Below are 57,671 nucleotides of genomic sequence, written 5' to 3' on the forward strand. Positions count from 1 at the left end.
ATTTCCCCCAGACCGTGGATCTCCGCCAGCACCCTCGTATCGATCCGCAATAGCCCGCCATGTGCAGCCCGCATCCGGACAACCCCATCCTCGATTTCAGGCATCAGGATGCCGCTGCCGGCCGCTGCCGCAGCGATCCTCAGTCTCGCGTCATCATTGCCGGCAAGTCCATCATCGAAGCTCAAGACGCAGACGTGCTCGTTGCCGGCATTGATAATGCATCCTCTGCCCTTGACGTTGCCGCGGTCAATAATCGGGGCATGGTCACTGTCGTGAACGGGACGAGCATTTGTTCCGTTTTCTACTGGTATGATTTGAATCATCGCCCTGGCTCTCCTGGCGGAGGTCGTCCAGCCCGCTGTGAACACGACATATTGTTGGCCGGCGGCACCCCGTGACAGGCGAATGTTATAGAGCTATTTCAACTCGTGGCAATGAAATTCCTTTGCGCGACGAATAACGACCATAAGCGATATCTATTTTGTATTATTAAATTTTTTTGTAAGCAAATAGATTACAGAGGTGTAAGTGAATTCCCTACCAAAGGCGAGGTAAAATCACTACAGATAGACAGGGGGGGGCATTTCAGGTCAGATAAACAGAGAAATGAGCGCTATTTCTATCAACATCCGATAAAAATAACAGCAAGGACCAGTGAGGAGAAATCAAAGCCGGGACAGGTTGTTTGACGATGAAAACTGCGGTTGCGGTGCTCCAGGTTTGTGATGAAAAAAGGACCAAGGGACTGTCAGGAGGAGACAGGCCCTTGGTCCTTCGTACAACTTCCTGCGCCTAAGCTGCTACTTCATGATCGTGACGCTACTCCCCCTTTTCCACTGCTGCCGTTTCAAAACCGTATTTTTTCAAAATCTTCTGTCCTTCAGCCGACAAAATGTACATGGCCAACCGCCATGCCTCCGGCGATGCTCCGTTCCGCACTAAAAGTCCGTAATCCGCCCCGACGGAAATATTCTCCGGAATGCTGATGACCTTGAGCGATTGCACTTCTTTTTGAGCCGATACGGCGTTGGTGCAATAGGTGAGGAAAACGTCGGCCTTATTCTCATCCATTACCCATCCGTATTGGTTGCGACCTTCGGGAGCCTTGACACTGGTTGGGCCGCCAGTGAGTTGGAGCGCCTTTCCGGATAGCGTGGCAAAGCTGCCTTTCTGTATCGCATCCGCCTTCTGGAAGAGTGCCCAGGCATAGTCGCCGCTCGGATCAGCTTTTGGTGTTGAAGTCCCCAATCGAACATTCTTATCCATCAACGTGTCCAACAAATTATCCGTCGTTGCCGATATATCAGACTGGGCCAAGGCACAAAGCTGATTACGGGCAAACAGCACCACAGGACCTCCCCATCCATTGGCTGCGAGTTTTTCCGGGTGTGCCATATTCGCAGATGCAAACACATCGGCCGTCTCTCCATCTGCAATGGCTGTTGTCAGAAGACCGCTGGGGCCGAATTTTGTGACAACTTTCGTTTTATAGGTATTTTCAAAGGAAACAGCGACCTCGCTCAGGGCAGCCTTCAGGCTGCCTGCAGCATGTAACTTCAAAGGCTCGGCCGCAGATGCGGACAATGAACTCAGAAAGAAGAAAAGTGCGGAAATGACCAGACGATGCGAATAGTTTTTCATCATACCCCCCTCTTTTTTTAAAAACGAAATTGCGGTTTCCATCCAACGAAACGCCACTCTGTCATCAATCTGCTGCAACCTGGGCGGCGAAGCTCTCAGAATCGCTTCATCTCTTTCTTCGTCAGCGTTGTCCATCGAGGACCCGGTTGTCCGGCGGTGGCCTTCGCCACCGGAATAACCCTCGTGTTTCCCAACAACACCGTTTTCACCGTATCCTCGGCGAAAACGACCATTTCATCGGGCCCCAATACCTCTCCGGCATCCGTCCTCACCGCATCGACACAGTCATGATTGCATAGCTCAGCCACCGTCGAGGCTTCTCCGGCACTGCCGAAATGATGCCATCCCCGGTAACGGCCGTCATTCCCGCAAATCCTGAGTCCGGTTGCCGCCAGGGCGCCGATGACGCCGCCCCCGGTTCCGCCATGTTCCGACAGATGCACACCCAGAGCATTGGCCAGATCATATGCCGCCTGCTTGTCGAGAACGTTCTGTTTGGCGTTTCGGCCAAACGAGATCAGGGCACCCTTATCCAGGCGCGAGCCATCAATGACAACACACAGACCTGGATCGGACCCTTCCGCCGATGAATTTTCCAGGAATGACCGACCAAAAGAGATGACATCATCCACTTTGCCGGCTTCACATGTGGCAGGAATGCACATCGAGCTGTTGTGGGAAGTAAAGGGAATGTCAGCGTGGACCAGAAGCTGATGGCGGGTAATGCCCTCACATTGTGCAAGGCCGTTATGCTGCAGCGCCCTCGCCAGATTTTCTGCAGCCGTTCCCGAACCGGGACTGTCGAGATTGTCGGTGTCATCAATACCGATCAATATTCTCATCATACTGATGTTTCGTGTCATCTCAGGTCATCCTCATTCCGATCCATAGATCGAAATTTAAAAATAAAAGAAAGCAGCGAAAAACAACGCCAAACTACAATAATTAACATCTTGTTTTTTTATAGGTTCATCCCCCTCTTCCGCCAAGCTTCTTTGCCAACATCATTGAGGTTCGAGGCACGTTTTTAATTAAAAGAGTGTCGGCAAGCCCTGGCAACAAACGCTCCCGCACCCGCGATGTGGGGGGTAATGATCATTTTATTTTGTCTAGCATACCGAGCAGATACACACATACAAAAAACCAGGGAGCTACCAATAATAACAATAAATTACAGATGGGCGGACCTTGCTATCTCATTCAACCCGCCCTATACTTTTTAAAAGTTGTATCCTATCACTCTCATCAAGGAGGATGACCATGGCTGGACAAATTTTTTACCGGGAACGGCAGAAATCGAAGGATGGGGCGAAGACACCTCGTTACCGTATCATCGCGGTCACCGGCGTCGACCTGAAGGTTTATGGCAACCACCTGCGCAAGGTTGAACTGGACCAGATCGCCAGTGCCACGCAGTCCGATCTCGTTGCCCTGAAACGCGGCCCGAAACATCAGTAACAAAATACCGATACCACCGAATAACAAGGGGAGAAGAGATGGCATTAGTGCGGGAAAAGGACGGCAAGCGGCTTCACGTAAAAAGCGTATTGATGGGCGAGAGCCTGGTCAGCAAGGAATTCATCGGCCAACTGGATGTTGCACCGCAGGAGCGTTTGTACCCCGATATCGCGATCATGAAGATCGGCGGCCAATCGATCTGTGATCGCGGCGTCAAGGCCTTGCCGGCGATCCTCAAGGAAATCGTCCGGAACCGCAAGGATCACAAGATGCTGATTACCACCGGTGGAGGCACGAGAAGCCGTCATATCTACAGCATCGGACTGGAGATGGGGATGCCGACCGGCGTGATCGCCAAGTTCGGCAGCACGATCTCCGAACAGAATGCCTTGATGATCGCCACCCTGCTGTCGCCCTGGGGTGGAATCAAAATCTCTCACTCGGATATCGTCAAACTGCCGACCTACTTTGCCGAAAACATCATACCGGTCATGCAGGGCATGCCCCCGTACGACTACTTCGCCTTCAAGCCCAAGGTCGGACGCATACCGATCCACCGGACCGATGTCGGCCTGGTGATCCTGGCCGATCTGATCGGATCCCGGACCATTCTCTTCATCAAGGATGAAGACGGTCTGTATACCGATGACCCGAAGAAGAATCCGGAAGCGATGTTTATCCCGGAGATCGGCGCCCAGGAACTGCTGGATCAGGATCTTGACGACCTGGTTATCGAACGTCCCTGCCTCGAAGTGATCCAGAACAGCGAGGTCATAGAAAAAGTGCAGATCATCAACGGATTGGTCGAGGGCAATATCACCCGGGCCCTGAACGGAGAACACGTCGGGACCATCATCTACAAGCAGTAGAGAGCATGGGGGGAGAAAGGATCAATTCGTGATCGGCGGTGTCTCTGCACCAGATGCAGAGGCACCAGGCGAAGCCGGCAATGAGATATCGGGATGCTTACTGCTGAATCAACTCATGTTTACTTTGCTCATTATCTTTGTCGTCATCCTCTTTTTCCTGGAAGTCATTTTTGGCTCCTGTCTCGAGGCATACAATGCCGAGATCGGCTATCCGGCCGATTTCAAAAAGGAACAAAGACTTTCCGTCCAGGAGTTCCTGTTTCAGCTGTTGCCTTTTGCCGTCCTGTGTTCCGGAGGGTTGTATCTTTTTTCAAGGTTCGTTCGATCCTGACAGAAAAGGTTCGAGTATTTCAGGATCGGTGAGATGCCAGCCCTGCGGTAAATGGATAAATGCACCCGCCAAGTACCAGGGCGATACCCAACAGGTGCATGAGAAGAGTCAAACAGGTAAGGGCCCGTCGGCTCAATCCAAGCGAAAATCACCATTATTCGGGACGCAATGCACCGCATCGTCGGGGATGACGACAGCCACAACCTCTCCGACCCGGATAGACCGGTCCTCGTACATCCTGCGCGAAAGCATGAGATCCAGGATGATCCCGGCATCGAGTTTTACCTCGATTCTCCCGTTCTCCTCCCTGATCCGGGCCACCCGACCTTCTATCAGGCTGCCTTCCGTTTCTCGTTCTCCGATGATGTCCGCAAGCCGGATCTTTTCCTGATCGATCCTCAGGTTGAACAACGGTTCTGCCGGTACGACCCGGGTCGGCAGAGTGAGGGTCACCTCCTCCGACAACCGACAGGATGAGCGGTGGTGCCCACGCTCGATCAATTCTGCATGATAGACATTGGCAGCCTGATGCTCGCTGATATGCCCATGTTCCAGGTGCAGGCAGAAATGGGCCAACTGCTGTTCCAGTGATTGGTAATGCGTGGAGAAGATGATCGAGGTCTTCTCCTGCCGGTTGATATCGGCCAGGATATCGAGGATGATCTTCTGATTTTCACTGTCGACATTCGCCGTCGGTTCATCGCAGAGCAGGACCTTCGGCCTGATCGCCAGGGCACGGGCCAGGGCCACCCGTTTGGTCTCCCCCCCTGAGAGCCGGTGGGCCTCGGCCCGGACGAAGTGCTCCATACCCACCTGTTCGAGGGCGTCGATCGTCATTTTTCTCCTTTCGGCGGCAGGGATCTTGCGCATCTTCAAACCGAACTCGACATTGTCGGTCACGGTCCCGGTAAACAGCAGCGGCGACTGGTCGACCATCACCACCTGCCGCCGCAGATTGAGCATGTCGCTTTTACCCTGCAGGACCGGATTTCCGCAGAATCGAATCTCACCGGCACTCGGGCGGTCAAGAAAGGCCAGGATTTTGAGCAGTGTCGTCTTGCCGGCGCCATTTGGTCCGGTCAGGGAGTAAATTCGCCCAGACCTGATGGTAAACCGCGAGATATCGAGAATTTTACGACCGCCAAGAATTTTTTCCAGGCCGGTCATTTCATAGAGCATCGGTCCTGGTCCTTCCCTGGAAAAAATGAAACAGCATGTTGACGCCGAAGGCGATGCTCATCAATACAACGCCCAGGGCGACGGCGAGGACATACTCTCCCTTGTCGTATTCGAGGGCCATGGCGGTGGTCATCGTCCGGGTGAACCCCTTGGCGTTGCCGCCGAGCATCATCCCGATCCCGACCTCGGCGATCACCCGGCCGAAAGCGGCGACGACCGCGGCGACGATACCGAATCGGGCTTCCTTGAAAATCACCAGGGCCGTCTGAACCCGATCGGCCCCAAGTGTCATCGCCGACAGGCGGTAGCGCTCGTCGAGCTTGCTGACGGCGGCGATGGTCAGGCTCGTCACCAGGGGGACAACGAGAATGATCTGGCCGATGATGATCGCCTCCTGGGTGTAAAGCAGACCGAAGGAACCGAATGTCCCCCGCCGGGAGATGAAGGCGTAGACGACCAGACCGATGACCACGGTGGGTAAAGCCAGAAGGGTGTTGAGGCAGGTGAGGACGATACGCTTGCCGGGAAAGACGGCCTGGGCAAGCAATAATCCGGCGGGGATGCCGATAATTGATGCAATGAGGGTCGAGAGAGCGCTGACCTTGACGGATACCCAGATGATGAACAACAACTCCGGGTCGAGTTGCATCAGCAGCACAACAGCAGAGAGCAGACTGTCTCGTAAGAGTTCCATGCCTTTGTCCAACCAGAGATTGCATCGGGAAGATCGACAGGAACGACTTGAACCATCGTTTATATTCCATCGATTTCCCAGATAAAAAAGGGGAGAAACACGGACCTCATTTCTCCCCTCGATACAACAATTCTTTTAAGTGATGCTATTTGATCGCATCCGGAAAAAACAGCTGTTTTCCTTCGAGCTTGAAATCGGCGATCACCTTCTGCCCACGGGCGGACATCAACCAATCAGCAAATTGCTGAGCCAGATCGTATTTGACATGGGGGAATTTTTTCGGGTTGACCGGGATCACGCCGTAGGGATTGGCCAGTGTCTCATCTCCTTCAAAGAGGATTTCAAGATCGACCGCCGGGGTCTTGCCCCACTTGTAGGCGATATAGGTACCGCGGTCGGCGATGGCGTAGGCATTCTTCTCATCGGCAAAGGTGAGGGTCTTGCCCATGCCCTGGCCGATCGAATAATACCATACATCCGAGTTTTCCGGTTTCTTTGCTACAACCTGGGCCTCCTTGCCGGAGATGACCAGTTTCTGGCTCGTTTCCTCCAGCTTCAGCGAGGTTTTTGCCCAGATCTCCTGTTCCTTGGTGTGGGTGCCGCTGTCATCGCCGCGGGAGATGAACGGCGCCTTGGCGGCGGCGATCTTCTCCAAGGCCTCGATCGAATCTTTCGATCCCTTGATCCCGGCCGGGTCCGCCGGCGGGCCGACGATGATGAAATCGTTGTGCATGACGGCATAGCGCTGGGTGCCGAAACCCTTCTCGACAAACTCCGCCTCTTTCTTCTTGGCATGGACGAACACCACGTCAACGTTGCCGTCCATCCCGTCCTTCAGCGCCGCCCCTGTCCCCTTGGCCAGGACCTTGACCTCGATGCCGGTATCCTTCTTGAATTCCGGCAGCAGGACGTCGAGCAGCCCCGAGGACTCGGTGCTGGTGGTGGTCGACATGGTCAACACCTTGTCTTCCGCCATGGCGCCGCCGATAGAGGCGCTGACCAGCAGAAAAGCCCCAATCACTACCCAACTCAATCTTTTCATCTGCTACTCCTTTATTTTTAGATTGTCTGGAAAAATCATCTTGCCGCAGAGGGAGATATCATACCCGGTAAACGACTCGGCAAGCGTCCTGAACTCCTTCTCGTGCAACAGCCCGATAAAATCCTGAATCCCCTTTTCAAAAAAACGTTCCCGGGCAATGAGCAGATCGTAGCGCTCCCAGCGCAGCGGCAGGAAATCGAGATCGAGCAGGCCGGCCACCGCCTTGATCGCCGGCGCGGCATCGGCCCGGCCGGACAGGACCTCGAGCCCGGCATCCATATGACGTGACACCTCTTTCTGATACCCTTCAATCTGGCTGGCGGAAATCTCGGACTTGGAGACCTCGTAATCGAGCAGCAGCCTGGTGCCGGTTCCCAACTGCCGGTTGACGATGCGCACTCCCTTTTTGGCCAGATCGACGATGGAATGAATGCCCTTGGGATTGCCTTTCTGCAGCAGAATCCCCTGCTCACGCTTGCTGAAATTGACGAAGACCGGGGCCCTGTCCAATTCCTCCTTGGCAAAATCAAAATTATACTCGGCGTTGTCATCCTGGAGCAGATGACAGGTGCCGATATGGCAGAGCCCCAATCGCAGACTCTTCAATCCGCCCATACTGCCGAGATTGGCGAAGAACACCGTCCCCAATCCTTTCTTGTAGAACAGGGAGAGAACCTTCTGCAGCAGCAGATCATCGCTCCCGGCCATCAACAGAATCCCGTCATTGGAAGAACGATCGATACCTGTCCGTTGACAATTCAGGACATGGGTTTCGAGCCACTCTTCAACCAGACGCCTGGGAAACAGCCATTTCCCGGTGATCTTGGTTGCCGGCAGCCCTTTATCGTTCACGAGATAATAGACCATCTTCTCGTTGATATTGAGAAAAGCGGCAACTTCACGTGTCGTCAGATACTTACTGTCCTTTACCTCACTCATTGACTTTCCTCTTGTTCAATGCGACATCTGCATCGCAATACGTCGATTGCGTTCGTACCATGTTACCCAAAGTGTCAAAAGAAGGGCCATTTATCTTCATAACTAACCAACAACAACAAATTCTAACACCTAGCATGATTTTGCATCTTTTCCTTATGCAATCAGGTGCCAGGGAGCCGCCCATGGAAACATCCAACTGGCCCCCTGCACATCAGGGGGGAAAGGCAAACGTTTGGCAGAATGTTGTAAGACCTGGATTACAAAGCGAATATCGTCTGGTTGCGTCTTGGAGATGCGTTGTAACCCGGAAACTCCTGTTCACCCTCTCCGCAGGGAACACCGCTGCATCAGAGCCTTGTTTTGGACAAGCTGGGGATGACACTCACTGAAAAATCAGACTTTTCTTCAACACTTGAGGGATAGTTTTTGCTCTATTCCTTTTGCAACTTATTGATTTAACAATGCAGGTTGTTAGGAAATGTAAAACCGGTAGTGCCAACGCAACCTTCACATTCTCTTGACTACATAGGCTGTTTATCGATATTCCGGGGGTGTCCTCAACAAGGGAGGCCTCCATGTTTGCACGCATCAAAAAATCCGGCCGGTACCAGTATCTGCAACTTGTCGAAAACAACAAGATCGGTGGCAAAGTCTGCCAGCGTGTCATCTCCACCGTTGGTCGTCTCGATCAACTCCAGGCCAAGGGAAGTGTCGAGACCCTTATCCGCTCGCTGGCCAGGTTCTCGGAGAAGACCTTGCCGGTTCTCTCCGGCAAGGTCGATGTCACCGCCCATGCCGTAAAAATCGGCCCGGCACCGATCTTTGCACGACTCTGGCTGGAACTCGGCCTGCCGACGATTATCAACAACCTGCTTGCTGACCGGAAGTTTGCATTTGATATTGAGCGGGCGATTTTCCTCACGGTCTTGCATCGCTTGTTCATGTCGGGATCCGACCGGTCGTGTGAGCAGTGGCGGCGTGACTACGCGGTTGCCGGAGCCGAGGAAATCGCCCTGCATCACGCATATCGGGCCATGGCATTTCTCGGGGAGATCTTGATTGATCAGCATGGAGCGACACCTTTCAGCCCCCGCTGCACGAAAGACCTGATCGAGGAAGGACTGTTTGCCCGACACCGCAACCTGTTTACCAGCCTGGACCTTGTCTTCTTCGATACAACCTCGATCTACTTTGAGGGAGAGGGCGGCGAGACTCTCGGCCAGTTCGGGCACAGCAAAGACCACCGGCCTGACCGCAAACAGATGGTGGTCGGGGCGATTCTCGATGACAATGGCCGCCCTATCTGTTGTGAACTGTGGCCCGGCAACACCGCCGATGTCACGAGCCTGCTGCCGGTGGTGGCAAGACTGCAAAGTCGTTTCGGCATCAAGCGCTTCCGTATCGTAGCGGATCGGGGCATGATAAGCGCCGATACGATCAAGAGCCTGGAGAATCCGGACTGCGATATTCCCTATATCCTGGGCGCCAGGATGCGCCGGGTGAAAGAGGTGAGCGAAGAGGTCCTCTCCAGAGCCGGGCGGTACCACGAGGTCTCTCCCGAGAGAACGGATGCCAAGTCTCCTTCGCCCCTGGCTGTCAAAGAGGTTCTGGTGGAGGGGCGGCGTTACATCGTCTGCCGCAACGCCAGGCAGCAGAGAAAAGATGCGGCCGCGAGACAAGCCATGATCGCAGCCCTCGAGGAGCGGATTCAAACCAACCCCAAAGGGCTGGTCGGTAATCGCGGATATGCCAGATATATCAAGGTCTGCAAAGGTGGCATGACAATCGATACAGACAAGATCGCGGCGGAAGCCCGATTTGATGGCAAATGGGTGTTGCGCACCAATATGACCCTCTCTGCCGAGCGGGTGGCCCGCAAGTACAAGGAACTCTGGCAGGTGGAACAGGTCTTCCGCGACGTGAAGTCGGTGCTCGACACCAGGCCGGTTTTCCACAAACGGGACGAGACAATCCGGGGCCATGTCTTTTGCAGTTTTCTGGCGCTTGTCCTGCGTAAGGAACTGGATCGCCGCCTGGAAGCTGCGGGCCATCGGTTCGAATGGGCGGATATCAAGCGGGATCTCCAGGCCTTGCAGGAGGTCGTTGTCGAGGAAAGTGGTCGAAGCCTTACTGTCCGCACGGCATGTAGCGGAACCTGTGGCAAGGTGTTTCAGGCGGTTGGTGTTGCCTTGCCGCAAACCATACGTGAAATATGAGTGGGTTTTCCGCAGATTGTCCATGCCAGGTAGTGCCAACACTTTTTATGCGTCCTTTATCAATCTGAAATCGTATAATTATTTTTTTTCAACTGTTGAAGATGAGTCTGACGGATGGCTTACAGGGAGGGCCGTGTCTTCTGTATTGAGAAGGCTTGGAGGATAAAGATTGTGATCGTTGAAAAACAAAAAGGCGGGACAGGAGCGGGACAAGCTACTGATCAAAAGAAAAAGGGGTTAAGCCGAATTGACTTAACCCCTTGATTTTACTGGTGCACCAGGAGGGATTCGAACCCCCGACCTACGGATTCGTAGTCTATAGTCTATACCTAATTTGCCACTTTCGCGTTTTTCCCGATTTTCTTTATTTTCTCTTTTTACTTTATTTTCTGCATGTTATCGACTAATATTTTTAAATAGTCTTTGACATCTTCGTTTCCAATTGATACAAATAGATCAAGATTCGATAACCGAACGATAACCGGGTACCCTATCTAAGGTGGCTATTTATGAGAGATAAATCACTCAATTTTCGATTTACCGATAACCGGCTTCGAAAAATAACCCACCCAGGTGGAGAAAAGCGAACCCTCTTCTACGATGCCGAACAACCCAAGCTCGCTCTCCAGCTAACCGCCAACGGTACAAAAACCTTCCAGTTTCGATCCTGGGACTCGAAAAAAGAAAGGACCGTCGTAAAGGCCATCGGAAAATACCCGACCGTTACAATCAACCAAGCACGAAAGTTAACAGCCGCCCTTCTGGTCGATGCTTCGAACGGCATTGATATCATAGAACGAGAGAGGTCCGTGAGAAACGAGGCGACGCTGGACGAGCTGTTTGCCCAGTGGCTCAAGAACGCTAAGAACCATAAGAAATCATGGGTGGATGACGTTAAGCGGTACAACCAGCACGTCAAACCGACATTCGGGAGCAAAAAACTCTCCTGGTTCACCCGTGACAAGGTTCGCGACTGGCATCGCCAACTTACCGAAAAGGTTCGCCAGAGAAAAAGCTCAGACGGTCAGAAGGTAAAAATCACCCCCACCACGGCTAATCGCGTCCTGGCTTTATTAAAGACAATCTTCAATCAAGAACGTCCGGATCAAGCCAATCCCTGCATCGGAGTAAAGATGTTCAAGGAAACCAGCCGGGATAGATTTCTACAACCATCCGAGTTGAAACGCTTTTTCGAAAGCCTCAATCAAGAAGACACTTCTGAAATACTGAGAGACTATATCCTACTCTCCCTTTTTACCGGAGCCAGACGCGCTAACGTTCTTTCGATGCTTTGGACCGAAATCGACTTGGACCAAAGGGTTTGGAGGATACCGGCGAATAAAAGCAAGAACGGGGAAACGATGACAGTGCCGCTCGTTGAAGAAGTCATCGAAATAATCCAGCGACGTAAAGTTGGAACCAAGTCAGTCTTCGTTTTCCCTGGAACCGGGAAAAGCGGCCATTACATGGAACCTAAGCGTGCCTGGACAACTTTTCTAAAACGAGCCGGATTGAACGATATTCGAATCCACGATCTCAGGCGCACGCTAGGCAGCTACCAGACTATTACCGGAGCCTCTTCAACCATAGTAGGAAAGACGCTCGGTCATAAGAGCCCAGAAGCAACAGCCGTATACGCTCGCCTGAACCTCGATCCAATTCGAAGTTCAATGGAAAAAGCTGTTGAGGCAATAAAAATTGCAGGAGTGCAAGGAAACAACATTTTAAAATTACAGAACAAATAAAAATACGCGAAAAAAAATGCATCTGGCAACGAACGTCTTCCAAATTTTTACCGGTATAATAAGAAAAGGAAACTTTTTAAACCTGACAACATAGAGTAGCACAGCTTAAAGGTTCCCTTTTTATAATCCAAGACGGGTTAACACAAGGTGATAATATCCGCTGGATCGAGACGTCGCACTTAGCGCGTTTTGTTCCGGCGTTTTTTTTGCCTGATACTGAAGATGTCCTAATAAAGGGAGAGCGGCTGTCATGGAACACATCAAAGATTACGAAGTTTTAATCAGAAAGATCATAAAGGAAACAGTTCGGAAAGAACTCGAAGAGTCCGAATTACTATTTCAAAGCGCCGATTCAATTCTCACGGAGAAGCAAACCGCACACCTCCTCCAGGTTAAACCTCAAACGCTAGCCACGTGGCGTACAAAGGGTATAGGGCCAACCTACATCAAGCTAGGCTCATCAATCCGGTATAAACGGCAGTCGCTCCTCGAATATATAGCAAACAATCAAGTTGTTACATCCAATTAACAGGGGACAAACTTACCCTACAGCGAAGGAGGAAGCAGATGGACGGATCAACAGAAAGGGTCAGGAGAAGAAGGCGTATTTCAGAAATCCCTCAGAACCACTCAACCAAAATCATATCTCTATATGAAGGGAGTAACGATCAAGTGAAATCTCTAGCCGAAGCTCTCGGCCACGGGAAAGAAAAGAGATACCCCAATAGATGGATGACTCTTTGCCCTGCTCATAACGACAGCAATCCAAGTCTAGCGGTTTTTGAAGTCGATGGTAGGCTAAGCTACAGATGCTTTCGTGACTGTAAAAAGAGCGCCGTTACGGAAGCGCTCCGGAAGCAAGGCCTATTACCAGACATTCAAGATCAGAAAGTCCGATGGTTTGATTATACCGATGAAGATGGAAATCTCGTGATGTCGGTAAAGAGATCAGAGAGGCAGGACGGAGGCAAGGATTTCGCCCAGTATCATTTCGACGACAAGGGCCAACGGATACCAGGCTTAAAAGGCTTCGTAGACAAGCCTCCTGTATATAACCTCCCTGCCGTTATAAAAGCCATTAGGGACCAAAATACGGTGTTTATCGTGGAAGGCGAAAAACACGTGGATCGTTTGAGAGAGCTAGGAGGCTGTCCGAGAATGCCCTTGGTGAGATGTTCGGGTTAGCATGACGGTTCGAGCTCAATGGATACAGCTTAAATAAAGTGCCTGTTTTTATGTCATAACATGATGTAATTTCAGTGTAATTGTTTGTTTTTCTCTGTTTTTATGGTAAATTGCCTCTATTCAAATAAGAGAGAGGTTTTCCATGTCGATTCCCTTCAAGAAAAGTCCGATAGAGTTCAATCAGCGACTGCTGTTTCCAAGCAATATTTTTGATCTGCTACCTGATGATCATGAATGCTACCTGTATAAAGACATATTCAAACAGCTTGACACCACCAGTTTGGAAAGTCAGTACAGCCAGAAAGGGCAAAATGCCTATCATCCCCTGTTGATTATCTCGATCCTGGTATATGCCTATAATCACGGCGTTTTTAGCTCAAGACAAATAGAGAGAAGATGTAATGAAGACCTGTCTTTTATGTATATCAGCGAGATGAATTGCCCCAATTTCCGGGTGATAAGCGATTTCAGGAAAAACAACGCCGCTTATTTCAATGAATGCTTTAAGCAAAGTGTTCTGTTGGCAATGGAATTGGGGCTTGCATCTCTTGGCCATGTGAGCTTGGACGGCTCAAAATTCAAGGCCAATTCCTCTAAACATAAAGCTATGAGCTACAATCGTCTCAAAGAAAAAGAGAAGGAATTAATGGCGGAAGTAGACTCCCTTATCGAAAAAGCCAATAGGTGCGATGAGGAAGAAGACAAGGAATATAAAGAACAAACCGGCTATGAAATTCCTGAAGATTTAAAGCATAAAGAAGAGAGACTCAAGCAAATACAAGCAGCCAAGGAAGCTTTGGAGAAACGCGAAGCATCAATCCATCCCGGCCAAGAAATTGAGGGCAAGAAGCAAATCAGTTTTGCAGATAAAGAAGCTCGCATAATGGGCAAAAATGGCAGCTTTGATTATCAGTACAATGGGCAGATCTGTGTAGACGAAGACAACCAGATTATTGTTGCGCAACATCTCAGCCTGAATGCGAACGACAAAAATGAGGTTGAGCCTGCCCTGAGAAATATGCAGGAAACAACCGGCACTCTGCCATCCAAACTGAGTGCTGATAATGGCTATATGTCAGGAGATAATCTTGAGGCCTTAACCGTCCCTGAGCTTGATGCATATGTTGCTACCGACAAAGGAGAGAAGAAGAACAAGGTCTCCTTGGACGACTCGAACCGTAACCTCACAAAAGCAGATTTTATCTATAATGCACAGGATGACTGCTTTACATGTCCCGGTGGGCAAATCCTGGAGCTTAAAAATGAATCTAAAGCCGGCAAAAAGACATACCAGGGTTCCCCAGATGTTTGTGCCGATTGTGACTATAAAAGCAGGTGTTGTAAATCAGCCAAAGGCGAAGCCAGAACCATAAACACGGACGACAAAGAGCCGTTACGTCAACAGATGAATGCCAAAATGGAGGAAAAATCCTCCAAAGAAATTTACAAGAAACGAAAAGTAATTGTGGAGCCGGTGTTCGGCCAGATAAAGAACACCGGCTTCCGAGGATTCAGCGTCAGAGGGCATGGAAAAACAAGTGGTGAATTCTCCCTCGTGTGTACTGTACATAACCTTAAAAAGATAATGAAAGCCATTTTGAGAGGAGTGGTACGTTCGGAATCAGGGAATTTAGTGGCAAATATGGCATAATGAGTTGGAATTGACCGAGATTTAGGCGAAAATCTCTTCCATGAGATTTTGTATGTGCATATTCCTCTTAATCTCTCTTGGCGGCATTCTACGCTACTCTTTTTATGGTTAGGCTGCGCAACGGACTCTGCTTTAAGTCGTTATTCTCGGACAAGCTCCTAGGGATCACCGCAACCACCAATAACGGGGGCGCTGGAAAATGGAGGGACCACCACTCAGATCAGCTCAAGGGCGCCAAAGTCGTCATTCTTCCGGACAACGACGCTCCCGGTAGATCGCACGGGGAAAAGGTCGCAAATCTACTATTCGGCAAGGCAGAGGAAATTCGAATTCTTGCACTACCAAACCTGCCCGAGAAGGGAGACGTCATTGATTACCTTAACGGAGAAGACGATATCGAGGAGTTGATAACCCGGTTAAGGGATATGGCCGAGGACGCCCCACTTTATCAAGCTGACCTCCCGGAGGACGCGCCGACGATATTGGAAGAAATCGCATGCTCTTCTACTGAATTTTTAGGAAAGAAAGTAAAGAAGCCCCAAACCCTCATCCATCCAGTGTTTCGCGAACAATCCTTATCAATGATTTACGCGAAAGCTGGGGCGGGTAAAAGTTGGTTGGCGCATTCGATAGCTACGCCCTTACAAGAGTTGAGTGTGAGGATATCGAGATCGGGCCTTGGAAAGTACGTCGTCCGTGCGGAGTTCTTCTAATCGATGGCGAGTTGCCAGTTGGAGAAATACAGGATCGAATTAAGGCGCTCGTAATGGTTTACGGTGAAGAGAGTCCATCCCACCCGCTTTCAATCATCACCGCCGAGGAAATACTTGCGTTTGCGGCCAGTAGGCATAAAAATGCCCAATTCCGCTCCGGCTTCAAAAAAATTATCTGCAATAACTGCTTGGTACAAGATGTCGATGTTAGGATATGATTTAAATTTGTAGTCACACACTTTGAAATTTATTCCTTGTAATAAAGCAACGTACATGCTAATTCGGTAAGCATGTATTTACGAATTACAAAACGCACCAACAAGGACGGCTCGGTCGTCGAATACTTCCAGCTCGCCCATAACGAGCGGCATCCAGACACCCGCAAACCCGTCGCTAAAATCATCCACAACTTTGGCCGGGTCGATCAGCTCGATCGCCAGGAGTTGGTGCGTCTCTGCCAATCCATCGGTCGCGTCTGCGGCCTGCAGATCAACGATCCGCTGGGTTCCAACCCGGTCTCGACCGATGCGATCGGTCTGCCGACCGATCTGAAAATCAGACAGACCATGGCACTCGGCTGTCCATTGGTCATCGAGACACTCTGGGAAAGGCTCGGCCTGAAAAAGGTCCTCAAAGCCATCGAGCAAACTGCTGGCACCCGAGCGCCTTACGAACGGGCACTGCTGGCCATGGTCGCCAACCGGCTCTGCGAGCCGGAATCCAAGCTCGGGGTCTGGGATCGCTGGTTGTCCAAGGTTTACCTGCCATCCTGCGACGGGCTCAAGCTGCGGCAGATGTACGAGGCCATGGATCTCCTCCATGCCAATATCGAAGAGGTCGAGAAGGCCGTGTTTTTCAATACCGCCAACCTCTTCAACCTGGAGGTCGACCTGATCTTCTACGACACCACCACCGCCTCTTTCCATGTCGATTACGAAGACGACGACACCGAGACCAACACCACCCTGCGGAAGTTCGGTCACGCCAAGGAGGGCAACTGGGCGCCGCAGGTGGTGGTTGCCCTGGCGGTCACCCGTGATGGCATCCCGGTGCGCAGCTGGGTACTGCCCGGCAACACCGCCGATGTCAGCACCGTCGCCAAGGTTCGGGCCGATCTTCGCGGCTGGAACCTCAACCGGGCGATGTTTGTCGCCGATTCGGGGATGAACTCCGAAAACAACCGGACGGAGCTGGCCAAGGCCTGTGGCAGATACCTGCTTGCCTGCCGGATGGCGAGCGTTGCCGAGATTCAGCGCGAGGTGCTGACCAAAAGGGGGCGATACACCCGGTTCAACGACAACCTTCATGCCAAGGAGGTGATCGTCGGCGACGGAGAGAGAAGGCGTCGTTATATCCTCTGTTACAATCCCGCAGAGGCCGAGAGGCAGGGTCAGCACCGGCAGATGCTGGTCGAGCTGCTGGAAAGCGAACTGGCCAGCCATAAAGATCAATCGGCCAGCGCCCAATGGGCGATCGAGCTGCAGGCTTCCCGGCGCTTCAAACGCTATCTGCGGACCACCAAAAACGGCCAGGTGCGTATCGATCGTGCCGCAGTCGTCGAGGCCGCCAAATATGACGGCAAATGGGTGATCGAGACCAACGACGACAGCATCAGTCTGGAGGACGCCGCTTGTGGCTACAAGAGCCTGATGGTCATCGAACGGTGTTTCCGGTCGCTGAAGCGGACCCAGATCAAGATGACTCCGATGTACCATTGGGCTTCCCGGCGGATTGAAACCCATGTCAAGATCTGCGTGCTGGCACTGCGGATCGAACGGGTCGCCGAGATCTCCTGTGGCCTGCCGTGGCATCATATCAAGCGGGCGCTGGAGACGCTCCAGATCACAGAATTTTTTGATTTAAAATATCGCGTGCTCATGCGCAACGAGGTGACTCCCGAAGCAGAAAACATTTTAAAATCATTGAAGATAAAGCCTCCGCCCCAGGTCATTCAGCTGACCGAAGACAGCCGGAATCTGTAGACACACGACGAAAATCGCCACTCGGCGCAAACCGAATACCAGCAAGGATTTTAGCCGATCTGCAAACTTACTGGCCGCAAACCCAAGTAGGAGGGGGCTAATTAATAATCGTATTAGTGGGTAATATTAGGCTAATAATCGGCTGTAACTTTTCGTTTATAAAGGCTATTTTCTATATTAGGCGCGAGATAATATTACCCACAGGTAATAATTCAAACAGCTTACACCCGGCTTCTCGCGAACCTCATCTGCTATCCATATAAGGTAGAAGTCCCTCGACTGGTTACGCCGAAGTCGGAAAAGTTACCTTGCTAGGCGATTCAAGCGGCTATTTATTTCGACTTAGCTCCAGTTCAAGAGCGTTACGACTATAGAATGAATGGCGTTATTTTCGCTCGTACGTACCCGATCTTGAATAATACCGACGGATAAAAATAGATCCACTTCAATTGAACGACTTTTATTCGGCCCGAGACCAATAATCCCCACATGGATCACCCGCAAAACCTTCTATCCACTTCCAGAAAAAAAATCTTATTTAATCAATCTGCTAGGCTACTCTTTACCCAACAGGATGCTCAGTTTTTAGTGGAGTCCAATGCCATCTGGAATTGGTTAGAAACTCTAATTTCGTATCCTCTGCCCCATATCGGGGTAAGAGTACACCTATTTTGTCCGCTAGACGTAGATCGACGGCCTGTGTGTAGGGGAGGATGGGACGCGCTTCCCGTTAGGGATATTGGCAATAAGCTGTTCTTCTGGGCAGTTGTCCGATTTGCGTTCGGTTCCTGAATCGCTATAGCTCCAGCTTTTGCTTGCAGCAGATGTACCGGGATATTCCGAGACAGAGGGAAAGTGATATAATCCGGATACAGTCTTTGCTGGGAGAATAATCTTGGGCGTAAGGGAAAAGGAAAATATTAGTATTAGCCCCCTATAGGAGAGGGCTAATTAATAATCTTATCTATGGGGTGATATTAGACTTACAAATCAACATAAGATATCGTTGAAAAGGGGGTAGTCGGTTAGCTCCTCTCCCCTTGACTTCGGCTCCAATTATAGCCGAAAGTCACGTCAGCTTCAGTCACCGGCGGGGTGACCACGGTTTGCTCCATAAGCCGACGAAATACAAGCCCCCGGCTGCGGGATGTACGGCGGTTGAAGCGAAATGTAAATTCTTCCAAGTAGGCCTGGAGATGACCGGGTACAAAAGATCCCTGATGAGTTCCCAAAATCCAGCGTTTGAGGAGGCTTGCTACACGATGCACACCTGGCATCGAAACATGCGCAGGGTCATCCGATGAGGAAAGCACAGTCCTTTCATGTACGTACTCGTGCTTGAACAATCCATTGTATCCTTTCCAGCCGTCTGTGCGAACAGTTGCCTTCTCGGCTACAACGTCACTGATGAAAGGCTGGAGATAAGCAAAAGAGGCTTCTGGAATATGACGCATTCTAATTCGCCCAAAACCTTTAGGTTTCTTGATCTCGACAGCTATCACAACAATAGACTTAGTGGCTCCGCGGCCGCGCTTGCCGCCCTGCACGACGCCACCAAGGAGTGCCTCGTCAACTTCGACAATACCCGACAACTGCCCCCGCTCACTACGCACCATCGATACCCGGTATCGTTGGAGAATCGCCCAAGCCGTCCGGTAACTGGTACCCAGCGTTCGTTCCAAAGTTTTTGCCGAAAGGCCATTTTTGGCGGTTGTAAGGTGCCATGCGGCTTCAAACCAAGTCGTCAGTGGCGTTCTCGTTTTTTCCAGAATCGTGCCAACCGTCACGGATGTTTGATGACGACATGCCGGACAGACCAAACGACCACGTGTTTGTCGCCACGGATCCCCAAGAGTCATGCATGCAGGGCAATGAAAACCATCTGGCCACCGCAAGTGCTCCAAGTAGGCAGCGCATGCACTGTCGTCAGGAAAATGTTGCACAAATTCGCGATAAGTGTTTGGGAAGTCGCCTCCTGCTGTCATATATGACAAAGTAACATAAGAGGAGCTAACCGACTACCCCATTCGTTGAAATAAATAATTTTAAAATTCGGGGTCCGCCAATATTACCCAAGCTAATAGCTAGATCGTTAATCAAGGTAAATAGGAGCTATCTGGACTATTGAAAACCAGAAGTTCAGCAGTAGTGTTCGTTTAGCCGGGGAGGTGATTAGTGGAAGTTTACGCTATCGCCACCACCAGAGGCATGACATGAATGGGCGACAATTGATGTTACTGCCGGGCTATTGGAACAACGGAGGCGGCGGGAGTTGGATGTTCAAAATTCACACCCAGACGCCCAGAGACATTATCGGTAAAACTTTCCGTAACAATTTTATAGAAAGAATATTTCTTTCCGAGCAATGCTGAACCTTCTTTAGATAAATGAAGGTCGTCTCTGTAAACAAAGATCGATCCGATGTTTGTCTTGCATACAGAGTTATCACAAATAAGATTATCAAGGCCAATGACCCTATATCGTTTTCCGATAGATTCTAGAAAGTTATTCACATACGACTGATCCTCAATAATTTCGCCTCGTTGAAAGTTACAATCATCAGGATCCAAACCATTCCATTCAGCACGAGTCAAACAACGTCCTAAGTTCGTTCCATTTGTAGGTGGAGGGGAAAAGACTACAGGAATAATTCCCATTGATTCCAATTCATTAAGTGTTTTTTTAAATTCTATCATTGCCAAATCCATACTTGCTTCGACAATATCTCCATTTCGGAACAGCAAACTATTATTATTCGATATATAGGAATCGAATGGAGATGATAGCACAACATACCTAACCGATTTGTTCTCTTTAAGCCACTCTCGTACTTGACCTGTGAATTCTAAGCAACCTTTTGCCCAACTTACTGGATATTTTGGTTCCGTAACTCGGGAAACATCAAAAAAAGGCCCACACGAACTTTTAGTCATCTGTATTATTTTCGCGTCGGGCTTTGATGCCATAATACCTTGCACCAAATGCATCGCAAAAGAATCACCCCATATGAGTATTTCTGGTTCAGCACTTGTTCTGCAATCAGTTGATAACGTGAATGATCCTTCGCAAGTTTTACTTAACCCGTGATTCACTTCCGTTTTTTCTTCTATGGATTGAATTGTTACCCCACTCTTTGTAGAACGGTAGCCAAAACCATTTGTTAATCGACCAGCCATTCCAAGCGCTATAAAGGCTATTGAACCAGTCATAGCAAAAATGAAAATTGCCTTTTTACTTATCTTTTGTTTATCCCTAAACGGCCTCTCTATATACTTCCAACTTAAGAATGCAAGAAGAAACGAAAGGACGGCAAGAATTGCAAATAGTTGTTTATCTGGTTCCGTTAACGCCCTATGGCGAGCAAAAGCAAATATTGGTTGATGCCAAAGGTAAGCACTATAACTAATTAGGCCAATACCAACCAACAACTTTGATCCGAGAAATCTACCGGCTATAGTTTGTGACGACGCAAAGAAGATAACCAGCCCTGCTCCTAATGTAGGAATTAAAGCAAAAACGCTTGGAAATGGGACATTTTCATCAAATACATAAACTGAATATCCGATCATCAACAGGCCAACCAGTCCGAAAATTTCGTCAATAGATTTATGAAATAAGGAAGTGCGAATGTCCCGTTTTCGGTACAGGGAATAAAATGCAATCCCGGCACCTATAGCAAGTTCCCAACCTCTCGTCGGTAGTAAAAAGAAAGTGGCTGAAGGTTTGTTATAAGCTCCCCATTGTGAGATAGCTAGACTAACAGTTGCAATCGTCACAAAGGAGCCGAATATCCATCGCTTACGAAACCTCCACATCAGCAACAGAAATAAAGGAAAAAGAACGTAATACTGCTCTTCAACTGCCAGACTCCATGTATGCAACAGAGGTTTTAGTTCATTAACCGTGTCCCAGTAGCCCGTCTCCCGCCAAAAAAGAATATTTGATGAAAATATAGAGACAGCCACTAAACTCTCAGAGAAGTCTTTCATATCAGAAGGGAATAGCAACAACCATGCGAATGGCAGTGAGACTAGCATAACCAAAAACAGAGGGGGCAAGATGCGCCTAAACCTTCGCTCATAGAAATTGAGCAAAGAAAAGGTGCCTTCTTCCATTTCAGAGAGAATTATAGTTGTGATTAAATATCCGCTGATAACAAAAAAAACATCAACTCCGACAAATCCCCCACTAAAAGGCTTAAAACCAGCGTGGAACAAAATTACAGGGATAACAGCTAGAGCACGTAGGCCATCAATTTCAGCACGATATCTCATCTTTTTATTACCTCTAAATTGTATGTGCAATTTCAAGAAGCTACACAATGCACATTTAATTTACAATACTTTATTCCCAAAGCCCCTCCTGCAATTTCCCCAGGGAGAATTTCTGTTACGAGCAATTTGTCTACCTTTTCCTGCTGAAGGGAATGCGAAACCCTTACATACGACCGGTATATAGATTTGCATTTTTAAAATAATTTTTTAGATTTATTTTAAATAATACTCGACTTGCCCCACTAGGAGGCGTATATATAGGTTATAAACGTTTAAACTATTGGAGGCGATATGGAAGCATATGGTTATTTAAGGGTAAGCGGTAAGGGGCAAATTGATAAAGACGGATTCGACCGACAACGGGATTCAATTCTTGAATTCGCCGAAAAGAACAAGATCATCATCCCCCACTTTTACGAGGAAAAGGGGATCTCAGGCACAAAGGGAGAAGAAGACCGCCCCGCCTTTCAAGAGATGATTACCGATATCCTCTCAAACGGGGTCAATACAATTGTCGTAGAGCGCCTGGACCGATTGGCCCGCGAATACGTTATCCAAGAACAGCTCCTGATTTATCTCGCCAGCAAAAAGATCGTTCTGTTCAACGCCTCTACCGGAGAGAATATTACAGAAGCTATCCACTCCGATCCTATGAAAAAGGCCATTATCCAAATCCAGGGGATATTCGCCGAACTTGAAAAGTCCTTATTGATTAAACGACTCAAGAAAGCTCGTATAAGGAAGAAGGCGGATACAGGTAAATGCGAAGGGGCTAAGGGGTGGAGCGAGATAGACCCGGAAAGGAAGCATGAAGTTTTGAAGGTGGTCCGCCGGTTACGAAGAAAGCCGAGATTAGGAGAGAGGCAGAAAAGCTACCAGCAGATAGCTGATCATCTCAACGCCGAGGGAATCCAAACCTTACGGGGAGGCAAGTGGAGTCCGCAATTAGTAAGAGCGTTCCACAAGGAGACATCTCCTCCTATTAGGAAAAAGCTTACAGGAGGAGGTGCGGTATGAAGACGCTGGAACAGGTTTTGGAAGATCATGACCCATTGGTGATTTTTCCGTTCGGGATAAAGGAGTCAATGTGCCGGGGCGTCGGGGACGGGTTTGTTTTTCCGGATACCTTCTTTTGGCTCGATGCCGGTTGGAATGATCCGGAGGGCGGCGCGGGGACGGGTTCGGATCATTATATTGAAGGGAAGATTGCCGGGCCGTTCAAGCGTAATCCGGAGGCGGGTATTCACAGCCCGTACTGGACGGTGACGCGGAATAGCGGGCGTGGGGTGGCGTGTATTGTACTTCTCGATCCGGCGCACTTTCCTACCGTCTGGCCGACGAATCGCTATGATTTGATGTATACTATAGCGTTGAGGAGTCGGGGATTTGCGGAGGCTCGGAAGAACGATGAGTATGGGAGCAGGACAGCGGCGCTGAAGATCGCGAAGGAGATGTGTGATATTTAAAAACAAGAAGGAGAGACGTATATGGCTCGAAAACGAACGAATTTAGGCCGTAGCTGGTTTATCCCTTACCGGTGTGTATATCGGGGTCACGTCGAATATTAATTGGCGCTAAGGGACAAATATGTTGGCCGATGCCTGTAATCCTTTTTTTTCAACCCAACACTTCAAAATTATTAAACAAATTACCCGTTCAATAATTAGGATAATTTCCGATAACCGGCCGATAACGGAACGAAAAAGGGGTTAAGCCAAATTGACTTAACCCCTTGAATTTACTGGTGCACCAGGAGGGATTCGAACCCCCGACCTACGGATTCGTAGTCCGTTGCTCTATCCAGCTGAGCCACTGGTGCGAAAAGAGCTGATTGTATACCCTATATGCGGACTTTCCTCAAGCCTGAATTTTTGCCGCCGGCTCTTTTTCAGCCTTGTGAAACAGGATTTCGTTGTCGGCCGGTTTCATCGACGCCTCCGCAGTGATCATCACCTCGGTGCCGTATTTATGTTCCAACTCCTGCACTTCATGGCGTTTGTTGTTGAGGAGATAGTGGGCGACATCGAGAGGGAAATGGCATTCAACCTTTACCACATTCTTGCGGCTGGCCCCGGTCTGGATCCGTCGCAGGTAAAACAGCGCCAGGGTCTCGACCGATCGTACCATGCCGCGACCCTTGCAATGTTCGCACACCCGGTAATTACCGGCCTCGATCGGCGCTCCGAGCTTCTGCCGTGATATCTGCATCAGCCCGAACTTGGATATCCGGCTCATATCGACCTTGGCCTTGTCTTTCTTCATCGACAGCTTGACCTGCCGTTCGACGTCACGGATATTTTTCTTGCTGCGCATGTCGATGAAGTCGACCACGATCAGGCCGCCGAGGTCGCGCAGCCGCAGCTGGCGCGCCAGTTCCGACGCCGCCTCCATGTTGGCCTGGAAGATCGAGGCCTCGAAATTCTTGCCCTTGGAGGTCGACCCGGAATTGACGTCGATCGCCACCAGGGCCTCGGTGGGATCGATCACGATCGATCCGCCGGAGGGCAGATTGACCCTCGACTGATAGATCGATTCGATCTGATCTTCGACGCTGTACTGGTTGAAGATCGGCCGGGCCCCCTTGTGCAGGCGCACCCGGACCTTCCGCTGTTCCGCCGGCAGCATCTCGACAAATTCCTTGACCTGCTCGAGGGCCGCACGGTCATCGACGAGAATCTCTTCGATGGACGGATCGAAATGTTCGCGCAGGAACCGCAGGATGCTGTGCTGCTCTTCGTAGACGAGCCCCACTCCCTCCAGTTCCTGGCCTTTGCGTTTGATCTCGTCCCACAGACGCAGCAGATAGGCGACGTCGCGGGCCAGGATTTCTTCCGTGATATCAACGCTTGCGGTCCGTACAATCCAGCCGATTCCCTCGGGGACATCGATCGAGTTCATGGCCTCCCGCAACTGCGACCGCTTCTCTTCGCCCGAGATTTTCCGCGAGATGCCGGAGGAGTCCGAGCCGGGCATGAGGACGACACAGCGGCCGGGCAGCGACAGGTAGGTGGTCATGTTGGCCCCTTTTTTGCCGACCTCCTCCTTCACCACCTGGACCAGCACTTCCTGCCCCTTCTCGACCACATCGGTGATGCTGAGCTTTTTCCAGTTCTGCGCCTCGACCAGCCTTTTCGTCTCACTGGAGAGATCCTGTTTGAAATACTCGGGATGGATCTCGCTGAAGGGCAGGAAGCCGTTCTTCTCCGTGCCGTAATCGACGAAGGCGGCCTGCAGGTTGGGTTCGGTCGCGACAATCCTGGCCTTGTAGATATTATTCCTGGTCTGCGTCCGGTTGATGGTCGAGACATGGATCGATTCGAGGCGGCCATCCTCGAGGAGGGCAAGGCGGCACTCCTCGGGTTCTTCGGCATTGATCAGCAGCTTGCACACCGGCTTGCGGGTGCTTTCCGGCAGCTGCTCCTCTTCGATGATGCCCTCTTCGTCCTCATCCTCTACAAAGGTGTCGTCGAGATCCTCGACCTCGACATCCTCGTCATCCTGAACCCGACGTCTCCCCCGCATCGACCGGGCACCTTCTCCGGGTCGGGCCACCGGCACCTCGGCATCGGCAGCCGCGGCAGCGTCTTTCCGGGGAAGTTCGAGGTCGCCGCCGTCCTTGCGTTTGGAACGCCTTCCCCGTCGCGACCGGCGCGAACCGGGTTTCTTCTCCTCTGCCTGGGGGAGCGGTATCTCCCGGCCCGCAGTATCGTCGCCGCCCGCCCCATCCTCGGAGTTCATCTCCACCTCGGGGACCGCGACAACCTCAGGGGTCCCCTCCGTCACGGGGCTCATCTGCTCCTCGACAGACTCGGCAGCGCCGGTCTCCGGCGGCAGCGGCCGTTTCTTCCGGGGCGAGCGTTTTCTCCTGGCCTTCGGGATTGCAGCCTGCTCGCCAGGCAACTCTGCCGTGGCAAGGGCCTCGGCGACTACCTCCACCTTCTCTCCGGCAGGAATACTGTCGGGGACCGGGCCCTGTTCTGATGCCTCGATCGGAACCGCTGCCACCCCGGCCTGGGCAGCCTCGCCCTCCGCTTTCTTCTTTGTCGCGCGCTTTCGCTTGGTTTTTTCAGCAGTTTCGGGCTCGACAGGAATCACCGCATCCAGCCCGGGTTCGTCGATCTTCACCGGAGGAGCGGCCTTCTTTCGCCCTCTTCCCCGTGCCGGCTGTGGGCTTTTCCCTTCGTCGGTCTTCCGTTCCTCTGCTCCTCCCGCGACGGGTTCCGCTTCCCCCTCCCCGGCACCGGTGCTTTTCCACCAGGCGCCGGTTGTCGCCTTCGCCTGAACTTCGATTGATTTTTCTTCTGTTTTTTTCTTTGCAGTCATACTGTTCGTTTTCCTTTATCGCAGATGATACCGAATAGAGGCATCTTCCTCGAAAATCTTGCAGTCGACTGAAGAAGACACGAAAATAGGTGTCTCTTCTTCATCTGCCGACATAATTCATCATATCGACCTGGAACGGGTCGTGATGTTCAATAACAGGTGCAGTGCCAAGTCATTTCCCTGACCGACAAACCGATTCGGTCCCTGGTATCTTAGCGGAAGAACCGAAGAACCGGAAATGATTTTTCTTGACAAGACACCTGTCGCCAATTCCTGCGCTCATGCCTCGATGGGGGGAGTGGAGCGGATGTCGCCTATCCATTCGCAATCCGCCGCAGTCTCCCATCGCCTGCGCACTGCCGTCGTGCATCACCCCTCCCCCTGCCCGCCGACGTCATGCTGCCGCCCGACATGGGTAAAACCCTTCACTGCACCCCTGCAACAGTTCTCCGATCTCGTTCGTATCAAGTACTCCGGATATGACAGGAATCGCCAGGGAGAGAAGTTGAGTGCACTGCAAAACAAGCTGGTTCAGAAAGGCTGATACATTTGGTTGAAAATAATACAAATTCCCTTTATTATCAAGGCAAATCTATGACTTTTGGCTTGACACCAATGGCGGAGAACCGTAGATTTCCAGATTAATCCGGATTGGCGCCGTCGACTCAGGAGATCAGTGATTTCAACTGCCTGAACATATCCATTACACCGTTGAATCAGCTGAATATCCATGACGAGGAGGTGAGGTACCCGCTTGACGAGTCGGGATGTCGGCTGCTACCATGACATCCATGCATCCTCTTTAATGAATTCTCTCACAAGGAGTCTACTGTGATATTGCACTCCCCGCAGTTTCAGAAAGCAAAAAGATATATCACTGCAACCGCGCTCAGCCTGTTGGCATTCCAATCCGCTCCGGTGATGCTGCATGCCGAATCTGTTGCGACGGAAGAGTGGAACATTTCGGCCGACAAGATCACCCGCTACGAAGATCCGCAGAGTGTCGTCGCCGAGGGCAATATCATCCTTGAAAAGAGGGAAAAACTGCCGCCACCGCCACCGGTGACCGATGAAGAAAAGGGGATGACGGACTGGAGCGAGCTGCTGGGAGAAAAACCGAAAAAGAAAAAGGAAGTCAAGGCGGAACAGGTCGATGCCGCCCCCGTTGCCACCATGAAGACCACGGTGACCATCAAGGCCGACTGGATGGTATACGACACCACGTTCCAATCGATCAAGGCTCGTGGACATGTGGAAATCAATACCGGAGAAGACGTGCTGACCGCCGACCAGGCCAGCATCGACCTGAACAAGGAAACCGGCACGTTCACCAATGCCACGGTCGTCCGCAACAACAAGTCGCTTCACCTCGAGGGGAAGACCATCGAAAAGACCGGGGTCAACACCTACAACATCGGTGATGGCTGGGCGATCACCTGCAAGGTCGAAAAAGGGGAGACGCCACCCTGGAGTTTCGCCAGCAAGGACACCAGGATCGAGCCGGGCGGTTACGCCGTGCTCAAGCATGCCCGTTTCAATGTCAAGGGCGTGCCGATATTCTATACCCCGTACCTGATCCTGCCCGTCAAGTATACCAGGCAGACAGGATTCCTCTTTCCTGAATTCTCGACTTCGACCAACAACGGCGTCGGCCTGAACCTGCCGTTCTTCTGGAACATCTCCGATTCCGCCGACATGACCTTCTATCCGCAGTACTACACCAACCGCGGATTCATGCCCGGCCTCGAGTTCCGGTACGCCCAGGGTGAAATGGAAAAAGGTGCGATTGTCGGTACCTGGCTTGATGACGAGCTGTCAGACCCATCGGAGACCGATTATTATCAAGATACCGGTTTTACCCATACCAATAGCGATCGTTACTGGATCAGAGGCAAGGCCGATCACACCTTCGGCGATGACTGGCAGACCCGCCTCGATCTCGACATCGTCTCCGATCGCGATTATCTGACGGAGTTCAGTACCGGCGTCAACGGCTTCAACAATACCAGTGATCGTTTTCTCGAGGAATACGGACGGGATTTTGACTACAAACGGGCTGAAACCAGAGACAACACGCTGAAGGTCATGAAGTCCTGGTCCGGCATGACACTCGAAGGCACTTTGCTCGGGGTCAACGATGTCCGTACCGATGAATCGAGCCCGACGCCGCTGTGGAAGTTACCGAGCTTCGATTTCACTGGATTCAAGACGATCGGCGAAACCGATTTCAGCTACGACTGGGAATCGGAATATGTCAATTACTGGCGGGAAGACGGGGTCGGCGGCCATCGCTTCGATATCCATCCCACACTCAGTGCACCGGTGCCGCTCGGCCAGTACCTGGAATCGAGGGCTGAGGTCGGAGTACGGGAAACATTCTACCTCGTCAACACCTACGGCGACGGACAATGGACCAATGATGACCAGCAGAACCGTCTTCTGGCCGATTTCGAGTGGGAGGTGGGCACCACCGTCCTGAAAAATTTCTTCGACGACGCAAGCCGCAACAGCGGTTTTGACCACCAGGTCCATCCCTATGTGAAGTACCAGTTCCTGCCCGATGTCGATCAGGATGAACTCCCGATCTTCGATGAGGTCGATGCCATCGAGGACATCAACCGGATGGTCTACGGTGTCGACAACTTTTTCAATCTGTTCGACAACTACGCCAGCGGCAACTCCATCCTGAAAGATTATGCCTACGTCCAGGTAAGTCAGTACTACGATCTCCGCGACGATTATGCGGGCGACTCGTCGTCCGATGTTCTCGGCCTCTCCGACCTGTCATCGGCCACCAATGATTTCATCAGCGACGATTCGGACGGGCGGTTTTCCGATATATTCCTCAGGACCGGCTGGACCCCGACCAACTATCTGACCGTTGAATACCAGACCGATCTCGACGCGTATGGCGACGGATTTGTGGCGCACTCCCTTGAAGGGACGTACCGCACCAAGAGAGGCGACCATTTCAGCCTCGATTACAGCTTCAACGACGATTCCTCCATTGAGCAGATCAACGGCATCATCCGCACCCATCTGTTGAACAACTGGTTTACACTCATCGATGTTGAACATTCGATATCCAACGACGAAACGCAGGAGGCAACCGTCTCCCTGACCTATCAGGCGCTGTGCTGGTCTGTCTCTCTGGAATCGAATTATACGCCTGAAGATACTGCCTTCATGGTTGTCTTTAATCTTGCCAATATTGGCGGAAGTCCCGGTCTCGGCGACTGATCGACCGGCTGCAGGGACATTCCCTGGAGCCGGACAGTCTTGGACCCGGATATTCCGGGTCCCGAGAGGATCAACAGAGCTCATTCATGCATCATGACATCTTCAACGGCGATGCCGACGGCCTGTGCTCCCTCCTCCAGCTGCGATTGGCACAGCCCATCCCCGATGCCATCCGGATCACCGGGACCAAGAGGGATACCCTGCTTCTCGCCCAGGTCCCTGACCTGCATGGCAGCTCGATCACCGTCCTCGATATCTCCCTCGACCGGAACCGGGAGTTTCTCCTGCGGTTGCTTCATCAGGGCAACAGGATCCAGTATATCGACCACCATTATGCCGGAGACATCCCCAGGTCGCACCTGCTCACAGCCTGTATTGACCAGCGACCGGATATCTGCACGTCCCTGCTTGTCAATGCACTGATCGGCGGAAAATACGGCAAGTGGGCCGTATGCGGGGCCTTCGGCGACAACCTCGACATCCCGGCCCGTCAACTCGCCAGAGAGCTTGTCCTCTCCGAGGATCGGATACAGCAGTTGCAGGAAACCGGGGAACTGCTGAACTACAACAGTTACGGCGAGACGGTGGACGACCTGCATATCGCTCCGCTCGCCCTCTATGCCGGTATGGCCCAATTTGATGATCCGCTTGATTTTTTTGCCCAGTCGCCGCTGCTGCCCCGGCTTCGTCTGGGATTTCAGGCAGATCTCGAACAGGCCCTGCGGATCAAGGAACATGGACTCGCCGGCAAAAATCGAGTATATTTTTTTCCTGACACCGCATGGGCGAGGCGTGTCTCCGGGGTCTTCGCCAATCGCAAGGCCACCGAGAAAACAGATGCCGCCCACGCCCTCATGACCAGCAATCGAGATGGCAGTTGGCGGATAAGTGTTCGGGCGCCGCTCAGTGACAGTCGGGACGCCGACACCCTGTGCAGAAAGTTCCCGACCGGAGGCGGCAGGGCCGGTGCGGCCGGAGTCACCAGTCTCCCCCATGCGATGCTTGACAGTTTTCTGGCGGAATTCCAGCGGATGTATCAGTGATCGCACTGATTGTGTCCATGATTCATCTTCGGCAATTTCGCCCCCATCCATAGCCAACCCAACGCAATGAGGTACGCTTATTCTCAACGTTCATAGTCATTCCGTTCAACGATGCATACATCTCATCGTTGTCCTGACCGTCACCCTCTTCGGCTGCTTCCCCGCCTTGGCGCAGGAATACCCGAAAGCCGCCGACATGGTGGTCAACGGCCAGAAAATCGATATCCGCGGGGAAAATTATCGCCAGCTCTTTCAGGAACTGCGTGACGTTCACCATTTTACCCAGCAGGACCTCGATACCCTTTTTACCGGGGTCGTCATCGACAGGAAGGTCCTCGAGTTGATGGACAAGCAGTGGGAAGCGAAGCCATATTACGAATACTGGCCGCTGTTCATCACCCCCGCCGTCATTGCGACCGGCAAAAAAAAATTGAAGGAGCATCAGGCCCTGCTCGACAGGATCGAGGCGGAGATCGGAGTTGACCGTGAGTACGTGATCGCGATATGGGGGATCGAATCCCGATTCGGAGCCAACCACGGCAAATACGGCGTCTTTCAGACCTTGAACACCCTCTTCGACGCCTATCCGCGCCGCTCCAAGTTCTTTCGCAACCAGCTGATCCAGTTCCTGCTGCTCTGCCGCGAAAACCAGCTCGATCCCCTGCAGGTGAAGGGGTCTTACGCCGGGGCCTTCGGGCAGACCCAATTCATTCCCTCCAGTTTTCAGGAGTACGCCGTCAGTTTCGATGGTGACCGGCGGCGCGACGTCTTTGGCTCGATCGACGATATCCTCGCCTCCATCGCCAACTACCTGCACCGCTTCAAATGGGTGCTGGACGCCCCGGTCTACGTCGACATAGGCAACCAGCTCCGCTCCGACCGACTCGTCCAGGCGAATCTTGCCGGCAGAAAATCCCTTGTCGAGTGGCATGAGGTCACTCGCACTCAAGGCGTGACCCTGCCCCGCCCGCCACAGGACCGGGGGCTGACGATTGTCGGCCTCGAAGTCCATCCGATGGAAGGCGGGGGGTTCCGCTATGTCGCAGGCTACCCCAATTTCCAGGCCATCACTGCCTGGAACAATTCCAACAGATACGCCATGGCGGTATCGCAACTGGCCGAAGCGTTGAATAGCGGATACTGAATCGCAGCGGCACGTCGATGAGGAACAGGCCTCTCCATCCTTCTTCGCGTGTCGCAATCATCGTTCTGCTCCTGGTCTTTTTTTCCTCGATCCCGCTCCATTCCTGCTGCCGGGCTGCGGAAATCACGGCAACAAACGAAGAGCTGCTCTTCGTCGACGATCTCGACCGGCAATCCCTGCTCCAGGCGGCAAGACGTCAGGCGGAATACCTGCACCGGATACCGAAGGACAATCGCGTCAAAGTGGGGACTCATACCGTCCCGACGGAACTGCTCCGCCGATCCGTCGAATCGTTTATACAGATCATCGAACAGGAATATTCGCCGCAAAGGGTATCCAGACGGTTACAGGAGGAATTCCTCCTCTTTCGGGCGGGAACCGGCGAGGACGCCGCCACTGCCGGCGGGATGCTGGTGACCGGGTATTTCCAGCCGGTCATGGAAGGCAGCCTGAAGCCGATCCCGCCGTTCATCCATCCGCTCTACCGTCTACCGCCGGACCTCATCGAACGAAACAACGGCGGTACCCCTCGCATCGGCCGATTCTGCAACGACCGCTTCGTGCCCTACTGGTCCCGCGAGGAGATCGAGACCCAACTCCCCCTTGCCGGCACTGAACTCCTCTATCTCGACGATCCCATCGAATCGTTCATCCTGCATGTACAGGGATCGGGAAGAATCCGTCTCCGGGACGGCTCCTCCAGGTCGGTGCGGTTCGCCGGATCAAACGGTCGATCGTACCGCAGCATCGGCCGGCTGCTGGTCGATGAGGGGCGGCTGACTCTCGAACAGGCCACCCTGCCGGGGATTGTCGACTACCTGCGCGCCCATCCCGGGGATTTGCGGCGTATCCTCCACGCCAACCCCCGCTACATCTTCTTCACCTGGGGAGAGGCCGGGGCCGCCGTCAGAGGCAGCGGCAATATCGCCTTGACCGCGGGCCGATCGGTCGCCGTCGACCCGTCCGTCATTCCCCTCGGAACGGTGGCCTTTCTCAGGACCCGGCAACCGGTCATCGATCGGGATGGCCGCCTGCAGCGCTGGCGCACCCTCGACCGTTTCGTCTTCCCCCAGGACAGCGGGGCGGCGATCCGGGGCGGCAGCCGTGTCGATCTGTTCCTCGGCGATAGCGAGCGAGCACGGCATACAGCCGGTCTGATGCGGGAAAAGGGGTCTCTGTATATCCTTGTAAAAAAATCGACGAACGGACGGAGGAGAGATGACTGACCCCATCATTACCCTGACCACGGATTTCGGCACCGCCGATGAGTACGTCGGGGCTGTGAAAGGCGTCCTGCTCACCGTCCTCGGCAACGCCACCATCATCGATATTACCCATGCCATCCCGCCCCAGGACGTCCTCCGCGCCTCCCGGATCCTTGCCGGTTCCGCCCCCTGTTTCCCACCCGCGACAGTTCACCTGGCCATCGTCGATCCCGGTGTCGGTTCCGACCGGCGGATCCTCGCCATCCACTCGGCCGGGCATACCTTCGTCGGGCCGGACAACGGCATTTTCACCCCGTTTCTCAGGCTGGATTCCACCATCGTCCACCATATCACCAGCCACCGCCTGTTCCGTTCCCCGATCAGTCCCTCCTTTCACGGCCGCGACATCATGGCTCCGGTCGCCGCCCGGCTGGCGGGCGGGATGGACATCACCGAGGTGGGACGACCCGTGCCGCGGGAGAACTGCGTCCGGCTGAGTGAGAGCGAGCCATTCCAGAGCGGTACACAGCTGATTGGCCGGGTGATCGCCACAGACAATTTCGGCAACCTGCGCACCAATCTGCCGGGACAGAGAGTCGTGGAGTTCGCGGGCGATGGAACGATCACCTTCCAGGTCGGCAACCAGGTGATCGACGGTCCGAATTCCGTCTATGCTGAAAAACAGCGCGGTGAGCTGATAGCCCTGATCGACAGCCAGGGCTGCATCGAGATCGCCGTGGTCGGCGGCGATGCGGCATTGGCAACCGGCATCGGGATTGGCGGCGAAGTCATCGTCTGCCGCCAACACCGTTGATGTGAAGGGGGAGCCCTGTCAGGCCGCAACAGGGCATGGAGATGCACGGGGTCTGCCGCGGCGCTCAGTTGCCGACCTTCAGCGTCCCGCCCTTGCCAAGGCCGCCTCTGACTTCCTGGGCACGGTAATTTTTCAGGGCCCGCACCATCTGGTTGAATGAATCGGCGAAGGCGGCCGCAAGGATCTTGCCCTGCGGTGTCTTTTCATAGCCGCCGAGCCCTACCCCGCCGCTGCCGCTGAAGATCCCCCCCAGGAGGCCGATATCAAATTTCGAGGCGCTGCCCTCCGCTGCGGCGATCTGCACCCCGGAACGGTTCTCGACGAGAGTCAACATCGTGCTCGCATCTCGCTTCTTCATGCCGCCGGCAACGCCAAGCGCTGTCCCGGCACTGCCGCCGAACGTGCTCATCAGGGTACCGACGGCCGCTCCCATGCCGCCGGAATCCTGGCTGCTGAAAGTCACGCTCGGGGTCAGGGTGTAATCCGCCGCCACCATCTGTCCCTTGCCGAAATTGCTGCCCTCGCGCATCTCACCGGATGCCTGGAGGTCACGTTCCTTCTCCATCGCCCGCATGCCGCGGCGATCACGTTCGACGACGACGAAGCAGTTGGACTGCTGAGCCATCAGGCGAAGGAGCTTGGAGGTCGGAGGAAGTCTGTACTCATGGATGATGATGTAATACCAGTCCTCCTCCTGATCCTCCAGAAGGGCAAGTGTTCCAAACGACTCGGCGCATCGCTCGAATGAGGTGTTGGCGTTCTCGGCGGTACTCCCGCCGGCGGCACCGGTAATAGTCGTCTTGGATCCCGCCGATCCCGTCTGAACAGGCGTGCAGGACGCAAGGAATATGGCCAGACAAACCAAAACAGCAACTCGCATTGTTTCTCTCCCTCATTGAATGGTTGGTCTCAATACCACAGTCAACTATCTGGTCAATTTTTCAACTTCTTCAATCAGCCCGGGTGTCATCCTGTCATCGGGAGGATGACCGATCCAGTTCGTACCGCCATTGCTTCCGACGCCCAGGGTCTAGACTCCCTATGACGGATTGTTCACGTCAGCAGGGCGAACCTGCTCCAGAAATCGGGAAACGATTTGGCGACGCATCCTTCCCCGGTGATGCGCACCCCCGGAACTCTCAGGCCTGCCACGGCGAAGCTCATCGCCATCCTGTGATCCCGGTAGGTCTCTATCTCCGCCCCGCGGAGGCAATCGCCGCCATCGCCATGGATGATCATTGCCTCCCCGTGCTCCTCGACCTGAGCGCCCATCCGTCGCAGTTCGGTGACGACGGCGTGCAGCCGGTCACATTCCTTGATGCGCAGGTGGGCGATATTGGTGATCTCCGTTCGTCCCTGGGCGAAGGCCGCCACAACCGCCAGGGTCGGAACGACATCCGGCATGTCCCCCATATCCACGGAGATGCCCTCGAGTCCGCCTTTCCGCTCAACGCAAAGACCGTTGCCGGCCTGCGTCACCTCGCAGCCCATCCGGGCCAGCAGCGGGACAAGACCGATATCACCCTGCAGCGAGAGCGCCGGAACATTGGTCACAGTCACCCTGCCGCCGACAACGGCGACAGCGGCCCAGAAATACGAGGCGTTCGATGCGTCCCCCTCGATGTGATATTCCCGTCCCCGATACATCCCCTGCGGGATGGAAAACGATTTGAAATCATGGGTGCAGTCGGCAAGAATGCCGAAATCGGCCATGACCGACAAGGTCATTTTGACATAGGGTTTCGACAGGACCTCGCCGTCGACCTCGAGGCTGGCCGGACGTTGGGCATAGGGGGCGACCAGCAGAAGGGAGGAAAGATACTGGCTGCTCCTGCCTTCCGGCAGGATCGTCCTGCCACCCGCTATCCCCCGGGCGTTGACGAGCAACGGCGGACAGTCGGTGCCCCTGACCGAGACGATGTCGACCCCCCAGCCGCGCAGGGCGGCGATCAGCGGCCCGATGGGCCGTTGATGCATCCGCTCGTCGCCGTCGATGGTGACGGCCGAATCGCCAAGGGCGGCAACCGAGGTGAGAAACCTGGTTGCCGTACCGTTGTTGCCGAGATAGATCGTCGTCCCGTCCGCATGGACGGTGCCGCCATTTCCCTGAATGATCCAGCACTCCTGGTCTTCTCTGTCAATCCTGACTCCAAGCTGGGCCAGCGCCTGGGCCGAGTATTCCGTATCCTCACTGACCAGAGGGCCGCAGAGCCTGCTCTCTCCCCTGGCCAATGCGGCAGCAATGAGTGCCCGTTGCGTCAGGCTCTTGGAACCCGGGACGCTCAATTCCGCATTGACCGACGGTACCGGTTGGATCTCAATCATCGTCTCCCCTCATCATTCGTTCCTGCCATCTGGTTCAGTTTCATTCAGAACTGTTTCCGGTGGCCCGCCATAATACCGCCTGCATCAACTCCACCGGGGCGGCCTGGCCGGTCCACAGCTCAAACTGGGCGACCCCTTGATACAGCAGCATCTCCAGTCCATAGACGACTTTGCACCCGGCCTCCCTGGCCTCTCGCAGCAACTTCGTTTCGAATGGAGAATAGACGATATCCATCACCACGGCAAAGTTTCCCAGATGCCCCCTGGCGACGAGGCTGTCATCGATCTTCGGACTCATGCCGACGGAGGTGGCGTTGACAAGCACGTCCCCGACCAGCCGGTCGATAGCCGTCAGGGGGTGCCACGGGCAGCCCAGATCGGCCGCCAGTTTTCGTCCCCGCGCCTCCGTCCTGCTGCAGAGACTGACCCTGGCCCCGGCCTCCATCAGTCCGAAGGCGAGGGCCCTTGCCGATCCTCCGGCGCCGAGGAGCACGACGTGTCGGCCCCGCAGATCGATATGATTGGCGAGGGCCCGGTTGGCCCCGACCCAGTCGGTGTTGGAGCCGCAGAGAAGCCTCGTCCCCCCTTGGCCAACGACATTGACCGTATTGACGGCCCCGATCTTCAACGCCACCGGATCGACCGTATCAAGACAGGTGATGATCGACTCCTTGTGCGGGATGGTGACGCTCACCCCCCTGATATTCAAGGCCCTGATACCCTTGACCGCATCGGCGATGTCCTCCACCTGAAACGCCAGGTACACCCGGTTTTCGCCCAGTGCGGCGAAGGCGGCATTGTGCATCATGGGGCTCAGGGTATGGCCGACCGGGTTGCCGACTATCCCGTACACCTCCGTCATCCCATTAATTTCCCACATAATTGGTTCAATTCGATGTAATATTTCGGGGTTGAGGTTGCAACCCGGTTGCCGGCATCGGTCAATCGACCTGCCGCCGGGCCTCCTGCCGCCAGGGGACCGGTCAGCCCGCCCTGCCCATGGAGACGGCGACAAGCGGCAATCCCGGTCGACGACCGGGTCATCCCACCTGCAAGGCTCCGATCATCTCCCGGACCGAAGCGAGTTTTTCCTGGAGCACATAGTCGCCGATGCCATCAATAACCTCCTCGCACGCCCGCGGGTTGACGAAGTTGGCAGTCCCAATCTGCACGGCGGTCGCCCCGGCCAGCATGAATTCGAGCGCATCCTCGGCCGTCGCGATACCGCCGATGCCGATCACCGGAATGGAAACGGCCTGTGCCACCTGATAGACCATGCGCAGGGCCACCGGCTTGATCGCCGGTCCTGAGAGACCACCACAGACATTGGCCAGCGCCGGCCGTCGCCGCTTGAGATCGATGGCCATCCCGATAAGGGTATTGATCAGCGACACGGCGGTGGCCCCGGCCTCTTCGACAGCTTTGGCAATGACCGTGACATCGGTGACATTCGGTGACAGCTTGACGATCACCGGGACGGAGGTCGTCTCCCTGACTGTACGGGTGACCGCCGCCGCCATCGCCGGATCGGCGCCGAAGGCGACGCCGCCCTTTTTCACATTCGGACAGGAGATATTGATCTCGATCGCCGCCACCACCTCGCAGGCCGAGAGTTTTTCGGTGATATGCCGGTATTCATCGAGGCTGTCGCCAAGAATGTTGACAATGATCGGCACCCCGAGCGTGCCAAGGTAGGGAATTTTTTCGACGATGAACCGGTCGACTCCGACGTTCTGCAGGCCGATCGCGTTCAACATGCCGCTGGCGGTTTCAATGATCCGGGGGGGCGGATTGCCGGAGCGCGGATGCAGAGATATTCCCTTGACGATGATCGCCCCGAGACGGCCGAGGTCGAGGAGCGACTCAAATTCCCGGGCATAGCCGAAGGTCCCGGAGGCCGTCATCACCGGGTTGGCAAGAGAGAGGGGACCAATGTTGACGCGGAGATCCGGAATCTGCACATCACCCTTCAGATATTCCATGCCATCTCCTCCGCATCAAAGACCGGTCCATCTACACAGACATGGACATAGCCGCCGTCCCGGTTCGGTTTGCTGCACCCGAGGCATGCCCCCATGCCGCAGGCCATGACGCTCTCGACCGATACCTGGCAGGAATACCCTCGCGTCCGGCAGAGGACGCTCATCCCGGCCAGCATCGGCTCCGGGCCGCAGCAATAGACTGTGCACGGGGAAGGCAGGGAGAGAGAGGAAAAGGCGGCGGTGACGAAACCGCGCTGACCGTACGATCCATCGTCCGTGGTTGCCACGACGGTCATCCCGAACTCCTCGAAATCTTTTACCAGGGGTTCGACTTCACTGCTGGTGCGACCTCCCAGAATGATGGTGTCCCGACTACGATCACGCTTCAACTGACTCAGTTTCCGGGCGAGAAAGAGCAGAGGGGCCATGCCCAGCCCACCGCCCACCAGACAGGCGGGCGAATCTGCCACCTGAAAGCCCCGGCCAAGAGGTCCAAGGATCGAGACCTCCGCACCTTCCCTGACAGCGGCAAGCATCCCGGTGCCCCGCCCGACAACCTTGAAATAGACCTGGAGATGGCCATCCTCATCGGTCTGGTGGATGGAAAATGGCCGCCGCAACAAGGGGTCATTGCCGGTCCCCACCCTGATCATCACGAATTGCCCGGGAGAGGCGGCGGCAGCGATGTCAGGACAATCGAAGGTGAGGCGGACATTGTCGCCGGACAACCGCTCTATTCGAATAACAGCAGCTTTTTCCTGGTATTGGGTCATCATTCTGGATACATTGTTGTCCGGTATCAGCACATTTTATCAATTAACGACAGAACAAGGCCGGATTTCCTTGATGAATAGCGAACCTTTGATCCTGACCTTCGCCGCTCTCTTTGGCGCCATTGTCGGCAGCTTTCTCAACGTTGTGATTCTTCGCCTGCCGCATCCGGAAGAGTCGATTGTCTTTCCCGCCTCGCACTGCCCGAAATGTCAGGCCGGCCTCAGGTGGTACGAGAACATCCCACTCCTCAGCTATGTTTTCCTGGGAGGTCGGTGCAGCCACTGCCGGTGCCGAATTTCCCTGCAATATCCATCGGTGGAGGCGGCAATGGCGCTGCTTTCAACCGCCGTTGTCTATCGCTTCGGATTCACCATCACCGGCGGCGGTTTCTTTCTCTTCAGCGCCGCCCTGCTGGTGATCATATTCATCGATCTCCAGCATCAAATCATTCCTGACATGATCAGTCTGCCAGGGATCATGGCCGGCTTCATCCTGTCATTCTTCTCCCCCCTGATCTCCCGGCTGGATTCCCTGATCGGCATCCTTTGCGGCGGCGGGATTCTCTACGGTATCGCCCTGCTCTATTTCTTCCTGCGAAAACAAGAGGGCATGGGTGGCGGCGATATCAAGCTGCTGGCGATGATCGGTGCCTTCCTCGGCTGGCAGGCGCTGCCGTTCGTGATCTTTGCCAGCTCCCTGAGCGGCGCTCTCGTCGGCATCCTGGTGATGGTCATCGAGCGCCAGGAAGGTTTATCGACTCGAATCCCGTTTGGTCCCTTTCTCTCGCTTGCAGCATTGATGTATATGCTCTTCTCTCAGGAAATCAGCACACTTTACTTGAGCTATCTCGACGGCTCCCTTTTCTGAGAACTCCTTCAATCCTTGAATTCTCATCGATTTCCCCCTCCCGCAAGACTTCGGCAAGACGTGCTCCCAGGTCTCTTGCCTCTTCGATCTGCTGCGGGCTGTGTCCATATCTCGGACAATGCCGCTGAACCAACGACCGGCAGCCTCTGGGTATTTTCCCGGCAATCTTGATAAAGACCCCAATGGCACACCAGAGCCCTGGACAAGGATGGCGAAAGACCAGTGGAGGCATGACCCTGGCACCGCTCTTCACCATATATCTGCCCATCTCCCAGGCATGCAGGCGCCAATAGGTTCTGCAGGATATGAGGGGAAGGACGAGCTTGCCAGCCAGCAGTCCGGCAGAATAATGCTGGAGAAAATAGACCATCGGTCCGCTCAGGTGATATGACCATGTAGGTCCGGCACAGATAATAAGATCCCAGTTCGAAAGGCAATTTTTATCAGGTGGCGCTACCGCAACCGGGCGCATCAGAAAAGCAGCTACCATCATTTTAAACGCGCCGAAATAGGATCCGACTGGAAATGGCGGCGGTTCCAAGGGCTTCAACGGTTCGAACCGGACTTCGACTCCGCCTTCGTTCAGACCCTTGGCCAGGCTGTTCAACAGATTCCGGGTCTGACTGCTGAATGTATAAAAGAGAATCAGAACTCTCTTTTGCTCTACGAATGTTTTCACATCTGTCACATGGGCAGAATTTCTTGTTCGTAGGAATATATCCGAGACTGGAGCAAAAAAAAAGCCCCCGAAAATTCGGGGGCTTTTCTTTGGATGGAACCAGATTACGCTTCTATCTCGTGTTCAACACCGACTGCAATCTTATACAGCAGCGTCAGGATAAAAAAGCCGGTCGCCCAGATACCGAGGGTGATCCCCAGTTCATTGGCAGTTGGAATGTATTCGGTTACCTCATTCAGGGGATTGGGTACAAATCCGCCGAAGACGAAGCCGAGCCCCTTATCGGCCCAGAGAGAGAAGAAGATCAGCGCGGCGGCGGTACCGACCAGACGATAATCGAAGACCTTGGCGATCTTGATGTACGCCAATATACCCAGACCGGTGAAACTGAAGGCGGTTGCCGTCCACATGAAAGGAACGAGGTTGTTGTAGACATGGCCATCGTGTTCGAGACCGAAGAACAGGTATTCGAGACTGTGCATGTGTCCCGGCATCTCCGAATAGTAACCGACGAAGAATTCGAGCAGGAAAAAGAAGGTGTTGATGATCGCGGCATACATGATGATCGTGGTCAGCTTCTGGATCGCCTCCTTGCCGGCGTCGAAGTCAGCGAATTTACGCATGACCAGACAGGCGAGTACTATCAGGGAAGGACCGGCGGCGAAGGCCGAGGCCAGGAACCTGGGGGCGATGATCGCCGACAACCAGAAGTGCCGACCGGGCAGACCACAGTACAGCATGGCGGTGACCGTATGGATCGAAACGGCGAAGGGAATGGAGATGTACACGAAGATATATATCCACTTCGGCGGATGCACCTGTTTGCGCTCGGCGGTCAGGATGACCCAACCGCAGAGACAGTTGAGGATCAGATATCCCCAGAGCACGCACATATCCCAGAACAGCATGGAATGGGGAGTGGCGAAAAAGATGACATTGAGGCCACGGAGCGGCTGGCCGAGATCGGCCATGATGAACATCAGGCACATGATCAAGGCCGAAATGGCGAGGAACTCGCCGAGAATCGTAATCCGACCGAAGGCCTTGTAGTCATGCACATAGTAGGGCAGCACCAGCATCAGACCTCCCGCCGCGACTCCGACCAGAAAGGTGAACTGGGAAATGTACAGCCCCCAGGAAACGTCACGGCTCATGCCGGTCAGCCCCAGCCCGAACATGTACTGCCGTACATAACAGGCCGCCCCGATGGCAATGAAGGTGCCGAGCACCGCAAGCCACATCCAGTATGTTGATTTGCCTTTTAATACTTTCTCAATCATGACAACCTCACACTATGTAGTAGACTGACGGTTTGGTGCCGGCAGCAGGATTTCGCTGGATGGTAAATTCCTTGTCGAGAACTCTTCTGATCTCCGAATCAGGATCGTTGAGATCCCCGAAGACCATCGCCCCTGTGCCGCTGCAGGCCTCGACACAGGCGGGCTCAAGGCCCAGGGCCAGGCGTTCGCCGCAGAAGTTGCACTTCTCGACTACCCCGCGCATCCGGGTCGGGAAATCGGGATTGTAGTTGGTGATGAACGGTCGCGGATCCTGCCAGTTGAAACTTCGCGCCCCGTATGGGCAGGCAGCCATACAGAAACGGCAACCGATGCAGCGGTGGAAGTCCATCGCCACAATTCCATTCTCCGGTTGCACGAACGTCGCCTTGGTTGGGCAGGCCTTGACGCAGGACGGGTTGTCGCAGTGATTGCAGAGAACGGCAAACGGTTTGGTCTTGGCCATTTCCGACTTGTGGAGAACTTCCTGTTCCGGAAAGACATTGGCGTAGGGCGCCTTCCAGATCCATTTGATCTCGTTTTTGCGATCAGGAAAATGGGGAATGTTGTGGACTTTGTTGCAAGCGGCGATGGCCTGATCAAGCAGCATTGGCTGAACGGCAAATACACGCATGTCGATAACCATTCCCACACGAACCCCGGTTGAAGCCGCTTCGCCATGGACCCCGGTCTCGCCGGGGACCGGCGCCGCGTGCCCGGCTTCCTCGGAGGCGAAGGCGGTATGGGAGGTCAACTTCACTATCGCAGGTGCGCCTATGCCGGCAAGGGCGGCGGCTCCGGCGATCTTCAGAAATTTTCTTCTCGTATTATCCATTAGTGCGTCTCCTTCTTCGTTGCCGCCTCGGCGGGGGTCAGGTGGCAATCCCAGCAGGTGGGTGATACGGCGGCATAGGTGTGACAGGAGTCACAGAACTTCTCCTTGTCGGTATGACACTGCATGCACGCCAACTGCAGTCCCTTGCGGTATTCTTTGCCGCCAACCTTGATGTTGACCCGATCGTTGTCTCGGAGGACGGCATCACGCCACTCGTTCAGCAATTTCATATGATTATCTCTCATCTCACCGACAGGGGCGACACACTCCTTCTGGCCTACCGGGAGGTCAGGTTTCGGTACGGTGCCTGCATTCAGGCCGTTATACCAGAGCGGAAAGGTCACGAAGACGATGAAGATCACCAGTCCCGGTATGATTGTTCCTTTATTGTACATGTGCGACTCCTCTAATCCCGTTCGGGATTTAAAGCAAAGTTCTGAGGCCGTCATCCAACTCGCCTCGTGATTCACCCTCAAGCACAAGCGCATTGCCGACAAGCTCGGTGATACCACAGACCCTGACATCCGGGTTCCAGTAGTTCATCAGCGAGGTCAGTGTCGCCCTGTCGATCGCACAGACGCAGGAAAGCATGTTGACGTCATGTTTGTCATGCACGTATTTAACGGCATTGGCTCGAGGAAATCCCGAACGCATTCGCAGTTCCATGATCTCGTCGGTATTCAGACCCGTTCCTGAACCGCAGCAGAAGGTCTGCTCACGGATAGTGTTCTCAGGCATCTCCACCCAGTCGACAACATGGTCGAGGATATATCTCGGCTCGTCCATCAGCCCCATGGCCCGGGCCGGGTTGCAGGAGTCATGATAGGTCGCCTTGACATGGCTGTTGCGGCTCTTGTCGAGTTTCAGCTTGCCATGCTTGATCAGGTCAGCGGTAAACTCGCTGATATGGATCATCTTGGTGGAGGCCGCGTTGCTGAAGACAGTGCCGGTGATCGACGATTTCGGCACCTCGAGGAAATCGGCCGGACCGTTCATGGTGTCCATGTACTGATGCAGGACCCGCCACATATGGCCGCACTCGCCGCCGATGATGTATTTGACGCCCAGGCGTTTGGCCTCGGCGTACATCTTGGCGTTGAGCTTCTTCATCATTTCGTTGTTGGTGAACAGACCGAAGTTGCCGCCTTCCGAGGCATAGGTCGACCAGGTGTAATCGAGACCGATGGCCTCGAACAGGATCAGATACCCCATCGCGGTATAAAGCCCCGGTTCGGCGAAGACGTCGGCCGAGGGGGTGATGAAGAGGACCTCGGCGCCTTTGCGGTTGAAGGTCGGGGTGATCCGGACACCAGTCAGGTTCTCGATGTCATCGGTGAGGAAGTCGACGTTGTCCTTGAAGGTATGGGGTTGGAGTCCCATATGGTTTCCGGTCCTGTTCGAATTGGAGGCAGGCTCGAGAATCCAGTTGATGCCGATACCGACCAGGTGCAGCAATTCGCGCAGCATCATCGTCACCTCGGCGGTATCGATGCCGTACGGACAGAAAACGGAGCAGCGCCGGCACTCGGTGCACTGGTAGGAGTACATGAACCACTCCTTGAGCACGCCGACCGTCATCTCGCGGGCACCGGCCATCCGGCCGAGGGTCTTGCCGGCCAGAGTGAAGTCATTCCGATAGACCGACCGGAGCAGTTCAGCGCGCAGGACCGGCATGTTCTTTGGATCCCCGGTGCCGAGGAAGAAATGACATTTATCGGCACAGGCACCGCAACGGACACAGCAGTCCATGAATATCTTCAGTGAACGGAACTTGCCCAGGCGCTCCTTCAGGCCGTTGAGGACGATCTCCTTCCAGTTCTCGGGAAGTTTCCAGTCATCATCTTCCGGCGACCAGATGCGGGCGTTGGGAAAGGAAAGTCCGCTCTGGCTGTCGAGGTATTCGACCTTCTCTTTTTTTGCCGGATAGGCGTAATTGCCCTCCTTGAAATGTACCGGGATATCCATCCAGTCCCTGGTTGGTATCGCTCCAGTTGCCAAGGACGGTCCCTGCACTACGCTTTTCGATAATTGTTCTAATTTTGGCACTGCCATCGTTGTCTATTCCTTATAAGCTGGTTGTGGGTCTCAACTGTTAGGCTTCAATCTTTTTGCGCTGGCAACTCTTTCTCGACCGGGATGCCCGCATCGACCATGAACTCGCGGAATTCATCCTCATATTCGGCATACGAATGGGGTTTGATATCCGGATTCCAGGGGTTGATATGACGTACCGCCCGGCTGTTGTTCTTCATGTTGCGAGTGGGGCTGAGGAATACACCCCCCAGATGCATCAACTTGCTGAATGGGAAATAGACGAGCAGGGTGGCGACGAGAAAGACATGGATATAGAAAATTGCGCCTATGTCGCTGCTGATGACCGGGGAAAAGGTCACAAGACCCACCGCCAGCTGCTTGATGGCGACGATATCGATACCGTCGCGCAGGAAATGGCGCATCAGGGCGCCGGTCACACCGATGGAAAAAATGAGGACGAGCGGGAAATAGTCGTTCATAAGAGAGATGTAACGCACATGCCGGTTGACCAGACGCCGGGAGAACAGCAGTGCCGCACCACCGATCAATCCGGCGGTGGTCATGTACATGCTCGGCACCCCGATCTCGAACATGCTGTCGGCCCAATCGAGAAAAGCGATAACTTCGGGCACGGGATTGAGGAAGAGGCGCATGTGCCTGATCACCACGATCAGGAAGGAATAATGAAAAATGATCCCGAACAGCCACAACCATTTGGACGATTCGTAGGTGATTCTCGGTCCGTCATGGATCTCCGACTTGGTGTTGCGGAACAGAGAACGGAAGGTGAGGATCTCGAGCAGCATCCGGGCGACGACCTCGGCGGTGGTATCCGGGGCCTCGAGCCGGTTGTGCTTGATGAACTCCAGCGATTTCCCCTGGCCGCAGGTGGTCTGGATGGGGAAGGGAACAGGCGACTTGGCCCATTGCACCACCCTGTAGACAAATCCACCCAGGAAGATCGCGATGGCCACATAGGGGACAAAGACACCAAAAAAGTATGGCATTCCCGCTATCTTGGATCCTACCCCGGCAATCAGAATGAGCACAATGACTGCCAGAAATGAGAAGGCGTACTTCATTTCTTACCTCACTTCAAAATGAACTGTTATTGGGCCACCGGACCGATGCAATCAGCCGGGACCAGTTAAATACTCTCGACCTTTGGAATGGAATCCTGAAGTTTATTTTTCTGCACCGCTGACGGGCATTTACTGTCTGTAAGGATATGAGTGCCCGTCTTGATCTCCTGTATCCGGGTCTGATACAGCCGCTCTCTGCACTGCATGTAGATATCGAAGGCAGCCAGGATCGCGAGATCCACCGCAAACTCAAAATCATAGAGTTCGGAAACCAGATGGCGACGCTCTTTGTCGGCAGCCAGTATTTCTCTGGTAATGTGCTTGACGGCGTTCAGTGGGGCTACAGCCTGTGATGGGGAAAATTCCTGGATCGAGCGGATTTTCAGAATCTGCTCAAGGGGCGGAATCATCTCTTCGGTTCCAGCCCCCTTGACAAGAAGGGAGAACAGCTTTTTCAGGGCCTCGCGAATATTGCCGCCAACGGGATTGGCAAATATATCCCGCTCCTTTTTAAAGAAACTGGAAGACTGGTATGTCGACAGAGTGTAGTCGACCCATCGGTCAACAATCTTGTCCTTATAGTTCCTGAACGCTTCAGCGAGGTCCATCCGCCAACCGCCTTGAATCATTTAATTTCAATATCATCAACATGTTATCCACCACCCTCGGCAAATGAATGACCATTCATAAAAGCGGATTTCTAGCATCTTTCCATTTCTTTTTCAAGGATATTTTACTGCCGCCCAGGCCGCCGGAATCGGTATCCACCGAGGTTGTCTCGTCCCAATCGCCTGCCATGTCGTTCAGGTCATATCGGCAAGGATCAATTCAGCCTCCTGGATATAGGGGTCTTCCCGCACTTCCTCCAGCCACGCGGCGCCGCTTGGCTGCACATCTTCCTCGTCCTCCGCGGTCTCGCCGTCAGCCTGGCCCTCATCCCCGAAGAGACCGAACTGCTTGCCGACCTTTTCCCTGGCCAGCCGGGCCTCCTCCTGTTTTTTCCTCATGTCGTCGATATCGAGCGAGATGACGGAGTTTTCCACCTGTTCCTGCACCCGGACGATTTCATCCTGGATAGCCTTGAACTTCTCGTTCCTGGCAACACGCTGGGTGCTGGCTGTACGGATGGCATCGATCTTGGCCGGAGAGACCGCCTGGGACGGCGTAAAGGTGACCGGGTCGATACTGCTCCACGGCATCGAGTATTCGAGGAAACGCTCCCCCGATTTGAGACTTTCCAGGATGCTCGGCAGGACAATATCGGGTTCCATCCCTTTATATTGGGTCGATCCCCCGGTAATCCGGTAAAATTTCTGGATCGTCACCTTCAACGCGCCGAGGTTGTCGTCTTTGTTGAAATGCAGCAACGAAACATTGTCATTGAGATCGATGACGGTCTGGACGGTCCCCTTGCCGTGGGTGGTCGGGCCGCCGACGACGACCGCCCGGTGATAATCCTGGAGCGCGGCGGCGACGATCTCCGAGGCGGAGGCGGAAAACACATTGACCAGGACCACCAGCGGCCCGGCATACACCATCTCCGGGTCTTCATCGTTCAACACCCGGATCGAACCGTTACTGTTTTTGACCTGGACCACCGGTCCGGAGGAAAGGAAGAGCCCGGCGATGTCGACGGCGTCGACCAGGGCCCCGCCGCCGTTATTGCGGAGATCGAGGACAATGCCATCGACCCCCTGTTGTTTTAACGCCAGCACCTCCTTGCGGGTATCGTCGGTCGAGTTCCTGGCGTTTTCGCCATTGCTGGTCTTCTCGAAGTCGCGGTAGAAACTGGGGATATGGATGAGGCCGATCTTGCGGCCGTCGATATTTTTCAGCACCGTGCTCTTGACGAAGGTCTCCTCGATCTGGACGACGTCACGGATGATGGGGATGATTTCCTTCGACCCGTCGGCCTTCCGCACCGTCAGCCGAACCTCGCTGCCCTTGGGACCGCGGATCAGGCGCACCGCATCGCGCAGCCGCATGTCGGTGATATCGACCGGCTCTTCCGCCCCCTGGGCAACCTGGAGGATGATATCCTTCATCTGCAGACGGCCCTGCCTGGCCGAGGCGCTGCCCGGGATTATCTCCTTGACCGTGATATAACCGTCGTCCTCTTCCAGCAGGGCGCCGATACCCTCGAGACTGCCCCGCATACTGATATCGAACTGTTCTTTACCGGCCGGCGGAATGTAGTTGGTGTGCGGATCGAAGGCCCGGGCAACGGCGTTGAAGTAGCGGTCGTAATGATCCTGCCGCGTCTCCTGCCGCAGGCGGCGGAAAATCTCCTTATACCGCTTGGCAACCTTTGACCTCGCCTCCTGCAGCAGCACCTCCGAAGATTTTTTCTCCTTGGCCTTGTTCGCATCGTCCTCGAGTTCCAGGTACCTGGTGATGATCTCGGATTTGAGGATCTTTCGCCACCGGTCCTGCAGGGACTGCAGGTCTTTGGCGAACGCCAGTTTTTTCGGATCGGTCTCGAGGGTTTCGGCGACATTGAAATCAATGCCCGCCGCCAGGATGGCCTCGACCATCTTCTCGGCCTGGTCGATTCGTTCGCCCAGGATATCCATACCGGCATCCGGCAGGGGATTGTTGCCCTGCACCAGGTTGTCATCGATGTAGGAAGCGAAGGCCTTGAGCTGATCGACATCCTTCTGCAGCAGGAATCTCTTCTGGGAATCGAGCTGGTTGAGGTAGAGGGTGAACGCCGCCTGCGCCAGCCCATCGTCCATGGCTTTGTCGCTGAGGTGAACGGTCGGCAGCTGCTTGGCCAGCATGTAACCGATGAGCCGGTTCCGTTTCAGAAAATCGGCTGGGGACCGGCTGTCGGCACTTTCCCCGAAACCGGACGGGGGGCAGTTCAACAGCAGCAGGAGGGCGAGAACAAGTTGAGTGAGATGTTTCATGTCATTCAGTAATGAAGAGGAAAACGTATTTCAGGCGCAAAGTCTGACTCTTAACCTAAAAAGACATACCAAAAGCGTGCCGTAAATACTATGACAAAGAGAGAGAAGAGTGCGTATTTCAGCAGGATTGAGTACAGCGCGTGCAGGTTTACAGCCGATCACCCCTGGTTTGTCAGGGCAAGGTGAAAATCATTCCTCCGGGCACAGACGACGCATGGATACCGGCAACGAATCCCTGACGAGGCCGATGCGGCAGGCAAAATCATTGAGTTCGGCGAAGGTGCAGTTGATGCTGGATTTCCGGCCGCCCCCGGCCACCTCCGCCGACTCGGCGACGAGGAAGATCAGCAGGGCCGCCGCCACCTCCCTGCAGAAATCCTGCATGTCGAGGCCATGACGGCGGCAGAAGGACTCGAATCTCCGGTAGTTGATGATCGACCGGGCCAATCCCCGGTATATTGAGGTGTCGCGGTTATCAAGTTGCAGGTCGCGCAGGACGATCTCCCGGTAACGCACCCGAGCCGCGTCCAGCAGCCTCCCCCACTGATCCGGCGACAGGTACAGCCGAGGCCCGTCCTCCGCCTCGGTCAGATAATGCCGGGCGGCATACAGGGCGATCTCCGGGATCTCGCCGGAATGACGCACCACAAACCATTCGTTGTCGAGATGGTCCTCAACACAGAGGTTCATTCCTCGTCTCCGCCGAGACCGAAGATCGTCCGGACCGTATCGATCTTGGCCTCACTGTTGTCCCGCCCGCCACAGGATCCACTCTTGAGATAGGCAAGGGGAGCATGCAGTATCTTTGCGGTAATGGCCGACAGCATCACCTCGATGGAGTGCCTCTCCTCCTCGGACAGGCCGGCCAGGCGCGGCAGGGTCTTGTCCAGTTCGGCCCGGCATATCCCGTCCGCTTTCTGGCGCAGGGCCAGGATCGTCGGGGTGAGGGTCATCCCCTCCATCCACCGTCCGAAACCGAGCGTCATCTCGTCGACTATCCTCGCCGCCTTGACCGCCTCGCGTTCCCTGCCGGTGCGGTTCATCTCGACGACACTGCTGAGATCGTCAATATCATAGAGGTAGACGTTTTCCAGGTCGTTGAGGTCGGGATCGAGATCACGCGGCACCGCGATGTCGATGAAGAACAGGGGCCTGTTCCGCCGGACCCGCATCACCGGCCGGACTTCGCCCTGGCGCAGGATGATGGTCGGCGCCCCGGTCGAACTGATGATGATGTCCACCTGCTCGAGCTGGCCCATCAGTTCATCGAAGGATACGGCCCGGCCACGGAATCGCTTGGCCAGTTCCACCGCCCGGGCCAGGGTCCGGTTGGCGACGACGACTTCGGCCACGCCCTGGCCGACGAGATGCTCGGCCGCCAGCTCCGCCATTTCCCCGGCGCCGATGAGCAGCACCTTCTTACCCCTGATATCGCCGAAAATCTTTTTCGCCAGTTGTACCGCGGCGTAGCTGATCGAGACGGCGGAGGAGCCGATCGCCGTCTCGGTCCTGACCCGTTTGGCCACCGAAAACGACTTGTGCAGCAGACGGTTGAGCAGCGGCCCGGTGCAGCCGAACTGCGAGGCATAGCGGTAGGCTTCCTTCAGCTGGCCGAGAATCTGGGCCTCCCCGACAATCATCGAATCGAGACTGGCGGCAACCATGAAGAGATGGTGCACCGCGTCCCGGTCGTAATAGATGTACAGGTATTGACGACACTGCTCCTTGGCGATCCGGTCGCCGAACAGAAAAGAGAGGATACTGTCGATCAGTTGATCGCTCGGTTCGGCCACCAGCAGCAGTTCCACCCGATTGCAGGTCGACAGCAGATAGCATTCCCGTATCGTCCCGATCTGCTTCAGGGCGGTCAGCGGCTGTTCGTAGCCGTCCGACAGGGCCATCCGCTCGCGGACCTCCACCGGGGTCGTCTTGTGGTTCACCCCGAGGAGTATGATGCGTTCACCTGGCATAGCTGTGCACCCCGCCAAGCAGATAACTCACCCCCCACAGCGTGAAGGCGACGGCGAGAAACCCGGAGATGGCCATGATCGCCGCCCGCTTTCCCCGCCAACCGGCGGTGAACCGCTGATGAATCTGGATCAGGTAGATAAACCAGGTGATCAGCGACCAGGTCTCCTTCGGATCCCATTGCCAGTAGGTTCCCCAGGCCTGTCGGGCCCAGATCGAGCCGCTGACGATGCCTAAAGAGAGAAAGACGAAGCCGACGGTGAGACAATGGCTGTTCAGCTGGTCCAGCGCCTCGAGAGAGGGCAGACGGGGGAAAAAGTAGCCGAATCGCTTGCTCTTCAATTCCCGTTCCTGGAGGAGATACATCAGTCCGCCGCAGAAGGCCAAGGAGAGAAAGCCGTAGCCGAAGAGCGAAACCCCGGCGTGCACAGGGAGCCACCAGCTCTGCAGGGCCGGTACGAGTTCGCTGATCTCCCTTGATGCCAGGGACGACAGTACCAGAAGAAACATGATCAACAGGGAGACAAAGGCCCCGAAATTCTTGACCGTATAGCGCCACCGAAACGACAGGTAGGCCCAGGTCGTGGCCCAGGCAAAAACAACAACGGTTTCATGTTGCGAGGTGATCGGGGCATGACCGACAAGGTAGTACCGCGAGAGAATGTACAGGGTCTGCAGGACCCCTGACGAGACCAGAAGCACTCTCGCCACATTGCGCACCCTGCTTTTCTGACTGACGAAAAAGACACAGTAGGCGGAACAGGCCAGAAAGGTGACAAACACAACAGTCTGGAAAAGCAGATAGCTGATTTCGCTCATGTCATCCCCGATACAAGGGTGTCGTCAGAGGATACATACCGCCCGATCCCCGATTTACAAGGAGTACTCTGTGTTCGCTCGCCCAATGGTCTCGACCAGGGCCAGTACCACGGGTTCCGGGTCGAGATGCGGGGGCAGCGCCTTCTTCAACGCCCCGGCCAGACCATCCCAATCCGCCTCCCGGATATGTCCGACGAGGTCGAGTTCCATGATGTCCCGAAAAATGATCGCATGGTTGGCCGCATCACCGCCTCCGCTCATCACCAGCAATCTCAACCGGCCCAGGAGATCGACGATCACCCCGTATTCCCAGCCGAACTCCGCTTCGAGTCGTTCCCGGATCCGCCTGGAAAACGCCGGACTCGCGCCACCGGTTGATACAGTAATCAGCAAATCGCCGCGCTTCAACTGTGAAGGCACCTGGAAATCGCAGGCCGACGGGTCATCCGTGCTGTTGAGCAGGACCCGGGCGGCGCCAGCGTCACCGGCAACCTGACGCTGCACTTCAGGCCGATTCGTCGCGGCAATGACGAGAAAGGCTCCGTCCAGGTCCCCGGTACGATAGGGACGCTGCAGCCATTCTATCCTGCCGGTCTGAGCCAGTCGCCGCAGCGGTGGCGCCGCCGTGGGACTGATGACCTTGATTTCACCGCCGCCAATCAGCAGGGCCTCGACCTTGCGGACCGCGACCGGTCCGCCGCCGACGACGAGACAGAGTCGTCCGGCGATCTTCAGGTTGACGGGATAGAGGGGGGTCGAGCCGCTCATGCGTTTCCTCTCGCCCCGCTTCCTTTTCTGACCAGACGATTGACGATAATCGAGACCGGGTTGCCGTCCTTGATGTAATTCTGTCGGGCGACACCGATGTCGTAGTCCTTTTCCGCCAGCTTGAGGAATTTCGGCAGGCTCTGGCGCCGGGCGTCATGGGCCAGATAGATGACACCCTCAGGCTTGAGATAGGCGGCGAAGACCCGCAGCAGCGGGGCGAAAAATTCCTCCCGGAACAGGATCTCGGCCCCGGCGAGGACATCGAAGGCGGGAAGTTGCGGCGGATTCAGCCAGTCGAGAAGGGTCAGCTTGACGTCGCCGAGGCCGGAGGCGGCGGCGCTGACCTGCTGGAAGTCCCTGATGATCTCCTCGTAGTCGCTGATGGTGACGTCGAAGCCCGATGCCGCGGCAGCCAGACCAGGCGCGCCAAGGCCGGCGCCCAGTTCCAGGAGGGTACGGCCCTCCCGCCCGGGAATTTTGGTCAACACATAGGAGAGGATGATCGCGGCATCCCAGAGCTTGACCCAGAACGGAAACTGCGTCACATCGGCGAAGGGATCGCGATCACCGATTATTTCCCCCAGATCGGCGACCTTGAGCAGGCGGATAGTGGTATCGCCGATCTTCAGACTGTCGAAGGTCAGCGAGTATTTCTGCCGCAGACGATTATATATCTGTCGCTCCCGCTCAGGGAGGGTCCTGATATCCATTGGTTCTCCTTTCGGTGTCCCCCGGAATTATTCACACGACGACGTTCATACGGACAAGGGGAAAGACGGACGGCACTCCGCCGGGAGCAGGACCACAACCTCTTGAGCTGGAGATGAACATTGAATAAAAAAGGCCGGTTGACGAGCCGCCAACCGACCTCTCATGGTACAAAAACCGCGACGGTGTGTCAATCAGCAACCTTCAACGCCACCAGCTTTGGATGTCGTTACCTTGACCTTATCGTCGGCTTTCATCTTGCCGGCATCTTCACAGGTCATCGTGACCGTGTCGCCTTCGACGGACTTGACGGTGCAATTCACTTTTGCGGCCATGCTGACGCCAGCCACGCTCAATGCGAATACCAAAGCCAATGCCGCCGTTGCCAATCTTTTTTTCATTGCTGTTCTCCTTTTGCGCTGAATATTTTCCCGGACTCTTCGCCAGGGGACATACGCGAAGGGCATCGTGCCAATTCCCCATCGCAGACGAAACTGCAGGCCAATGTGCGTATACAGTCTACAAAACCATTCAATTACATAACGTTATATATCTTTTTTCCCCTTCCCTGTCAACATCCCCGAATATTAATCGATCAGGCTCTGCACATCCTTCGCCAGCACTGAATGGGGCACCAGTCCGGGATAGCGTTTCACCACGTTACCCGATTTGTTTACCAGGAACGAGACCGGGATGCCATACACCCCGCCGAAATTCTCAGCGGTCTCGGCATCGGCCATCAGGACCGGATAATTGATGGCCTGCTGATCGACGAGTTCGGCCACCGGTTCACTGCCTCCCTGATCGACCGACAGGGCGACAACGGAGAAGCCATTCGACCCGAATTCCTCCTGCAGCTTGACCAGGGCGGGGATCTCCTGCAGGCAGGGTGGACACCAGGTGGCGAAAAAAGTGATCAGCAAGGCCTTGCCCTGAAAGCTGTCGCTGTCGATACGTTTCCCATCCCGCACGCTTTCCAGGGCAAAGGACGGCATTTTGGTGCTGGCCAGGACCTTCGCCGGAATCAGTCCGGAACAGCCCAGGGCTATGGCACATGCGACAGTCGTAAAAAATCTGCTTGTTTTTTTCATCAACAAACTCCCGTTCTGATTGATGCCTGGACCTATGTAATCTTTCCGTGAAATACAATACTCCACCCTCACGGAAAGTCAACACCGCAGGGGATACACGCACCCGATTTCACCGCCATCCGGCACGGCGCTGTCCGGGTCGCACGCAGATATCGTGTACAAAACCAAAAAACATGCTAGACTGCTGCCCTTGAATTGTCGCTGGAGATATTGATGACTTCCTCCTGGTCTCCGCCCACAAGACAATCATCCATCCGGAACGGTTAATTGCTTCGGTAAACACAACTGAACACCATCAGAGAAACCACATGCACCACGAAACCATCATGAAACCAGTTGCACATGCATCCACTCCGGTAATATTTTTTCTCCTGGTCCTGTTCCTCCAAATCGTCTTTGCCCCCCTTAACGGTACTGCGGAGCTGCTCGACCGTGTCGTTGCCGTCGTCAATGACGATGTGATCACCCTCTCCGAGCTGGAAAAGGAAGGCGAGCGCTTCTACCGCGACATCTCGGCCAAGACCCCGGCCACATCCCTGGCCGAGACCCTCCAGCAGGCCCGTGAGCATGTTCTCGACAGGATCATCGAAAGACGGTTGATCACCCAGAAGGCCAAGGCCGGCAATATTTCAGTTTCCGATGCCGAGGTCGATGCCGCCTTTGAACAGATGCTCGACCAGAGCCGGCTCAGCAAGCCGGAACTTCTGGCCAAACTGAAGGAAGACGGGCTGACGGAAACGGCGTACCGGGAGAACCTGCGCGACCAGGTGCTCCAGAGCAAACTGGTCAATGCCGATGTCAGATCCAAGGTGGTCATTACCGATGAAGAGATACTGGACTACTACAACAGCCAAAGCACTACCCGGGTGAGTGGCGGAGGGTACTATCTGCTGCAGATAGGGATCTCCTGGAAGAAGGGGCAGGACACCCCGCCGGAGACAGTGGAGGCCGACAAGAGCAAGGCCAGAAAAGAGGCCGAGAAGGTTCTGGAATTGGCCAGAGACGGCGAGGACTTCAAGGAGCTCGCCCGGAAATATTCCAGCATGCCGTCGGCCGCGGATGGCGGGGATATCGGGGTTTTTCAACTCGACGAGATGGCCCCCGACATGCAGCAGGCGGTAAAGGAACTGAAGCCGGACGAGATCAGCGATATCATTGAAACGCCGGAAGGATATCAGTTCTTCAAACTTCTCAACAGCGACGACGGAACCATCGCCGTCAAGACTCCTCCGGACGAGGTGAAGGAGGAGATCAGGAACAGCCTGTACGATCAGCGCCTGAAAAAGGCCTATGATGAATGGCTGAACAACTTGAAAAACGAGGCCTATATCCAGAAACTCTGAACGGGAGGCTCGATAATAGGCCGGGTGAAGACCGGTCCGTCACAACCACCTCTGGCGACAGACATCTCGCCCACCTTCTCACAGGAACCGATACATGATGAAGACTCAATCCGAACACGAAAGGGAAACCCTCGGGGCGTTCCTGCGCCGGACACGGGAAGAACGGGGCCTGACCTTCGAACAGGTGGTCGATTCGACAAAAATCTCACCAAACTGCATGAAGGCCCTGGAAGAAGACGATTATGACAACCTGCCGGCTGACGCCTTCGTCCGCGGCTTTTACGGCATCTATGCCAGGTATCTGTCCCTCGATCCTGACGAAATCCGTGACCGCTACAATCAGCAGAAAAAACAACAGCCGAAGACGGATGAATCGAGCTCTCCCACCCCCGGCGAACTGGCCATGCAGACCAGCAGCATGGCCGAACCTCCGTCCGTCACCTCGCATTCAGTCGTCGGCCTGTCGCTGCTGGCCCTGATCATCGCCGGGATTGCCGCCTGCTGGTATTTTTCTTTCAATCCGGCCACCTATCTCAGCCAGACCCTGAGAGGCGACAAGGCGCCGTCGACCACTGTCGGCGAACCGGCGGCATCTCCTCCCGCCACGCCGGATCAGCCCCCCGCTGCTTCCTCGACCCTCACCCCGTCTCCGGCGCCGGAGGCGGCAGGTACAGACGTATCCGCTCCGCAGTACCCCAGCCAGGGAAACATAGCCTCAACCCAGACAACCCTGCCGGCGACCGCGCCGCCCTCCTCGCCGATGGGGTCGGAACAGGCCGGTTCCGCCGGCGGCCGGACGGCTCCGCCCCCGGTCATGGCGCCTGAGGCTGCCAACCCCACCTCACCACCCGTCTCGACCACCTATACCCTCAGGGCCGCCTTCAAGGAAGCCACCCGGCTCACCGTCAAGATCGACGATAAGCCGGCGGAGCACTTCGATTTCACGGCCGGAGCGGTCCACAGTTGGCGCGCCGGCACATCGATCGTCATCACCCTGCCGGCCGGCAGCGGCACCGAACTGACCCTGAACAATCTGCCCCTGACCTTGCCGAAAAAAACGGCAGGCGAAGAGATCACGGTTACGATACCGCAAAATCTTTCCGAATGATCGATGCCGGCCCGTTCCTATGAGGTCGAGGCCATCGTTCTCGATACCCGGGACCATGGCGAGGCCGATCTCATCGTCACCTTCTTCAGCCTCGAACGAGGGCGGGCGACCGGTATCGCCAAGGGCGCGAAACGGAGCAAGAGGCGCTTCGTCAACAAGCTGGAGATCTTCAGCTTCCTACGCCTCACCTGCTCCGAGTCGGCAGGCGGCGGCCTGGTCTTCATCCACGAGGCCGACCTGCACACCCCCTTCCTCCGTCTCCGGACCGATCCCTCGCGGTATGCGACCGCCTCGGTGATACGCGAGTCCCTGCTTCTGGCCCTGCGGGAGGGGGAACGGGACGAAACGGTCTTTCGCCTCGCCCTCTGGGCCCTGCACGGCCTCGATGCCGGCCGGTCGCGGCAGTCGCTGCTGGTCCTGTATCTGCTCAGGTTCTATAGTGCGATCGGTTACAGACCAGGGCTCGAGGCCTGCCTGAGCTGCGGCATCGAGGCGTCCCCGGGCCGCGGCTTCGCCTTCAGCCATCTGGGCGGCGGTCTGGTCTGCGCCACCTGCGCCGCCGCCTCAGGCCATCCCGGCACCCGTCTCTCCCCCGGGACCATCCGGCTCATGCAATCGGCCCTTGAACTCCCTCTCGACAAGCTGCACCGCCTCCAACTGACCGACGCCATGCACCGGGAATGCCTCACTGCGCTACATCTGTACGGCAGGCACCTGTTCCAGCGGGACATTCACTCATGGGCCATGCTCGACTCGTTCAGCGATCAGGGCGGGAGTACGGCCAAGCCGGTTCAGATATAACGGATCTCGCCGCTGTATTCGGTCTTTTCGTGGCCGTCATCAAGCACCATGACCAGTCCGCCCGAACCGGTAATGCCGCCGACGGTCGCCTGATACCGCGGGGCCTGAAGGACGTCAAAACCGAAGACCACCCGGCGGCCGACGGTCGTGGACAGCCCCCGCCACAGCTGCAGCAACCGGTGTCCGCCGTCGTCCCAGTCGTCGCCGCCGTGCAACCGCCGCTCCTCCTCGTAGTAGAGCAGGCCGACGGCAAACGAGAGTTTTGCCAGGAACAGCCGGGCAAAGGAGTTGATATCCAGCGGGCGCCCCAGGGCCTGCGCCAGGGAAAGAGCGGTATCCCGCAGTTCGTGCGGAAATTGGTGATTGCTGACGTTGATGCCGAAGCCGATGAGGTTGTACTCCTCCCGATAACGGGGGCTGAAAAAACTCTCGATCAGAAAACCGGCCACCTTTCTGTCCCCCACCAGGACATCGTTGACCCATCGCAGCTCAGCGGCAATCCCCATCTCCCGCACCGCCTCGCAGCAGGCCACGCCAACCGCCAGGGAGATGAGATTGCGGGACTGCGGCAGCAGGGTGTTGACGTGCAGCAGGCAGCCCCACAGTCCTCCGG

53 protein-coding genes and 1 tRNA gene (2 of these 54 cut by a window edge) are annotated in these 57,671 nt (G+C 54.8%); 21 read left to right on the forward strand and 33 right to left on the reverse strand.

The features are described 5' to 3' along the window. From ACWGKN_RS10360 to ACWGKN_RS10370, 3 genes are all read right to left on the reverse strand, one after another. Nucleotides 1-323, reverse strand: partial view of a molybdopterin-binding domain-containing protein gene (locus ACWGKN_RS10360; protein WP_035232583.1) — the 5' end (the start) only. Its footprint begins 655 nt before the window's first position; the window shows 323 of its 978 coding nt (coding positions 1-323); the start codon lies at nt 321-323; its stop codon lies beyond the left edge, outside the window. Between the two features lie 496 nt (nt 324-819). Continuing rightward, nucleotides 820-1,776, reverse strand: a complete 957-nt coding sequence (locus ACWGKN_RS10365; RefSeq protein ID WP_452095149.1) for a molybdate ABC transporter substrate-binding protein — start codon at nt 1,774-1,776, stop codon at nt 820-822. Next, nucleotides 1,737-2,504, reverse strand: coding sequence for a hypothetical protein (locus ACWGKN_RS10370; protein WP_424253054.1), 768 nt, complete (start codon nt 2,502-2,504; stop codon nt 1,737-1,739). The genes ACWGKN_RS10365 and ACWGKN_RS10370 overlap by 40 nt, the downstream gene beginning before the upstream one ends. Before the next feature lie 397 nt (nt 2,505-2,901). On the opposite strand from ACWGKN_RS10370, the gene ACWGKN_RS10375 reads away from it, so the two are divergent. The 3 genes from ACWGKN_RS10375 to ACWGKN_RS10385 are packed head-to-tail and all read left to right on the forward strand — an operon-like array spanning nt 2,902 to nt 4,299. Next, the gene (locus tag ACWGKN_RS10375) at nt 2,902-3,099 is read left to right on the forward strand and encodes a hypothetical protein (protein ID WP_035232580.1); all 198 of its coding nucleotides are present in this window, start codon (nt 2,902-2,904) and stop codon (nt 3,097-3,099) included. 38 nt (nt 3,100-3,137) lie between these two features. Further along, a complete protein-coding gene (locus tag ACWGKN_RS10380; protein WP_035232579.1) occupies nt 3,138-3,968 on the forward strand; it encodes an amino acid kinase family protein in 831 nt (276 codons plus the stop codon). Nucleotides 3,969-3,996: 28 nt separating this feature from the next. Next, nucleotides 3,997-4,299: a hypothetical protein gene (locus ACWGKN_RS10385; protein WP_452095150.1), complete on the forward strand. Its 303-nt coding sequence runs from the start codon at nt 3,997-3,999 to the stop codon at nt 4,297-4,299. Between the two features lie 132 nt (nt 4,300-4,431). On the opposite strand, the gene ACWGKN_RS10390 is transcribed toward ACWGKN_RS10385, so the two are convergent. The 4 genes from ACWGKN_RS10390 to ACWGKN_RS10405 form a co-directional block, all read right to left on the reverse strand. Continuing rightward, the gene (locus tag ACWGKN_RS10390; protein WP_052160256.1) at nt 4,432-5,478 is read right to left on the reverse strand and encodes an energy-coupling factor ABC transporter ATP-binding protein; all 1,047 of its coding nucleotides are present in this window, start codon (nt 5,476-5,478) and stop codon (nt 4,432-4,434) included. Then, nucleotides 5,468-6,172 (reverse strand): ABC transporter permease, encoded by a 705-nt coding sequence (locus ACWGKN_RS10395; RefSeq protein WP_035232588.1) that lies wholly within the window; start codon nt 6,170-6,172, stop codon nt 5,468-5,470. The genes ACWGKN_RS10390 and ACWGKN_RS10395 overlap by 11 nt, the downstream gene beginning before the upstream one ends. 145 nt (nt 6,173-6,317) lie before the next feature. Then, nucleotides 6,318-7,214, reverse strand: a complete 897-nt coding sequence (locus tag ACWGKN_RS10400; protein ID WP_035232575.1) for a substrate-binding domain-containing protein — start codon at nt 7,212-7,214, stop codon at nt 6,318-6,320. 3 nt (nt 7,215-7,217) lie between these two features. Next, on the reverse strand, nt 7,218-8,153 hold the full coding sequence (locus tag ACWGKN_RS10405; protein WP_035232573.1) for a helix-turn-helix transcriptional regulator: 936 nt from the start codon (nt 8,151-8,153) through the stop codon (nt 7,218-7,220). Nucleotides 8,154-8,728: 575 nt separating this feature from the next. Here ACWGKN_RS10405 and ACWGKN_RS10410 point away from each other — a divergent pair. From ACWGKN_RS10410 to ACWGKN_RS10435, 6 genes are all read left to right on the forward strand, one after another. Continuing rightward, nucleotides 8,729-10,369 carry an IS1634 family transposase gene (locus ACWGKN_RS10410; protein WP_452095151.1) on the forward strand — a complete coding sequence of 547 codons (1,641 nt, stop codon included), beginning with the start codon at nt 8,729-8,731 and terminating at the stop codon, nt 10,367-10,369. A gap of 509 nt (nt 10,370-10,878) precedes the next feature. Then, nucleotides 10,879-12,114: a tyrosine-type recombinase/integrase gene (locus ACWGKN_RS10415; RefSeq protein ID WP_452095152.1), complete on the forward strand. Its 1,236-nt coding sequence runs from the start codon at nt 10,879-10,881 to the stop codon at nt 12,112-12,114. Nucleotides 12,115-12,364: 250 nt separating this feature from the next. Further along, nucleotides 12,365-12,643: a helix-turn-helix domain-containing protein gene (locus ACWGKN_RS10420; protein ID WP_452095153.1), complete on the forward strand. Its 279-nt coding sequence runs from the start codon at nt 12,365-12,367 to the stop codon at nt 12,641-12,643. Nucleotides 12,644-12,681: 38 nt separating this feature from the next. Further along, nucleotides 12,682-13,299 carry a hypothetical protein gene (locus tag ACWGKN_RS10425; protein WP_452095154.1) on the forward strand — a complete coding sequence of 206 codons (618 nt, stop codon included), beginning with the start codon at nt 12,682-12,684 and terminating at the stop codon, nt 13,297-13,299. Nucleotides 13,300-13,441: 142 nt separating this feature from the next. Further along, nucleotides 13,442-14,950 (forward strand): IS1182 family transposase, encoded by a 1,509-nt coding sequence (locus ACWGKN_RS10430; RefSeq protein WP_452095000.1) that lies wholly within the window; start codon nt 13,442-13,444, stop codon nt 14,948-14,950. 104 nt (nt 14,951-15,054) lie between these two features. Continuing rightward, on the forward strand, nt 15,055-15,663 hold the full coding sequence (locus ACWGKN_RS10435) for a hypothetical protein (RefSeq protein WP_452095155.1): 609 nt from the start codon (nt 15,055-15,057) through the stop codon (nt 15,661-15,663). Between the two features lie 89 nt (nt 15,664-15,752). Here ACWGKN_RS10435 and ACWGKN_RS10440 read toward each other — a convergent pair whose 3' ends face one another. Further along, nucleotides 15,753-15,938: a hypothetical protein gene (locus tag ACWGKN_RS10440; protein ID WP_452095156.1), complete on the reverse strand. Its 186-nt coding sequence runs from the start codon at nt 15,936-15,938 to the stop codon at nt 15,753-15,755. Between the two features lie 15 nt (nt 15,939-15,953). On the opposite strand from ACWGKN_RS10440, the gene ACWGKN_RS10445 reads away from it, so the two are divergent. Continuing rightward, on the forward strand, nt 15,954-17,645 hold the full coding sequence (locus ACWGKN_RS10445) for an IS1634 family transposase (protein WP_452095157.1): 1,692 nt from the start codon (nt 15,954-15,956) through the stop codon (nt 17,643-17,645). A gap of 1,025 nt (nt 17,646-18,670) precedes the next feature. Here ACWGKN_RS10445 and ACWGKN_RS10450 read toward each other — a convergent pair. Both ACWGKN_RS10450 and ACWGKN_RS10455 read right to left on the reverse strand, forming a co-directional pair. Further along, the gene (locus tag ACWGKN_RS10450) at nt 18,671-19,630 is read right to left on the reverse strand and encodes an IS1595 family transposase (RefSeq protein WP_452095158.1); all 960 of its coding nucleotides are present in this window, start codon (nt 19,628-19,630) and stop codon (nt 18,671-18,673) included. A 249-nt stretch (nt 19,631-19,879) separates the two neighbouring features. Then, nucleotides 19,880-21,919: an acyltransferase family protein gene (locus tag ACWGKN_RS10455; RefSeq protein WP_452095159.1), complete on the reverse strand. Its 2,040-nt coding sequence runs from the start codon at nt 21,917-21,919 to the stop codon at nt 19,880-19,882. Nucleotides 21,920-22,210: 291 nt separating this feature from the next. On the opposite strand from ACWGKN_RS10455, the gene ACWGKN_RS10460 reads away from it, so the two are divergent. Beyond that, a complete protein-coding gene (locus ACWGKN_RS10460; RefSeq protein WP_452095160.1) occupies nt 22,211-22,936 on the forward strand; it encodes a recombinase family protein in 726 nt (241 codons plus the stop codon). Beyond that, nucleotides 22,933-23,385, forward strand: coding sequence for a hypothetical protein (locus ACWGKN_RS10465; protein ID WP_452095161.1), 453 nt, complete (start codon nt 22,933-22,935; stop codon nt 23,383-23,385). The genes ACWGKN_RS10460 and ACWGKN_RS10465 overlap by 4 nt, the downstream gene beginning before the upstream one ends. Nucleotides 23,386-23,661: 276 nt before the next feature. Here the strand turns inward: ACWGKN_RS10465 and ACWGKN_RS10470 are convergent. Further along, nucleotides 23,662-23,738, reverse strand: a tRNA-Arg gene (locus ACWGKN_RS10470). Between the two features lie 38 nt (nt 23,739-23,776). Next, nucleotides 23,777-26,242 carry an Rne/Rng family ribonuclease gene (locus ACWGKN_RS10475; protein WP_452095162.1) on the reverse strand — a complete coding sequence of 822 codons (2,466 nt, stop codon included), beginning with the start codon at nt 26,240-26,242 and terminating at the stop codon, nt 23,777-23,779. 831 nt (nt 26,243-27,073) lie between these two features. Between ACWGKN_RS10475 and ACWGKN_RS10480 the strand changes: the two genes are divergently transcribed. The 5 genes from ACWGKN_RS10480 to ACWGKN_RS10500 all read left to right on the forward strand — a co-directional run bounded on the left by ACWGKN_RS10480 (nt 27,074) and on the right by ACWGKN_RS10500 (nt 33,688). Beyond that, complete coding sequence (locus ACWGKN_RS10480) at nt 27,074-29,482, forward strand: LPS-assembly protein LptD (RefSeq protein ID WP_035231064.1); 2,409 nt, start codon at nt 27,074-27,076, stop codon at nt 29,480-29,482. Nucleotides 29,483-29,568: 86 nt separating this feature from the next. Further along, nucleotides 29,569-30,525: an acetyltransferase gene (locus tag ACWGKN_RS10485; protein WP_452095163.1), complete on the forward strand. Its 957-nt coding sequence runs from the start codon at nt 29,569-29,571 to the stop codon at nt 30,523-30,525. Nucleotides 30,526-30,691: 166 nt separating this feature from the next. Then, complete coding sequence (locus ACWGKN_RS10490) at nt 30,692-31,669, forward strand: lytic murein transglycosylase (protein WP_424253369.1); 978 nt, start codon at nt 30,692-30,694, stop codon at nt 31,667-31,669. Between the two features lie 17 nt (nt 31,670-31,686). Next, nucleotides 31,687-32,895 carry a murein transglycosylase A gene (gene mltA / locus ACWGKN_RS10495; RefSeq protein ID WP_452095164.1) on the forward strand — a complete coding sequence of 403 codons (1,209 nt, stop codon included), beginning with the start codon at nt 31,687-31,689 and terminating at the stop codon, nt 32,893-32,895. Beyond that, complete coding sequence (locus tag ACWGKN_RS10500) at nt 32,888-33,688, forward strand: SAM hydrolase/SAM-dependent halogenase family protein (protein WP_424253365.1); 801 nt, start codon at nt 32,888-32,890, stop codon at nt 33,686-33,688. Before mltA ends, ACWGKN_RS10500 begins: the two co-directional genes overlap by 8 nt. A 64-nt stretch (nt 33,689-33,752) precedes the next feature. On the opposite strand, the gene ACWGKN_RS10505 is transcribed toward ACWGKN_RS10500, so the two are convergent. The 5 genes from ACWGKN_RS10505 to ACWGKN_RS10525 form a co-directional block, all read right to left on the reverse strand. After that, entirely contained in the window at nt 33,753-34,568 is an 816-nt protein-coding gene (locus ACWGKN_RS10505; protein ID WP_035231153.1) for a CsgG/HfaB family protein, read from the reverse strand. Nucleotides 34,569-34,741: 173 nt separating this feature from the next. Next, nucleotides 34,742-36,013, reverse strand: a complete 1,272-nt coding sequence (aroA, locus tag ACWGKN_RS10510; RefSeq protein WP_452095165.1) for a 3-phosphoshikimate 1-carboxyvinyltransferase — start codon at nt 36,011-36,013, stop codon at nt 34,742-34,744. Between the two features lie 40 nt (nt 36,014-36,053). Next, nucleotides 36,054-36,875, reverse strand: coding sequence for a shikimate dehydrogenase (locus ACWGKN_RS10515; protein WP_424253359.1), 822 nt, complete (start codon nt 36,873-36,875; stop codon nt 36,054-36,056). Between the two features lie 178 nt (nt 36,876-37,053). After that, nucleotides 37,054-37,995: a dihydroorotate dehydrogenase gene (locus ACWGKN_RS10520; RefSeq protein WP_035231077.1), complete on the reverse strand. Its 942-nt coding sequence runs from the start codon at nt 37,993-37,995 to the stop codon at nt 37,054-37,056. Continuing rightward, on the reverse strand, nt 37,983-38,771 hold the full coding sequence (locus ACWGKN_RS10525) for a dihydroorotate dehydrogenase electron transfer subunit (protein WP_424253356.1): 789 nt from the start codon (nt 38,769-38,771) through the stop codon (nt 37,983-37,985). The genes ACWGKN_RS10520 and ACWGKN_RS10525 overlap by 13 nt, the downstream gene beginning before the upstream one ends. Nucleotides 38,772-38,841: 70 nt before the next feature. On the opposite strand from ACWGKN_RS10525, the gene ACWGKN_RS10530 reads away from it, so the two are divergent. Beyond that, on the forward strand, nt 38,842-39,636 hold the full coding sequence (locus ACWGKN_RS10530; RefSeq protein ID WP_035231079.1) for a prepilin peptidase: 795 nt from the start codon (nt 38,842-38,844) through the stop codon (nt 39,634-39,636). Here the strand turns inward: ACWGKN_RS10530 and ACWGKN_RS10535 are convergent. The 15 genes from ACWGKN_RS10535 to ACWGKN_RS10605 form a co-directional block, all read right to left on the reverse strand. Beyond that, nucleotides 39,593-40,315: a hypothetical protein gene (locus ACWGKN_RS10535; RefSeq protein WP_452095166.1), complete on the reverse strand. Its 723-nt coding sequence runs from the start codon at nt 40,313-40,315 to the stop codon at nt 39,593-39,595. The two genes, ACWGKN_RS10530 and ACWGKN_RS10535, sit on opposite strands and share 44 nt — an antisense overlap. A 104-nt stretch (nt 40,316-40,419) precedes the next feature. Further along, a complete protein-coding gene (dsrP, locus tag ACWGKN_RS10540) occupies nt 40,420-41,595 on the reverse strand; it encodes a sulfate reduction electron transfer complex DsrMKJOP subunit DsrP (RefSeq protein WP_035231083.1) in 1,176 nt (391 codons plus the stop codon). 7 nt (nt 41,596-41,602) lie between these two features. Next, nucleotides 41,603-42,427 (reverse strand): sulfate reduction electron transfer complex DsrMKJOP subunit DsrO, encoded by an 825-nt coding sequence (gene dsrO / locus ACWGKN_RS10545; protein ID WP_424253350.1) that lies wholly within the window; start codon nt 42,425-42,427, stop codon nt 41,603-41,605. Further along, nucleotides 42,427-42,822, reverse strand: a complete 396-nt coding sequence (gene dsrJ / locus ACWGKN_RS10550) for a sulfate reduction electron transfer complex DsrMKJOP subunit DsrJ (protein ID WP_035231087.1) — start codon at nt 42,820-42,822, stop codon at nt 42,427-42,429. The genes dsrO and dsrJ overlap by 1 nt, the downstream gene beginning before the upstream one ends. Before the next feature lie 28 nt (nt 42,823-42,850). After that, nucleotides 42,851-44,479, reverse strand: a complete 1,629-nt coding sequence (gene dsrK, locus ACWGKN_RS10555) for a sulfate reduction electron transfer complex DsrMKJOP subunit DsrK (RefSeq protein WP_424253348.1) — start codon at nt 44,477-44,479, stop codon at nt 42,851-42,853. Between the two features lie 47 nt (nt 44,480-44,526). Continuing rightward, on the reverse strand, nt 44,527-45,543 hold the full coding sequence (gene dsrM, locus ACWGKN_RS10560) for a sulfate reduction electron transfer complex DsrMKJOP subunit DsrM (protein ID WP_452095167.1): 1,017 nt from the start codon (nt 45,541-45,543) through the stop codon (nt 44,527-44,529). A gap of 65 nt (nt 45,544-45,608) precedes the next feature. Further along, the gene (locus ACWGKN_RS10565; RefSeq protein ID WP_035231158.1) at nt 45,609-46,151 is read right to left on the reverse strand and encodes an RsbRD N-terminal domain-containing protein; all 543 of its coding nucleotides are present in this window, start codon (nt 46,149-46,151) and stop codon (nt 45,609-45,611) included. Between the two features lie 195 nt (nt 46,152-46,346). After that, nucleotides 46,347-48,452: a carboxy terminal-processing peptidase gene (locus tag ACWGKN_RS10570; protein WP_035231095.1), complete on the reverse strand. Its 2,106-nt coding sequence runs from the start codon at nt 48,450-48,452 to the stop codon at nt 46,347-46,349. A 189-nt stretch (nt 48,453-48,641) separates the two neighbouring features. After that, nucleotides 48,642-49,142 (reverse strand): hypothetical protein, encoded by a 501-nt coding sequence (locus ACWGKN_RS10575; RefSeq protein WP_424253343.1) that lies wholly within the window; start codon nt 49,140-49,142, stop codon nt 48,642-48,644. Then, nucleotides 49,139-50,422, reverse strand: coding sequence for a glutamyl-tRNA reductase (hemA, locus tag ACWGKN_RS10580; protein ID WP_452095168.1), 1,284 nt, complete (start codon nt 50,420-50,422; stop codon nt 49,139-49,141). Before hemA ends, ACWGKN_RS10575 begins: the two co-directional genes overlap by 4 nt. Further along, complete coding sequence (gene ccsB, locus ACWGKN_RS10585) at nt 50,412-51,239, reverse strand: c-type cytochrome biogenesis protein CcsB (RefSeq protein WP_052160135.1); 828 nt, start codon at nt 51,237-51,239, stop codon at nt 50,412-50,414. The genes hemA and ccsB overlap by 11 nt, the downstream gene beginning before the upstream one ends. A 54-nt stretch (nt 51,240-51,293) precedes the next feature. Next, nucleotides 51,294-52,007, reverse strand: coding sequence for a precorrin-2 dehydrogenase/sirohydrochlorin ferrochelatase family protein (locus ACWGKN_RS10590; protein WP_035231098.1), 714 nt, complete (start codon nt 52,005-52,007; stop codon nt 51,294-51,296). Further along, complete coding sequence (locus tag ACWGKN_RS10595) at nt 52,004-52,717, reverse strand: class I SAM-dependent methyltransferase (protein WP_035231099.1); 714 nt, start codon at nt 52,715-52,717, stop codon at nt 52,004-52,006. The genes ACWGKN_RS10590 and ACWGKN_RS10595 overlap by 4 nt, the downstream gene beginning before the upstream one ends. Before the next feature lie 192 nt (nt 52,718-52,909). Next, nucleotides 52,910-53,116: a selenite/tellurite reduction operon protein ExtJ gene (gene extJ / locus ACWGKN_RS10600; protein ID WP_035231101.1), complete on the reverse strand. Its 207-nt coding sequence runs from the start codon at nt 53,114-53,116 to the stop codon at nt 52,910-52,912. 186 nt (nt 53,117-53,302) lie between these two features. Beyond that, complete coding sequence (locus ACWGKN_RS10605; protein ID WP_052160137.1) at nt 53,303-53,806, reverse strand: TlpA disulfide reductase family protein; 504 nt, start codon at nt 53,804-53,806, stop codon at nt 53,303-53,305. 326 nt (nt 53,807-54,132) lie between these two features. On the opposite strand from ACWGKN_RS10605, the gene ACWGKN_RS10610 reads away from it, so the two are divergent. From ACWGKN_RS10610 to recO, 3 genes are all read left to right on the forward strand, one after another. Beyond that, on the forward strand, nt 54,133-55,149 hold the full coding sequence (locus ACWGKN_RS10610; protein ID WP_424253339.1) for a peptidylprolyl isomerase: 1,017 nt from the start codon (nt 54,133-54,135) through the stop codon (nt 55,147-55,149). A gap of 94 nt (nt 55,150-55,243) precedes the next feature. Next, on the forward strand, nt 55,244-56,257 hold the full coding sequence (locus tag ACWGKN_RS10615; RefSeq protein ID WP_035231104.1) for a helix-turn-helix domain-containing protein: 1,014 nt from the start codon (nt 55,244-55,246) through the stop codon (nt 56,255-56,257). Nucleotides 56,258-56,260: 3 nt separating this feature from the next. Then, nucleotides 56,261-57,058 carry a DNA repair protein RecO gene (gene recO, locus ACWGKN_RS10620; RefSeq protein ID WP_052160139.1) on the forward strand — a complete coding sequence of 266 codons (798 nt, stop codon included), beginning with the start codon at nt 56,261-56,263 and terminating at the stop codon, nt 57,056-57,058. Here the strand turns inward: recO and ACWGKN_RS10625 are convergent. Beyond that, nucleotides 57,049-57,671: the 3' portion of a biotin--[acetyl-CoA-carboxylase] ligase gene (locus tag ACWGKN_RS10625; RefSeq protein ID WP_452095169.1), read on the reverse strand. It continues 313 nt past the right edge of the window; 623 of the gene's 936 nt are visible here — the last part of the coding sequence; the start codon falls outside the window, past its right edge — the gene reads right to left on this strand; its stop codon occupies nt 57,049-57,051. The two genes, recO and ACWGKN_RS10625, sit on opposite strands and share 10 nt — an antisense overlap.

This window comes from Desulfoprunum sp. (assembly GCF_053613775.1).

Bases quoted from the DNA above. Each gene is read 5' to 3' on its own strand.
- ACWGKN_RS10365 (WP_452095149.1), bottom strand. From the start codon at position 1,776: ATGGACAACGCTGACGAAGAAAGAGATGAAGCGATTCTGAGAGCTTCG.
- ACWGKN_RS10370 (WP_424253054.1), bottom strand. From the start codon at position 2,504: ATGACACGAAACATCAGTATGATGAGAATATTGATCGGTATTGATGAC.
- ACWGKN_RS10375 (WP_035232580.1), top strand. From the start codon at position 2,902: ATGGCTGGACAAATTTTTTACCGGGAACGGCAGAAATCGAAGGATGGG.
- ACWGKN_RS10380 (WP_035232579.1), top strand. From the start codon at position 3,138: ATGGCATTAGTGCGGGAAAAGGACGGCAAGCGGCTTCACGTAAAAAGC.
- ACWGKN_RS10390 (WP_052160256.1), bottom strand. From the start codon at position 5,478: ATGCTCTATGAAATGACCGGCCTGGAAAAAATTCTTGGCGGTCGTAAA.
- ACWGKN_RS10395 (WP_035232588.1), bottom strand. From the start codon at position 6,172: ATGGAACTCTTACGAGACAGTCTGCTCTCTGCTGTTGTGCTGCTGATG.
- ACWGKN_RS10400 (WP_035232575.1), bottom strand. From the start codon at position 7,214: ATGAAAAGATTGAGTTGGGTAGTGATTGGGGCTTTTCTGCTGGTCAGC.
- ACWGKN_RS10405 (WP_035232573.1), bottom strand. From the start codon at position 8,153: ATGAGTGAGGTAAAGGACAGTAAGTATCTGACGACACGTGAAGTTGCC.
- ACWGKN_RS10410 (WP_452095151.1), top strand. From the start codon at position 8,729: ATGTTTGCACGCATCAAAAAATCCGGCCGGTACCAGTATCTGCAACTT.
- ACWGKN_RS10415 (WP_452095152.1), top strand. From the start codon at position 10,879: ATGAGAGATAAATCACTCAATTTTCGATTTACCGATAACCGGCTTCGA.
- ACWGKN_RS10420 (WP_452095153.1), top strand. From the start codon at position 12,365: ATGGAACACATCAAAGATTACGAAGTTTTAATCAGAAAGATCATAAAG.
- ACWGKN_RS10425 (WP_452095154.1), top strand. From the start codon at position 12,682: ATGGACGGATCAACAGAAAGGGTCAGGAGAAGAAGGCGTATTTCAGAA.
- ACWGKN_RS10430 (WP_452095000.1), top strand. From the start codon at position 13,442: ATGTCGATTCCCTTCAAGAAAAGTCCGATAGAGTTCAATCAGCGACTG.
- ACWGKN_RS10435 (WP_452095155.1), top strand. From the start codon at position 15,055: ATGGTTAGGCTGCGCAACGGACTCTGCTTTAAGTCGTTATTCTCGGAC.
- ACWGKN_RS10440 (WP_452095156.1), bottom strand. From the start codon at position 15,938: ATGTACGTTGCTTTATTACAAGGAATAAATTTCAAAGTGTGTGACTAC.
- ACWGKN_RS10445 (WP_452095157.1), top strand. From the start codon at position 15,954: ATGTATTTACGAATTACAAAACGCACCAACAAGGACGGCTCGGTCGTC.
- ACWGKN_RS10450 (WP_452095158.1), bottom strand. From the start codon at position 19,630: ATGACAGCAGGAGGCGACTTCCCAAACACTTATCGCGAATTTGTGCAA.
- ACWGKN_RS10455 (WP_452095159.1), bottom strand. From the start codon at position 21,919: ATGAGATATCGTGCTGAAATTGATGGCCTACGTGCTCTAGCTGTTATC.
- ACWGKN_RS10460 (WP_452095160.1), top strand. From the start codon at position 22,211: ATGGAAGCATATGGTTATTTAAGGGTAAGCGGTAAGGGGCAAATTGAT.
- ACWGKN_RS10465 (WP_452095161.1), top strand. From the start codon at position 22,933: ATGAAGACGCTGGAACAGGTTTTGGAAGATCATGACCCATTGGTGATT.
- ACWGKN_RS10475 (WP_452095162.1), bottom strand. From the start codon at position 26,242: ATGACTGCAAAGAAAAAAACAGAAGAAAAATCAATCGAAGTTCAGGCG.
- ACWGKN_RS10485 (WP_452095163.1), top strand. From the start codon at position 29,569: ATGCATCATGACATCTTCAACGGCGATGCCGACGGCCTGTGCTCCCTC.
- mltA (WP_452095164.1), top strand. From the start codon at position 31,687: ATGAGGAACAGGCCTCTCCATCCTTCTTCGCGTGTCGCAATCATCGTT.
- ACWGKN_RS10500 (WP_424253365.1), top strand. From the start codon at position 32,888: ATGACTGACCCCATCATTACCCTGACCACGGATTTCGGCACCGCCGAT.
- ACWGKN_RS10505 (WP_035231153.1), bottom strand. From the start codon at position 34,568: ATGCGAGTTGCTGTTTTGGTTTGTCTGGCCATATTCCTTGCGTCCTGC.
- aroA (WP_452095165.1), bottom strand. From the start codon at position 36,013: ATGATTGAGATCCAACCGGTACCGTCGGTCAATGCGGAATTGAGCGTC.
- ACWGKN_RS10515 (WP_424253359.1), bottom strand. From the start codon at position 36,875: ATGACGGAGGTGTACGGGATAGTCGGCAACCCGGTCGGCCATACCCTG.
- ACWGKN_RS10520 (WP_035231077.1), bottom strand. From the start codon at position 37,995: ATGGAATATCTGAAGGGTGATGTGCAGATTCCGGATCTCCGCGTCAAC.
- ACWGKN_RS10525 (WP_424253356.1), bottom strand. From the start codon at position 38,771: ATGATGACCCAATACCAGGAAAAAGCTGCTGTTATTCGAATAGAGCGG.
- ACWGKN_RS10530 (WP_035231079.1), top strand. From the start codon at position 38,842: ATGAATAGCGAACCTTTGATCCTGACCTTCGCCGCTCTCTTTGGCGCC.
- dsrP (WP_035231083.1), bottom strand. From the start codon at position 41,595: ATGATTGAGAAAGTATTAAAAGGCAAATCAACATACTGGATGTGGCTT.
- dsrO (WP_424253350.1), bottom strand. From the start codon at position 42,427: ATGGATAATACGAGAAGAAAATTTCTGAAGATCGCCGGAGCCGCCGCC.
- dsrJ (WP_035231087.1), bottom strand. From the start codon at position 42,822: ATGTACAATAAAGGAACAATCATACCGGGACTGGTGATCTTCATCGTC.
- dsrK (WP_424253348.1), bottom strand. From the start codon at position 44,479: ATGGCAGTGCCAAAATTAGAACAATTATCGAAAAGCGTAGTGCAGGGA.
- dsrM (WP_452095167.1), bottom strand. From the start codon at position 45,543: ATGAAGTACGCCTTCTCATTTCTGGCAGTCATTGTGCTCATTCTGATT.
- ACWGKN_RS10565 (WP_035231158.1), bottom strand. From the start codon at position 46,151: ATGGACCTCGCTGAAGCGTTCAGGAACTATAAGGACAAGATTGTTGAC.
- ACWGKN_RS10570 (WP_035231095.1), bottom strand. From the start codon at position 48,452: ATGAAACATCTCACTCAACTTGTTCTCGCCCTCCTGCTGCTGTTGAAC.
- ACWGKN_RS10575 (WP_424253343.1), bottom strand. From the start codon at position 49,142: ATGAACCTCTGTGTTGAGGACCATCTCGACAACGAATGGTTTGTGGTG.
- hemA (WP_452095168.1), bottom strand. From the start codon at position 50,422: ATGCCAGGTGAACGCATCATACTCCTCGGGGTGAACCACAAGACGACC.
- ccsB (WP_052160135.1), bottom strand. From the start codon at position 51,239: ATGAGCGAAATCAGCTATCTGCTTTTCCAGACTGTTGTGTTTGTCACC.
- ACWGKN_RS10590 (WP_035231098.1), bottom strand. From the start codon at position 52,007: ATGAGCGGCTCGACCCCCCTCTATCCCGTCAACCTGAAGATCGCCGGA.
- ACWGKN_RS10595 (WP_035231099.1), bottom strand. From the start codon at position 52,717: ATGGATATCAGGACCCTCCCTGAGCGGGAGCGACAGATATATAATCGT.
- extJ (WP_035231101.1), bottom strand. From the start codon at position 53,116: ATGAAAAAAAGATTGGCAACGGCGGCATTGGCTTTGGTATTCGCATTG.
- ACWGKN_RS10605 (WP_052160137.1), bottom strand. From the start codon at position 53,806: ATGAAAAAAACAAGCAGATTTTTTACGACTGTCGCATGTGCCATAGCC.
- ACWGKN_RS10610 (WP_424253339.1), top strand. From the start codon at position 54,133: ATGAAACCAGTTGCACATGCATCCACTCCGGTAATATTTTTTCTCCTG.
- ACWGKN_RS10615 (WP_035231104.1), top strand. From the start codon at position 55,244: ATGATGAAGACTCAATCCGAACACGAAAGGGAAACCCTCGGGGCGTTC.
- recO (WP_052160139.1), top strand. From the start codon at position 56,261: ATGCCGGCCCGTTCCTATGAGGTCGAGGCCATCGTTCTCGATACCCGG.